We start from the raw sequence: 57671 nt of genomic DNA on the forward strand, positions 1-57671 counted from the left end.
AAACAGCTGCTGCGGGCGGGCGGCGTCGACGTCGGTCAGCGGAAATCGGTCGCGGTGGTCTACGGCGCGACCGCGATGTCGGTGACCCTGCCCGCCGGGCAGGTGTTCTCCACCGCGTTCACCTACCGCCAGACCCGCCGCTGGGGCGCGAGTCCGATCGTCGCCTCCTGGCAGTTGGTGATCTCCGGGGTGATCGCCACCGTCGGGCTCGCGCTGCTCGGGGTCGGCGGCGCGCTGCTCGTCGGCAATCGAGTGGGCCCGCTCAAACTCATCCTGTCGCTGGCCGGTGTCATCGCGCTGGTGTGGGTCGGCAATTACGTCTCGACCAATCCCGGTTCGCTGGAATCGGTGCTGCGGCGCGTTCTCGCCGGGGTCAATCGCCTGCGTAAGCGCGAGGCCGACCACGGCATGGACAAGGTCGAGGAAATCCTCGGTCAGCTCGAATCGGTCGACCTGGGCACCCGCGACGGCGTGCTCGTCGGATTCTGGGCCATCGTGCACCGCTTCGCCGATGTCGCCTGTCTGGGCGCCGCGTGTTACGCGGTCGGCGCCGACCCGAAACTCTCCGGACTGCTGCTCGCCTTCGCCGCGGGTAAAGCCGTCGGATCCATCCCCTTCGCGCCGGGCGGCATCGTCTACGTCGACGCGACCCTGATCTACGGACTCACCGTGGCCGCGGGCCTGCCCGCCGCGCAGGCCGTCGCGGGCGCTTTCGTCTACCGGCTGATCAGTTTCATCCTCGTCGCGATCATCGGCTGGATCGTCTTCGCCTTCGTGTTCCGCACTCCGCAGGCCGACGACGCCGAATTCGAGAAGGAATTCGAACAGCGCAGGACCGTGTAGATCCACGCCGGCCCGATTCATGACTCGACAGTGCGAAGTGTCCGGTCCGGTGGCCGTTCACCCTGGAACTACGCTGGCGGCCGTGAAAAAAGTTGCGCCGTGGCTGGTCGATGTGTTGCTGGTGATCCTGTTCTGCGTCATCGGGCGGCGCAGCCACGACGAGGCGATTCTCACCGGTCTGCTGAAGACCTTGTGGCCGTTCGCGATCGGCCTCGCCCTCGGCTGGATCGCGGTGCGCGTGCTCGCGAGCCGCGGGGCGGGCGACCGTCCGATCGACGGGATCGCGCTCTGGCCGACCGGCGTGCTCGTCTGGCTCGGCACGCTGTGCGGCGGCATGGTGCTGCGCGCGATCAGCGGCCAGGGCACCGCCGCGAGTTTCATCGCGGTGGCGGCGACGGTGCTCGCGCTGTTCCTGCTCGGCTGGCGCGCGGCGGTGACCGCCCTGCGGTGAGCTCCGGGATCGGGCCCGTCGGTCAGTCGTTGACGCCGATGCGGCGGGCGAACGCGCGCAGCGGGACTCGACGGTCGTGGTCGAGCAGTTCGGACACGATATGGCGGGGCAGGGTCTGGTATTTCATCCAGTCGACACCGCCGACGCGTTCGGCGTTGAGCAGTGCGTCCAGGGCGCGCTGGTATTGGCCGGTCCGGGTCCACGCCACGGCGGTGTCGGCGATGTGGCGAGCCCGTGAGGCCTGGGGGAGACCGCCGTTGCTGGGCATCGCCTTGGCGGCGGCCAATGCCTCGGCGTAACGCTCGCAGGAGACGTTCACGTCGACGGTCTGCATGACCACCTGGGAGGGGCCGAAATAGGTTTCGTAGTCCTGCCGGTCGCCGCCGATACGCAGCGCGACTTCGCCCGCGGCCTCCACCAGCGACAATGCCTCGTGGATGTCCTGGCCCCGGCCCGCGGCCGTCGCGCCTTGCAGGACGAGCGATCCGTACGCGGACAGGTGCGCCGGGCATTCGTCGCCGTTGGGTTCGAGTTCGGACGCGGCGCGTAAGGCGACCTTGCGCGATTCCTCGTAGCGGCCCTGCACGAGCAGCTGCCACGCGATCGAACCGCGAATCGTGGCGAGCAACAGGGGATCACCCCCGTGTTCGGCCGCGCCGAGCGCCTGCCGGACGGCGAGAAAGGCCGGATCGGTCTGGCCGAGGTGGACCAGGGTGCAGCCGGTGACCCAGTACATCCGCGCCAGCAGTTCGTTCGCGGGCGCGACCGTGCCGTTGCGCGCGGCGTGCACGGTGGCGCGCAGCTGGGTGAGCCCGGAGGGCAGCAACGTGGTGAGCAGTTCGTAGCGACCGGCCCAGTAGGCGCCCCACGCGTAATCGACCGAACGGCTGCCCTCTTCGAGGCTGACGGCCTGTTCGTCGGGAAATTCTCCGAGAAGATCGTCAACGGGGGTTAACGCTCGGCGGATCGCCACGATGCCCGCGTCGGGGTTGCTGGAAGGTATCCCGTGCCGCTTGCCGACGAGATCGGAGATGTCGACATCCAGTGCGCGCGCGAGCTTTTGCAGGCTCGCGATGGACGCGGTCTGCCGTCCGCCCTGCTCGAGCTTGCGCACGAGATCGACACTCACCCCGGCTTGATCGGCAAGTTGACGTTGCGTCAGCGCTTTGCCGCGAAAGCGCCTGATCCGCACGCCGATCGACGAATCGTCCATGTACCCATGTCCTTTGTTACATCCGGGTTTCAGAGTACGACGCTAAGCGATCGCGGTCGAGCACAGTGGGACATTACGTACGACTCGTCGCCGCCCGGTTGGAATACCGTTGCCTTTCTGCAACTTTGAGAACGCAAAGGGCGGCGGCAATGATCACGATGCCGAACACCACAGTGCGGGCTCCTCGCGCCGATCGCGCGACCGAGCCGGGTGCACATTCAGATCGAACGGCGCGCGACACCCAGCGCACCATCAGACTGCGCGATTTGCTCCTACCGACGCAGAACTCGTTACTCGTACTGTCCGGCGATCGCGGTGAGGGGTAAACGTCATGTTCGAACGCTGTCAGACACCACACGATATCGCGCGCCTGCTGCGACATCGCTATGGACTTCCGGTGCAACTGCTCGCCGGTCGTCCGATGATCGTCACCGGATCCGTACTCGGCGCGGTGGTCATGCCGCCGGAACTGGGCCGCTCGGTGCTCGCCACGCTGGACCGGAATTTCACCGCGCCGGTGGTGGCCGATCCCGGCGAACGCACCTGGACCTTCCTGGTCGCGCCGCCGAGCCCGGCGCCGCCGCTGGACGTCGCGATCCGGCGGTTCCTGTCCGGACATCAGGTCGTGGTGGTTCCCGGCGGACGTCAAGTCCTGCTGCCGACCACCGATTCGGCACTGGGCTGGCACTGGGCGGGCGAACCGGCTCCCGGTGTGCTGCGCATGCCACCGCGCTCGGCCGTGCTGAACGCCGTGCACCAGGTGACGGGCACGCGGGCGCCGACCCCGTAGGCCAACCGGCGTCCCCGGCCTCCATCCGATCTCGGTCGGGTGGAGGCCGGTCGGGTACTTATCGGCCCCCGTTCGGGTGTTTCTACTCATCCCGGTAACCCGTACGGGACCGACCATGAGTACATGACGACCTCTATCGACCCGGCGCTGATCACACGGCTCTCGGGTGAGTTCACCGCGCTCGGCACGCAGATGGGCGTACTCGGCCGCGATCTCGACCTCCTGCACGCCCAACTCATGGGCGAAACCCACCGCGCCGCCCCCGGCATCTCGCCGGTGCCCGCGCCGCTCGCCGGTCCCGGTGCTCGGCCGGGGCCCGCGGGTGGTCCCGGCGCACCTGTTGCCCCCGGAACGCAGGATGTCCGTGGCGGATCCGCCGGACAGGTTGCGCCCGGCGGACCTTCTGCCCCCGGGGTGCGCCATGTCGATGGTCCTGCCAACGCCGACGTGCCCAATTCGGCAGACGGGTCGGCTGATTCCGGCACGTCGGCGGGCGGTACATCCGGCGCACCTGCCGAAAGTGGTGCTTCCACGGGAATCGGCGTGACCGGGGCAGCGGCATCGGGCACGCTGACCGGCCACGGCGCAACCAGCGCGGCCGGAGCGTCAAGTGACACCGGGGCGACGGGGCTCGGGCACGATTCGACCACCACACCGGCCTCTCCCGTTGTGCCCGGAACCCCCGATATTCCTGGAGCTGTTAGTTCGGCCACTGTGCCACCGGAGAATTCACCCCTGAGCGGAAACGTCGCAGGCGGTGCATCCGTGGCGGCGTCCTCGCAGATTCCACCGGCGCCGGGACCGTGGCCGGGTCAGGGTGCCCGGGTGCAGGGTTACGGCACGGTGCCTCCCGGTGCCGCGATCCCCGGCGCGCACGGTGGAATGGTGATGCCCCCCTACGGTCCCGGTCAGGCACCGCGTTGGGGTGCGCCGGTCGGGCCGCCGCCGGGGTGGCGTCCGCCGGTGCCTCCGGTGCGGAAGGCGCCCGTCGCGCGGACTCCGTGGTGGCAGCGGGAAGGGGTGATCAGTCGGGTGCTCGCGGTCGCGGGTGTCGGCGTGACCCTGATCGGTGTGGTGATGCTGCTGGTGCTCGCCGCGCAGGCGGGATACTTCGGACCGGTGCTCAGAGTCGGTGCCGGAGCGGTGTTCTCGGCTGTGCTGGTCGGGGCGGGTATGCGGGTTTTCGGGCGCGCGGGCGGCCGCGTCGGCGGAATCGCGTTGGCGGCCACCGGTATCGCGGGCGCCTATCTCGACGTCGTCGCGGTGACGGCGATCTACGACTGGCTGCATCCGGTACTCGGACTCGCGGTGGCGCTGGCCGTCGCGGCGGGCGGCGTGGCACTGGCGATGGAATGGAAATCGCAGCCGCTGGCGGTGCTCGTCGTCGCGGGCGCGGCGGCGCTGTCACCGGTGGTGACCTCGGAACTGATGTTGCTCGGATTCTTGATCGTGCTCCAATTGGCCTGCGCACCTGTGCAACTGGTTCGCAACTGGCCGGTCCTGCACGTGGTGCGCACACTGCCCGCCGTCCTCGCGACGCTGGGTTGTATCACGATCGCGACCTTCGACGAGCCCGCACCCGATCGCGTGAACTGGTTGCTCGCCGCCGCGATCGCGATCGCGGCGATCGGGCTGGTCACCACGGTTCTCGGCGTGCGCGGACGGCCCTCCGACGTGATCGCGTCACTGGCCTTCGCGATGGCGACGACACCGCTGCTCGCGATGCCGGTCCTGTTCGAACGTCGCGCGGCGGTCGTCGTCGCCGCGATCTACGCGGCGGTGCTGCTCGCCGTCGCGGCCGCGTATCTGTCCCCGAAACTGCGTGCGGTGCTGCGCGTTCCGGGCCACACCGCGACGGTGGCGGCGATCGCGGGTGCCTTCGCGCTACTCGAGGTGTGCTTCCGGGTGACCGACGGGCGGACAGCGCCGATCGCGCTGTTGCTGGTGGCCATCGGCTTCCTCGGTGTCGCGGGACAGGTGCGCTCGCGGGTGGCCGCGGCCATCGGTGGCGCGTTCGCGGCGCTCGGAGCGTTCGGACTCCTGGTCGTGGCCTCGCCGAATATCCTCGCGACGCAACGACTCGCGCAGGAGAACCTGGATATCTCGACGGTGCTCGCCGCCGTTCTTGCGGTGGCCGTGGTCGCGGTCGCGGTGTGGGGGATCAGGAAACTGCCGACGATGTCCTCGGGCGACACCGAGGAATCGATGCTGTGGATCGTGGCCGCCGCCGTCGCCCTCTACGCGGTGACGGTCGCGACGGTGTCGATCGGGGTGGCGTCGGGGGTCGCCGACGGATTCGTCATCGGACACTGTGCCGCCACCATCCTGTGGATGGTCGGCGCGACGGCGGCGCTGCTGTACGGCCTGCGCAATCTGTCACGCTCGGCGGCGGTGGCCAAGGTGGCTCTCGGCTCGGGACTGCTCGTCACCGCCGCCGCCCTCGTCAAACTGTTCCTGTTCGATCTGGCGACGCTCGACGGACTGGTCCGCGTCGCCGCGTTCCTGGTGGTCGGTGTGCTCCTGCTGGTCGTCGGCACCCGGTATGCCCGTGCCTTCGCGGAGGCGGGGGCTACTCGGGATCGCGACGGCGAAGAAGTTCGTTGACACTGACCGTGCGGCCGTCACTCCCGTGGTGGCGGCCCTCGTCGGCGTTGCTCGCGACGCGACGACGGGACGACCGGAGTTCGGCCATCCAGTTCTCGATACTGCTGCGGTTCTCCTCGGGAGTCTCAGCGGTATCGGCATTCTCGGCAGACTCCGAATCGGGTCCGTGCGATTCGTGATGCGGACGGCCCGTCGCCTCCGCCTCGCCGACCGGTCGCGGCGCCGACACTTCGGGTACCCGCGGTGTCGACACCTCGGGCAGATCGCCGCCCGATCGGACGCCCCGGACCATATCCGAGGAGATGGCGCTGCGCGCCGAATCACCGGTTCGGAAAACGGCGGGCGCGGGTTCGGTGGGCGGCAGATCCGGCTCCGAGGACGGAGTCCTCGCGGAGTCGACAGAGGACGGAGTCCTCGCGGAGTCGACAGAGGACGGAGTCCTCGCGGAGTCGACAGAGGACGGAGTCCTCGCGGGCTCCACGGGAGTTCTCGCGGATTCGGCCGCGGACTGCGTTCTCGTGGACTCGATCGGTGACGGCGGCCGTACCCCCTCGGCCGAGGGGGCGGTCCAGGTGGGCTCACCCACCGGTCGCGCGGGTTCCCCGCCGTGTCGACCCGGCTCCGGCGCGGTGACCGCGGGCGGGACCGCACGCGGACGTGTGGGATCGGCCTGCGCGGGTGCGGAGCGGGGCCTGCTCGGATCGGGACCTGTCGAACGGGTCGGTGTGGGGTCGCCCGGCTTGCGGACCTGCGCGCGCGGACCGGCGGCCCTCGGCACCGCCCCGATACGCGCGGTCGGCGCTTCGGCTTCGATCTCGGCGACGGTGCGCGGCCTGCGCGGCGAGCGGCGCAGTTTGCCACCCTCCACCGCGGGGATCTGCATGGTGACCGGATCGGTGATCGGGGTGGTCTTGACCAGGTCGACCACCTCGCCGCCCCCGGGACGCTCGTCGTCGAGGATGGGTTCGCCGAGCCCGATCTTCTCCTGGATGCGTTTCATCCAGGCGGGGGCCCACCAGCAGTCGTCGCCGAGCAGTTTCATGGTGGCGGGCACGAGCAGCATGCGCAGAATGGTGGCGTCGATGAACAGCGCCGCGATCAGGCCGTAGGCGATGTACTGCATCATCACCAGGTCGGAGAACGCGAACGCGCCGACGACCACGAGCAGGATCAGTGCCGCCGCGGTGATGATCCGGCCGGTCTGCGCGGTGCCGATCCGCACCGCCTCGGTGGTCGACGCGCCCTGGGAGCGCGCTTCGACCATGCGTGAGAGCAGGAAGACCTCGTAGTCGGTCGACAATCCGTAGATCACCGCGATGATCAGCACGAGCACCGGCGACATGATCGGCTGCGGGGTGAAATTCAGCAGACCGGCCCCGTGCCCGTCGACGAAGATCCAGGTCAGGATGCCCAGGGTGGAACCGAGTCCCAACGCGCTCATGAGCGCGGCCTTGATGGGCAGCACCAGCGAACCGAAGGTCAGGAACATCAGCAGCGTGGTCACGAACAGCACCAGCGCGATCATCAGCGGCATGCGATCGAGCAGCGCGTCGATACTGTCCTTCTGGATCGTCGGCTGGCCGCCGACGTACATGGTGACGTCGTCGGGCAGTTCCAGCGAGCGCAGATAGTCGATCGTCGGGTCGGCGTTCTCCGAATCCTGGAGTGTGGCGCTGGTCCGGTAGACGTCGGTCTGGGTGGTCGACCGCTGCGGCACCTCGAAATTGCCGGTGAGGCCGGGCGCCTGGTTGGCTTCCTTCCAGACCTTGCCGACATCGGTGCTGTTGTCGGACACGAAGACCAACTGGATCGGGTCGGTCTTCTTCAGCGGGAAGATCTGATAGAACTCCTGCAGCGCCACACGGGTCGGGTTGTCCGGCGGCAGATACCGTTCGTTGATACCGCCGAAGGCCAGATTCTTGACCGGAATGATCAACAGCAGCAGCAGGACGCAGATCGGCACCGCGATCTTGAGCGGATGCTTCATCACCCACTGGGTGGTCCTGCCCCAGAAGCCGTTCTCGATATCGTCGGCGGTCTTGGTCTTGCGGAAACGTTTGAGGCCGAGCGAGTCGACGCGCGGGCCCAGGATGCCGAGCATGGCGGGCAGGATGGTGATCGCCGAGAGCGCGGCCAGCGACACCGTGGCGATCGTGCCGTAGGCCACCGATTTCAGGAAGCCCTGCGGGAACAGCAGCATGCCGCCGAGACTCGCGATGATCATGGTCGCGGAGAACACGACGGTGCGACCGGCGGTCATCACGGTGCGGCGCACGGCCGCCCGTGTGTCGTACCCCTCGGCGAGTTCTTCGCGGAATCGACTGACCATGAACAGGCCGTAGTCGATCGCCAGGCCGAGACCGATCATCGAGACGACGCCGGAGACGAACGAGTTGACCTCGGTGAACCGCGTCAGGAACATGATGATGCCGTTGGCGCCGATGACGGTGAGGCCGCCGACGATCAAGGGCAGACCGGCGGCTATCAGGCCGCCGAAGATGAAGAACAGCAGGATCGCCACGGCCGGGATAGCCAGCATCTCCATGCGCAGCTGGTCGGCGGCCATGGTGTCGTTCAACGTGCCCGCGACCGCTTGCAGGCCGGTGACCTGCACGTCGACGCCCGGAATGTAGAAGACGTCCTTCACTTTCCGGTAATTGCGCACCATATCGGTGTCGTTGTCACCGACGATGGCGACCGAGGCGAAGGTGTACTTCTTGTCCTTGGACCCGAAGGTCAGCGGAACGCCGGGCCCGGTTTCGGTCTGCCAGTACGCGCCGTTGATCTTGGCGATCTCGTTCGGGTAGGTCTTGGGCAGCGAATTCAGGTTGTCGACGACCTGCTGACGGAACTGCGGGTCGTCGATCGTCTTGCCCTCGGGCGCGGTGTACAGCACGATCACGTCGCTGGTGTGATCACGCCCGAACGCCCCGTCCGCGACCCGTGCCGCCTGCGCGGATTCCGAGGTGGGATCGTCCCAGCCGCTGGAACTGAGATGGTCTTCGAGGCCGAAGCCGTAGCCGCCCAGACCGAGTAGGGCGGCCACCACCACGCCGATGACGGCGTAGCGCAGCCGGTAGACCAGATCGCCCCAGCGTGTGAACACTAAGCGACTCCTTGAGCAGGGCGAGAGGTGAGCAGTGCCGTCAGCGGCCGGAACGGCTGCAGCCAGGCACCCTCGTCGGGCAGCGAGTCGAGGCTCACCCGGGGCAGTGGTTCACGGAACACACCCGGGATGTCCTCGAGGTCGATGAACTCGAGGGTATCGGATGTGACGGCCCAACTCGCATGCTCGCGGAAGCCCAATACCTGAACGGGGATTCCGTGCGCGGCGAGTTCTTCGAGAGGTTCGCGAAACGCCTGGCCGTCGGCCGAGGCCACCATGATTCCGGCCAGACCCGCGCCGCGCCTGCGTAGCTCGATATGTCCGAGCATGTCGGCGTCGACGTCGGAATCCTCGTCGATCTTCGGTTTGGCGAAGACGGCGTAGCCGACATTGCGCAGCGCCTCGACCCACGGCCGGACCACGTCCGCGGTGCCGGGGGCGATATTGGTGAAAACGGTGGCTTCCGGTTCGACGCGGCCCGCGCTGCCGACCGACAGTTCCGCGGTCTTGGCGAGCAGCCAGCGGCCCAGTGCGTCGAAACGCGGGCGATAGGCGGCGGTCGGTCGGCCCCCGAGGATGGCGCCCAGACCCATGTCGAGGTTCGGCGCGTCCCAGACCAGGAGCACCCTTCGCACGTCGGGACCCGCCGCCGGACCCGCGACCTCCCCCTCGACGTCATCGGCCCCGGTGGCCGTCTCGTGGGCAATCTGACCGACGCTCATAACTCCGCCTCGGCGGCGCTCGACACCCTCATGACGGTCATGACGGCTGAGCTAATTGATCGCTCGCTGCGCTCGCACATCATTCGATCTTGCCCCATATGAACTCGGTGACCGTGCTTCCGGCGCGTTGCGCCTTGCCCTCGAATTTCGTGACGGGGCGATCGAAGCCGATCGGGGCGGTGTCGCGCGGGTTGGCTCCGGCCCCACCGGTGGTCTCGTTCAGGCCGGTGAACAGGGGTTCGGCGGCGCCCACTTCGGCGATGTGTTCGGCGTAACCCGCGTGGTCGGTCGCGACATGCAACACACCGCCGGTGCGCAGCCGCGAGGCGATCAGCGACAGCGTGGCGGGTTGCAGCAGCCTGCGCTTGTGGTGGCGGGCTTTGGGCCACGGATCGGGGAAGAAGACACGGACACCGGTCAGCGACTTCTCGGCAATCATGTGTTCCAGTACGTCGACGGCGTCGCCGCGCAGCAGGCGGACGTTCTCGATCCGCTCCCGCTCGACGCGCTGCACCAGCTGGGCGAGGCCGGGCTGGTACACCTCGATGCCGATCAGGTTCACCTCGGGTTCGGCCTGGGCCATCACCGCCGTCGCGGTACCGGTGCCACAGCCGATCTCGATGACGAGCGGAGCGTCGCGCCCGAACCAGGCCGCCGCGTCGAGCTGTTCGTCGCCCACGTCGCGGCCGATAGCGGGCCACATGCGGTCCCAGGAGGCCTGCTGATTCGGGGTCAGCGCGGCCCGCCGGGACCGGAAACTGGTGACCCGGGGGTACAGGCGGGAGCCGGTGGTCGAGCGTCGTCCGGCTTCGAGGGGCGCCGAGGCTGTGGACGGCGGGCCCTGAACCGACTCGGCAGTGTGGTTGGCGGCGTCGTTCACGACGTCCATTGTCCAGTATCGATTTCTCGGCCCGGCAATCGAACCCCGCGAGGGCGATCCGCGCATGGTCAGCGGAACCAAATATCTGTGTCTGACGGTGACATCAAGCCGCGCGTTCCTCGGCCATCCGCGGCGTCGACGCGCTCTCCTGGCGCAACGGTCGCCCGAGCACCACCTTGGCCGTGGTCGTCGCCATCTCCAGCAGGCCGCGCAGGCCGGTCGCCGACGCGAGCACCGACCACACGGTGGTGTCGCGATCGGGGGTCACCGGCGCGCCCGCGAGGCGGTCGCCGAGCCAGTCCAGGCTGATCGGGGTCGCCATCACCAGCATCGAGAAATGCTCGGAGAGCCGGTCGCGGACATAGGTGACGTGCGCACCGCCCTCGCGGTAGCGCCGCACCTGACCGTCGACGCCGTCCATGTGGATGACCTGGTCGTGGATCGGCTGCACCACCAGCAGCGGGCAGGCCGGGGTGGAATTGCCCAGACGCAGGTCGTCGAACATCGCGGTGAATTCCGGAGCGGCCAGAATCTCTTCCAGCCTGCGTCCGGTCGTGTAATCGCCCATCTTCTGGTTGGCGAGCGACAGGATCGCCCACAGCGGGGTCGCGCGTTCGGCCCTGGCGACGAACCGGTGCCCGTCCATGGTGAGTTCGTCGCGGACCACCGCGCCCAGTACCGGGTACAACTTGCGCAGCGCGGCGATGACGATGGCGGGCAGACCGGCGAACGGCGTGCCGTTCAGGCGGGTGAACACCTCGCCGGGATCGCCGACCGGCGAACCGAGTACCGCGCCGACGATGCGGAGTTCGGGCGCGTAGGTCGGCGCCATCTCGACCACCCAAGAACTGGCCATACCGCCGCCCGAGTAGCCCCAGACGCCCACCGGGGTCTCCGCGTGCAGGTCGAGCGGGGTGAAGGCGAGGGCGGCGCGAATACCGTCGAGCACCCGGTATCCCGGTTCGCGCGGCGCCCCGAAGTTGCCGTGCGGTCCTTCGTGATCGGCGATGGAGACCGCCCAGCCGCGCCGCAGCGCGTTCGCCACCAGCAGCCATTCGAACTGGGTGACCGCGCCGATGGCCTTGGCGCCGCGTTGCAGCGCGTAGGAGGGCGAACACTTCTCGGCGACGGCGTCCATCGCGCTCTGGAACGCGAGCAACGGCCGGTCGACATCGGGATCGGCGCCCGCGGGCAGCAGCACGGTGGTGACCGCCGCCTCCGGCGTGCCGTGCATGTCGGAACTGCGGTAGAGCAGTTGCCACGCCGATACCCGCTGCGGCACCAGGCCGAACAGGGCGAGTTCGATCGCACGGCTGCGCAGGATGGTGCCGGGGGATTTGGCCGCGAACCCGCGCGGGGGCCGGTAGAACGGGTCGGCGCTCGGCAGTGGCGGAATTCCCCGGTGTCCCGATGCGGGCACGTCGCGGACAACACCGATGGCGTCGATGCTCATCGCAACCTCCTCATCGAGGACCGGGCCGTGAACTCGCACGGCCTGGCTCGTCTCCGCCCGGCCGGCTCACACGCGAAAAGCGAAGCTGCGTACCGACGCTCGCCGCGATGACGCCGGAGCGAGCGAAGGCGGATCTGTCTGTTAACCCCGGTTATAGGGCTAGACCTCCACATTAGACTCCCGAGCATGAATTCACCGACGGTGTTCATCACCGGCGCGGCAGCAGGAATCGGCCGCGCTACGGCAATGCTCTTCGCCGAGCGGGGGTATCACGTCGGTGCCTATGACGTCGATGAGCTGGGGCTGAGCAGACTGGCCGCCGATATCACGGCCGCGGGCGGCACATTGCGAACAGGTATCCTCGATGTGACCAACAACACCCAGTGGGCGGAAAGTCTGGCAGATTTCCATACCGCGACCGGGCGATTGGACATCCTCGTCAACAACGCCGGAATCCTGCGGGCCGGTCCGTTCGAGGAACTCGAACTGGACGCTCAGCGCGCGATCATCGACGTCAATCTGACCGGGGTCGTCACCGGGACGCACGCGGCGTTCCGGTACCTGCGCGACACACCGGGAGCCCAGGTGGTGAACCTGTGCTCGGCCTCCGCGATCTACGGCCAGCCCGAACTCGCGACCTACGGCGCCACCAAATCGGCGGTGAAGAGTCTGACCGAGGCGCTGGACCTGGAATGGGAACGCCACGACATCCGCGTCATCGCGATCTGGCCGCTTTTCGTCGCCACCGCGATGGTGGCCGGCGTCGAGACGGCGTCGACCAGATCGCTCGGTGTGCGTCTCACCGCCGAGGACGTCGCCGCCGGGATCTGGGACGCGACCCGCAAACGCGCGCGACTGCCGAAGGTGCACTACGAGATCGGTGTCCAGGCCAAGGCGCTCGCGGTGGCGGCCAAGTACGCGCCGGGCTGGGCGGTGCGCACCGCCAACAAATTCTTCAGCGGCCCGGCGAACTGAGCCGCCGTCGTCGATGCGCCCGACCGGTCGTCGCGGACGGCGCGTACGCCGGGGATGTCTGACAGAATCGCACAGCGACAAGGGGGGTGAGCCATGCCGACGGCTACCGAGAACACCGGTCGGATGCGGGAACGCGGGGTGCCGACACGGGAACAGGACCAGCTCGACCGGCTGCTGGCCGATCTGCGCGGGGCGGCGGCCGCCGACACACAGATCGGCTATCACGCCAGCGTGGCGGTCAACGCGTGGCGCAGGCCGCCGCGCATTCTGGTCACCGGGCGCGCGCACGTCGGCCGGACGACGGTGCTGCACGCGTTGGCGCTGATGTCGGCCGCGGAAACGGGGCCGGTGGACGAACCGGACGCGCTCGATCCCGAACTCGACGCCGATATCGTCGTCTACGTGCTGTCCGGCGCGCCGCTGCCCGCCGACCGCAGGGTGCTCGCGAACCTTCCGCCCGAACGCACGGTTGTCGTACTCAACAAGGCCGACGCGATCGGCTCGCGCTGGGCCGACGCCGTGGCCGCCGCCGATCAGTACACCAGGGAACTCGGTGTGCTCACGCTGCCCGTCGTCGCCTCGCTCGCCCAGCGCACCCGCGCGGGCGCGCTGACCGACGACGATATGGGGACCCTGCGCCGACTGGCCGCCATCGCCGACCCGGCGCTGACCCTCTCACCCGATCTGTTCGTCTCCCCGGCGGCGGGCCCGGACGTCGCCGAACGCGAGGCTGTGCTGCACCGCTGGGACCTCTACGGGGTGTCCTGCGCGTTGAGCGCCTTGCGCGCCGATCCCGATCTCGCGCCGCACGCCGTGCTCCAGCTGCTGCACGCCGCGAGCGGTATCGATCCGCTGCACGGACTGCTGCACCGCCGCTACGAGCAGGTCTCGGCGCTGCGCGGCGGCGCCCTGCTCGATGATCTGGCCCGGCTCGCGGCACGGTCGCTGCCCGGCGTCGCGGGTCACGCGCGCGACGTCATCGAGGACTACCTCTACGGCGACGACGCCATGTGGCTCGGACTGTGCGCCGGACTCGCCGACCCCTCGGTCGCGCACCTGGCCGCGGGCTACCGGTCCCCCGCGCCCGCCGACGCCGACGACGCGCTCCAGCGCGCCGCGCGGTGGCGGGCCGTCGTATCCGGCGATATGCCACCCACCGCCCGTCGTGCCGCCCTGCGCGTGCACAACGGCTATATCCGACTGTGGGAGCGAATGAGCAGTGCCGGACTCTGATCCACCCGCACGTGATCCCGCCGCGCCCGGTACGGCAGCCGGGCCGCCGAGCCCCCCTGCTCCCGCCGATTCGGCGACTCCGGCATCCTCGCCGGACCCGGAAACCCCGGCCGGGGCGGCAATGCCTGTGCCCCCGCCGGTTCCGGCCACCCCGGGAACCCCGGCCGCGCAGGTCGGCGCGGTGACTCGGGCGGACCCGGCGACCGGCGCGGTGGCCTCGGCAGACCCGGAAACTTCCGTCGCGCCGACCGGGGCGGATTCGGAACTGCCCCGCGACGTGCTTGCGGTCGTCGCCCGGTGGAATCCGCAGGGTGCGGCTCTGCTGAGGGCGGCGCGCGGTGCGGGTGCGGGGTCGGCGGTGGCGCTGATCGGCCCGGACGACGCGAACACCACCCTGTTGCGCACCGAACTCGCGCGTTTCGAGCCGAGGATCGATCTCACCGAGCCGATGGGCGAGGTGGGGTCCTCGGTCGAGTCGACACTGCCCGGCGCGACACCGGCGGCGGTCGCGTTGGTCCTGCTCGACGCGGGCAGTGTCGTCGGCGCCGACAGTCTCGGCCTGATCCGGCGGTTGCGCGCCGAGGACACCAGAATCCTGCTCGCGATGAACGGCATCCACGCCTACGGGGACTGGCGGTCGGTCCGCGACCGCGATCTCGAACTGCTGGCGGCACAGGACCTCGCGGATCTCGACATCATCCCGGTGTCGGCGCGACTCGCCGCGGCGGCGCGGGCGGGCGGTGACGCGGCATTGATGGACCGGTCGGGACTCGGCGCCCTGCACACGGAACTGACCGAAGCGTCAGCGAGCGCGTCCGCGCCCGGCGACGGCAGACTGGCCGCGCTCGACGCGCGGGTGCTCGCGGAGACCAGGACGCGAGTGCAGGCCCAGCTGGAAACCCTGCGTTCCGGGGCCGAACCCACCCGGTGGCGGGCCGAACGGGCGACGCTGATCGCGAGCCGCGACAGCGGGCGCGCCACCGCGATGTCGACATTGCGCGGGCAGTTGCACCTGGCCCGCGTCGATCTGATGACGGAGGTCGGCGGCCAGGTCAGGGCACTGCACGTGGCCGCGCGTGCCGAACTCGACCGCCAGCGCCAGGCCGATCTCGCGCACTACCCCGACCGGTTGCAGCAGGTGGTCACCGAGTTGACCGGTGTTATCGACATCGGCATCGATCGCAGGCTCGCCGAACTCGCCGCCAAGGTGGACGCTGACGGCGTGTCGACCGGGGACACGCCGTCGGGGAATGTGGCGCCGCCACACCGCAGACGCGACGCCGCGCCCCGGGTGGGACCCGACCCCGAGCCGAGACATCGGGGTGTCGAAGATCACCTCATGATCGCTCTCGGCGCGTCCGCCGGTGTCGGTCTCGGCAGGCTGCTCGTCTCGCCGCTGGCTCTGGTTTCCGCGCTGGACGTCGCCAGCATCCCGGTGACGTTGGCGCTGGGAGCGCTCGTTGCCTGGTGGGTGGTGCGGACTCGCAGGCAGGTCGCCGATCGGGCGCATGTGCGTCAGTGGGTCGCCGACGCGCTCGTGAACGTCAAGGCTGCGCTGGAACAGCGGGTGGCGACGGCTCTTGTCGAGGCCGAGACCGAGCTGGCCGACCGGGTGGTGCGCGCGAGCGCGGCCCGCATCATCGACACCGATCGGCGTGTCGCGGAATTGGAGACGCGGATCCGGCGAGCAGCGGCCGAGCAACCCGCCCAGCTAGCGGCCTGCGAACGTGATATCGCGACCCTGGATCGGCGGAACCGACTGTTGGATTGGTAACTAATCGGGTATTTCACCTGTACCCGATTCCGTACCGGTCGTCATATCGCGTTAACCTTTAAGGCAGGAACCTGGGCGTCCGCTTCGTCCTTGTACGCCGTCCAGCCGGGGCGAGCTTTCGACTGGTCGTAGCGGGTGCCTTCCCGCCAACGGTGGCGCTTGGTGTGTTCGCGCTGGTCATGGGCCTTGGGCCAGGCGGCGAAGCATCGTAGAGCCCGCCCATCTCAGGAGAGTTTTCATGACCTCAGCGACCATTCCTGGTCTTCGTGGATCCGACGGCACAGCGCCGACCGAGCACAGCGAACTACTCGCCTGGGTACAGGAAGTCGCAGAACTCACTCAGCCTGAGCGAGTCGTGTGGGCGGACGGTTCCGACGCGGAATGGGAGCGGCTTACAGACCAGTTGGTCGAGGCGGGCACCTTCAAGCGCCTCGATCCGAAGAAGAAGCCGAACTCCTTCCTAGCCTTATCCGATCCGTCGGACGTGGCGCGCGTCGAGTCGCGCACCTACATCTGTTCCAAGTCCGAGGCGGACGCGGGCCCGACCAACAACTGGGTCGACCCGGCCGAGATGCGCGCCACCATGACCGAGCTGTACCGCGGCTCGATGAAGGGCCGCACCCTCTACGTGGTGCCCTTCTGCATGGGCCCGCTCGGCGCCGAGGACCCGAAACTGGGCGTCGAGATCACCGACTCGGAATACGTCGTGGTGTCGATGCGCGTGATGACCCGCATGGGCACCGCCGCGCTGGAGAAGCTGGGCACCGACCGCCCCTTCGTGAAGGCGCTGCATTCGGTCGGCGCGCCGCTGGCCGAGGGCGAGGCCGACGTGCCGTGGCCCTGCAACGACTCCAAGTACATCACCCACTTCCCCGAGGACCGCGAGATCTGGTCCTACGGTTCGGGCTACGGCGGTAACGCGCTGCTCGGCAAGAAGTGCTACTCGCTGCGTATCGCCTCGGCGATGGCCCACGACGAGGGCTGGCTGGCCGAGCACATGCTGATCCTCAAACTGATCTCCCCCGAGAACAAGGCCTACTACATCGCCGCCGCGTTCCCGAGCGCCTGCGGTAAGACCAACCTCGCGATGATCCAGCCGACCGTTCCCGGCTGGCGCGCCGAAACCCTCGGCGACGACATCGCCTGGATGCGTTTCGGCAAGGACGGCCAGCTGTACGCGGTGAACCCGGAATACGGTTTCTTCGGCGTCGCGCCCGGCACCAACAACAGCTCCAACCCGAACGCAATGGCGACCATGAACGCGGGCAACACCGTCTACACCAACGTCGCGCTGACCGACAACAACGACGTGTGGTGGGAGGGCCTGGAAGGCGAGCCCGATCACCTGACCGACTGGAAGGGCAACGACTGGTACCTGCGGGAGACCGAGACGCTGGCCGCCCACCCGAACTCGCGCTACTGCACCCCGATGTCGCAGTGCCCGATCCTGGCCCCCGAGTGGGACGACCCGCAGGGTGTGCCGATCTCGGCGATCCTGTTCGGCGGTCGCCGCAAGACCACCGTCCCGCTGGTGACCGAATCCTTCGATTGGCAGCACGGCGTGTTCATGGGCGCGACGCTGTCCTCGGAGCAGACCGCCGCCGCCGAGGGCAAGGTCGGCACCGTGCGTCGCGACCCGATGGCGATGATCCCGTTCATGGGCTACCACGTCGGTGACTACCTGAACCACTGGATCAATATCGGCAAGAACGCCGACGCGAACAAGTTGCCGAAGATCTTCTACGTCAACTGGTTCCGTCGCGGCGACGACGGCCGTTTCCTGTGGCCCGGATTCGGCGAGAACTCCCGCGTGCTGGAGTGGATCGTCGGCCGGATCGAGGGCAAGGCCGAGGCTGTGTCGACAGCGATCGGTCACGTGCCCACCGCGTCGCAGATGGATCTCGACGGCCTCGACGTCGACGCGAACGATGTCGACGAGGCGCTCGAGGTCGATGTCGAAGAGTGGCGCAAGGAGATTCCGCTCATCGAGGAGTGGTTCGAATTCGTCGGCGACAAACTGCCTTCGGGCGTTCGCGACGAATTCGAGGCGCTCAAGCAGCGGCTCGCCTGATCCACGGCTCACCCGACCGCCCCGCACCGTATTTCGGTGCGGGGCGGTCGGCGTCTCATTCGCCGAAGGGCGCGACCCGGACCATCTGGTTGAACCCGGCCGTGACGAGCAGTTTCGTCCGGCCTTGCGGCACGGCTTTCGCCTCGGCGTCGAACGCGGCGACCAGGTGGCGTTTGAGTTCGCGGCGCGGGTGACGGGTCAGCAGGTCCGCGATCCACTCGCGGTCGAATTCACCGACGCGGGCGCCGATCACGTCCACCGACGCGCCCGCGGAGACGAAACCGCCGGGGTCGCCCAGGTCGGCGGCGACGCCGGGGGTGATGTGGGAGGCGATGGCCGCACCGATCGCCTCGGCCCGGTCCGGTGCGGTTCCTTCGCGCAGCGCGAATTCGACCGCGGCCTCCGCGCCGGTCACCGCGAAACAGCGCCCAGGCGTCGGCTGTTCCAAGCGCAGATCGTGCAGCAGGCACGCGACGTAGACCAGTTCGTCGTCGAAACGCGCGCCGTCGAGATCGGCGAGTACCCGGCCGAAGAAATAGGTCCGGTACGAATGTTCGAGCATGTGCGTCGAGAGCGATTCGCGCGCTCGCCGTTCGGCGGCCACGGCCAGCCCGGAATCCGGCACCCGCAAACCTTCGAATTCCAGCCGTCCTTTGCCGCGCCCGCCCAGCGCGCTCGCCGCCTTGGCCGCGAGTAGTCCCGGCACGGCGCGGGCCAGCGCGGCGGCCAGTCGCCTGCGTTGCGCGCCCGACAGCGCGCCCCCGGTCCGAGTCGCCCATTCCCAATCGAGGTCCGCTGGGGCTCCCACGCTGTTCTCCTCTGTTCGGCGTACCGATTCGAGTGAAACCCGCGCGCTCGCCCGGGACGAGTGGCGTGAACGCCAGTAATGCTCGGATTCTCGCCAGGGTGGTGCGCGATGCCCCGCGAACCTACCCCGGACGCGAACGAGCCCGATCCGAGAACCGGATCGGGGCTCGTTCGGCATCGCCGAATATCAGTCGATGGTGCAGCCGGCGATGGGCTTGTCGGCCAGGCGATCGAGCAGGTAGGTGACCGCGTTGTCCGGGCCGAAGCCGTCGATCAACTCGGGTCCGAAATGGCCGGGCAGGGTGGTGCCGGGCAGGATGGGCGGCAGGTCGTTGGTGCGGAAGGTGACCGTCGCGCCCTGCGCGCACCAGTCCTGGGCCAGCTGCCGGGCCTGGCCGTAGGGGACGGTGTCGTCGTTGAGGCCGCTGGTGATCAGCACCGGTGTGGTCGGGGCCGAATTACCGAGGCGCATCTCGGCGAGGGCGGGAATCGCCTCGGGGATCTCGGCCAGATGCTCGGTGAGCGGACGGCCGTCGATGGTCAGCGAACTGGTCCGCAGGAAGGGCTGATTGAAGATGACGTCACCTACGCATTCGTTGCTCAGCGTTTCCAGCATCGCGCGGCCCGCGGGTGTGGTCACCCGGTCGACGGCCTTGTTCAGTTCCGGGTAGCGCGCCAGCAGACCGTTGATCGCGAATCCGATGGCGCCGCCGATCAGCGCCCCGTCGATGCGCTGCAGGATCGCGGCCAGATCGGCGGTCGGCCCGCCCGCCCAGGTGCCCTTCAGGTTCAGTTCCGGCGCGTAGTCCGGCTGCATCTCCGCTGCCGCGCCGGTCGCGCCGCCGCCCTGGGAGTAACCCCAGAAGACCACGGGGGTCTCGGGGCCGACGCCGGCGAAGTTGTTGGCCGCGCGGGCGCCGTCGAGGATGGCGTGCGCGCCTTCGATCCGGTTGACGAAGGTGTGGATGCCCGGCGTGCCGAGACCGACGTAATCGGTGACGAGAACGCGGGCGCCGAGGGCGCTCCACACCGCCGAGGACGGCAGCTCCTGATTCGCCGAGACCGAGAACGCGGGCGAGAGATTGAACGACAGTGCGGTCGAGAACGCCACAGACATGGCGCACTGGTCGCCCTGTCCGGCGGTGCCGGGGCCGATCACCACGGTCGGACGTTCGCCCGCACCCTGCCACGGACCGGTCGCCTCGATGTAGGTGCCGGTCACCGCGACGGGGGAGCCGTCCTGCAACTGCGTGGTGTACATGATGTGCTGCGCGGCGCCCGGCCACCCTTTGACGGTGGGCGGTGTCACGAACAGCGACATGGGCTGGGTTCTGATGACCGAGCCGGGCTCGGTCGGAATCTGCGCGGGTGGAATGTAGAAGGAGCTCACCGGCGGCGCGGCCTGTGCCGCGCCGGTATCGATCCCCGCTCCCGCGACCGCCGTGGCACAGGCCACGGCCGCCGCTGCGAGTATCCGTCCGGTCCGGGGTGAACCCGACCGTGTGCGCCGCCCAAATCTCTTCTGCATCGATATCTCTCCATATGCACCACCCGGGCACCGTCGCCCGAATGTCTCCCGAACCACATATAGCCGTATGACATGACGCTCGTCACACCTGCGATCTACCAGAGAGTAACATAGTTCGCCGAATCTGCGGTCAGGTGCCGTCACAATGGATCGGAAGACGAAAATTGTTGTGCGCGAAGAAAATTCGGCGCAAGAAATGCTGAGGATGCGATCGCCCGGGCCCGCTCGCGGCATTCGCGATCGCGGGCTGGATTCGTACGCTGGGGCGGGGGGAACCCTCGCCTAGTAACGATGTTACTCGATTCGGCGGCAAAAGGGCGAAAAAGACGGTAACCGCATTATCGGGCCGCCGATCCGGCGCGAATCCGGGCAACCGATGGATTCGTGCCACACTCGTTCCGTGAAACGGGTAGTGGCAATGGCGCTGGACGGCGTCATGACCTACGACCTGGCCTGTGTGGTCCAGGCGTTTCGGCACGGACCGGGGAGAACCGGCGAGCCGATGGGTTTCGACATGGTCACCTGCGGGATTCGGCCCGGGCCCGTGTGGACGCCGAACGGTTTCGATCTGCGAGTCGAGCACGGGCTGGAGGCGCTGGAATCGGCCGATATCATCGTCGTGCCCGGGATCGGGCTGCCGACGCTGCCGACCCCGCCGGAGGTACTCGACGCGCTACGGGCGGCCTCCGGGCGCGAGGCGACGGTGATGAGCGTCTGCGTCGGCGCTTTCGTGCTGGCCGGGGCCGGATTGCTCGACGGTCGACCGGCGACCACGCACTGGGCCTACTGCGACGAATTCGCCGCACTCTTCCCCGCGGTGAAACTGGATCCGGGCGCGCTGTACATCGATGACGGGGATGTGCTCACCTCGGCGGGACTGTCGGCGGCGTTCGATCTGTGCCTGCACGTGGTGCGGCGCGAACTGGGCGTCGGCGCCGCGGCGGATCTCGCCCGATGGAATGTCACCTCGCCGCATCGCGAGGGTGGTCAGGCGCAGTACATTCCGGATGCGCTGGGCGACAACAATTTTCCCGGAGCGCTCGCCGCCGCGCTGGCTCGGGCGGCGGCGGATCCCGCCGCGGTGAGCGATGTTTCGGCGCTGGCCGGTATGGCATTGATGAGCGAACGCACGCTGATCCGTCGTTTCAAGGCCGAGATGGGCACCACGCCGCGGCGCTGGCTGGAGGCGCAGCGGACCGCGCGGGCGCGAGAGTTGTTGGAAACCACCGAACTTCCGGTCGAGGTGGTCGCGGCGCGGGCGGGTTTCGGCAGCGTCACGGCTTTACGATCGCATCTGCGCGCCGCGACCGGAACGACGCCCGCCGGATATCGGCGTTCGCTGCGCCGTTAGTTCCGCCTCTCCCGATCGGTGTCCGGCGCTATCCGCGGTACCGCCTCGCGCGGGTTTCGGCCGAAGCCGCGCGGAGACGGACAGAGCGGTCCACTAGGCTGGTGCCGCGTTCAACGCTTCACGATCGTCCAGGCATGTTGCACCGGCTGAACTGCTCTGCTCTCCCTATTCGCACAGCGGCGGATCGACACGTGAGAGGTGGTTGAGGCATGACCGATCTGGGATTCGGCACCGTGGGGGCACCGCTACTGACCGGGCCGGAGTCGACGGCGAGTACGCCGCTCGCCCGGGCCGCGGGTCGGTTGCAGGCGGTGTTGCCCCCGGGCTGGCGAGTCGAGATCGCGGTCGCGCCCGACGAGCCCGGTGGACGTCCACGTCCGCTGCTGCGGGTGCTCATGCCGCAGGATTGACCGAGGTCGGGGCGAGGACCGGCGGTGGTACCCGACGACCCTCACCCCCATCCGGTGCTATCCGGTCCAGCCGAGCGGCATCAACAGCGATTTCTGCTCGCAGTACGCGTCGAGACCTTCCGGGCCGTTCTCGCGTCCGAGCCCGGAGTTCTTGTAGCCGCCGAAGGGCGCCGTCGGGTCGAAGGCGTACCAGTTGATCGCGTAGGTGCCGGTACGCACCCGGGACGCGATCTCGGCCCCGTGTTCGATATCGGTCGTCCAGACCGAGCCCGCGAGTCCGTAGACCGAATCGTTGGCGATGGCGACGGCCTCGTCCTCGGTCTCGTACGGGATCACCGACAGCACCGGGCCGAAGATCTCCTCCTGCGCGATGGTCGACTTGTTGTCGACGTCGGCGAAGATCGTCGGTTCGACGAACCAGCCGCGGTCGAGCCCCTCGGGCCGCCCGCCGCCGAGAACCAGCCGCGCGCCCTCGGCCTTGCCGGTGGCGATATAGCCCTCGACGCGTTCGCGCTGACGTTCGGAGATCAGCGGGCCGAGTTGGACGGACGGATCGTCCGGAAGTCCGACCTTCATCGTCTTCACATGTTCGACCAGCGCGTCGAGGATCTCGTCGTAGCGACCGCGAGGGGCGAGGATGCGGGTCTGCGCGACGCAGCCCTGCCCGCTGTTCATCAGACCGGAGAACGCGAGAACGGGAATGCTCGCCGCCAGATCCATATCCGGCAGCAGGATCGCCGCCGATTTGCCGCCCAGTTCCAGCGAGACGCTCTTGAGCTGTTCGGTGGCGATCGCGCCGATCCGCCGTCCGACCGCCGTGCTCCCGGTGAAGGTCACCTTGTCGACGCCCGGATGCGAGATCAGGTATTCGGAGGCCTCGGCCTCGGCGGGCAGGACCGACAGCACGCCCTCCGGCAGGCCCGCCTCGGTGAAGATGTCGGCGACGATATTCGCGGTGATCGGGGTCAGCGGAGCGGGTTTGAGCACCACGGTGCAGCCCGCGAGCAGGGCGGGGGCGAGTTTGTTGCAGGCCAGGAACAGCGGCACATTCCACGCCGTCACCGCCGCCACGACGCCGCGCGGTTCACGGGTGACCCGCGAGGTGCCGAAGGAGCCGGTGCGGGTCTCCTGCCACGGGAAGGTTTTCGCGAGTTCGGCGAACGCGTCGATGGTGGCCGTGGCCGGGATCTGATTCAGCGTCATGGCGAACATCTGCGGCGCGCCCACTTCCGCGGTGAGCGCGGCGAGCAGTTCGGCCGAACGCTGCTCGAGCAACCGGGCGGCGCGGCTGAGCACGGCCGCGCGCTCCAGCGGCGGGGTCGACGGCCACGGCCCGTTGTCGAAGGCGTGACGCGCGGCGGCGACCGCGGCGTCGACATCGGCGCGCACGACCACCGGAACGCTGCCGACCGGCTCGACCGTGGCGGGGGAGATGACCTGGAGGCGCTCGGACGAGGCAGGTTCGGTCCATCGGCCGCCGATGAACAAGCTGTCGTAATGCATGAGAACACGTTACAGTTTTGCGGTCTGGTTGTCTGTAACCTGTTCCAGTTCCATTCGTCGCCGGTGTCCTGACCTGGCCGAATTCCAACCTGTCGGTTCGCTTTTCCGCAAACGCACTATTGCGTTCCGGAGGTTGACAGTGGATGCTGTAGCTACCGATCAGCTGCTTGACCGAAGTACGACAGTTCCGGAGCTCGACCAGTTCGAATCCGGCCGTCGTCACGTTCGTTTGCCGCGAAGTTCGGTTGTTCGATCCGTTCTGCATTGATCTGATACCGCAGGGGTGAACGAGTCATGGCGGTGCAAGTGATCGGTCGGTCGTTGATGACCAGTGATCAGACCGAGCATCAGGCGAAGAGTGTCGGCAGCGGCGGGTGGGTCGTGTCGTTCCTACCGGGGCGAACGCTGACGATCGAGCAGGCGACAGCCGCGATGCAGGCCGCGGAAGCCGTCGCGGTGGTGGGTGTCCTCGCCGATCAGGTCGGGTTGACCACGTTGGAGACCGTCGGGCTGGCCATGCAGGAATCTCCCTGGTACGAACCGGTTTCCGGTGCGTGCGGGCCGCGCGGCTGGCGTCGGGGCTGGCTGGAGAAATAGCGGGCCGGAGAACTCCGAGCCGCTATTTGGTCGCGACCACGACCAGATTGCTGACCAGCAGTTCCCTGATCGCGGGCACGCGCACCAGCCACCAGGCCCATTTCGGGTGGTAGCGCGGGAAGATCGTCCGCACATTCGCGGGAGTCGTTGCCGCCCAACGCAGTCCGTCGGCGGCGCGCACCGCGAACAGTGACTGCCCGAAGCGGTTCTTGGGTTCCCTGCCGTTCTTGCGCCGGTAGCGCCGCGCCGCGTATTCGCCGCCGAGGTAATGCCACGGACCGGTCTCGTGCCCGCCGAACGGGCCGTGCCACACCGTGTACGAGAGCACCACCAGACCGCCGGGCCTGGTCACCCGCACCATCTCGTCGGCCATGAGCCACGGGTCCGAGACATGTTCGGCGACATTGGAAGAGAAACAGATGTCGACGGCGTCGTCGCGGAACGGCAGCGCCATCCCGGATCCTCGGACCGCGCCCGCGGCGGGCAGACCCGCCGCGTGCAATTCCGAGGGGTCTGGCTCGACGGGGATGTATCGCGCGCCGACGCGGGCGAACTCGTCGGCGAAGTAGCCGGGGCCGCCGCCGACGTCGAGCACGGTCGCGCCGTCGAGGTCGCGGCCGGTGAGATCGAGGTAGAAATCGCCGAGCATGGCCGCGCTGTCGGCGGCGATACCGCCGTAGAAGGTAGCGGGATCGGTCTGCTCGAATCGGAAGCTGCCGAGTAGTCGCAAGGACCGGCGCAGGGTCGCCCGGTGTGCGAACCGGGATTCCGCGCGATGCACCCTGGGCGCGAGCGGGCGGTCGGCCGTCTCGGTGGTGGGCGGCAATGTCTTGGCACTTGGCACGGCGGAGAGTTTTCCACAGGCGGCCCGTGGTGGTACCGCCCGCGTCGGGCTAACCGACCGGACTCCGGACCGGCCCGGCTCCGTACCCGCCGGGCCGGTGGGAGTCCGGCGCGCTAGCCGATGCCGCTGCTCGCGCCGCTGCCGGTGGACAGCGACGAGGTGATCAGCGCCAGAAGTACGGCGAGCGCGCCGCCCAGGTCGCCGGTCGCGCCGCCGCCGGTGCCGCCGCCGGTCCGAGTCCTCGGTGTGGCCTTCATGTATTTCTCCTCATCGTTCTGGTTGATCGAGTGGCGGCAGGCTATCCAAAGTGGACTGTGAAATGTGGGCGTTTCAACATTTTCGTCAGATCGTTGCCGGTGAAGCGCTTGCCACGGGGACGCGCGCGCTATGGTGTACCCCGGTATCCACGTCCCCGGCCGGGGCCCGACGAGGCGAGAGAGCTCCACTGTGCGCGAAGTCCTGCTGCTCTGCTGGCGTGACACCGGGCACCCGCAGGGCGGCGGCAGCGAACGCTACCTGGAGCGGGTCGGCGCGCAGCTGGCCGCACGCGGGGTCAAGGTCACGTTGCGAACCGCCCGCTACCGCGGCGCGGCGCGGCGGGAACACGTCGACGGCATCTACATCAGCCGCGGCGGCGGACGCTACACCGTGTACCCGCGCGCCCTGGCCGCCATCGCGCTCGGCAGGCTCGGGTTCGGATCGCTGCGCGGCGTGCGTCCCGACGCCGTCATCGACACCCAGAACGGCATCCCCTTCTTCGCGGGCGTCGCCTGTGACGCGCCGTCGGTGGTGCTGGTGCACCACGGGCACCGCGAACAGTGGCCGGTCGCGGGCAAGCTGGTCGGCCGCATCGGCTGGTGGATCGAATCGGTGCTCTCACCGCGGGTGCACCGCGACAATCAGTACCTGACCGTCTCGCTGCCCTCGGCCGAAGAACTCGCGACCCTCGGCGTCGACCGTTCCCGCATCGCCGTGGTGCGCAACGGCGCGGAACCGGTCCCCGCCGACATTCCGGCCGGGGCCGCGCAGACCCGCACCGACGAACCGCGGATCGTCGTGCTCTCCCGGCTGGTGCCGCACAAGCAGATCGAGGACGCGCTCGCCGCGGTCGCCCGGCTGCGCGCGCGGATTCCCGGTCTGCGACTCGACGTCATCGGCGGCGGCTGGTGGGCCGACAACCTGCGCGAATACGCCGGGAACCTCGACATCGCCGACGCGGTCACCTTCCACGGCCACGTCGACGAACACCGCAAACACGAATTGCTCTCGCGCGCCTGGGTGCACGTGCTGCCCTCCCGCAAAGAGGGGTGGGGCCTCGCGGTCATCGAGGCGGCCCAGCACGGTGTGCCGACCATCGGATACCGCAGCTCTCGCGGCCTCACCGATTCCATCGTCGACGGCGTCACCGGCATGCTGGTCGACGACGTCGACCACCTCACCGAATCCGTCGGCGAACTGCTCGACGACCACGCCGCCCGCTCGGTCATGGGGGAGAAGGCCCGCGCCCGCGCTCGCGAATTCTCCTGGGAGCAGACCGGAAACGGCGTGTACGAGGTACTCGCCGCCATCGCGCGCGGTGCGCACACGAGCGGGCTGGTAGCCGCGCCCGACGTCAACGCCTGATCGGCGCTCCGCGGCCTCCGGGAAGCGGATGTGCGTTCGTCTGTCGGAAGGTCGGCGTTGGATAGGCATTTCGTGCCGGACCCGTCCGCCGCGTTCGCGGGCTAGCGCCGGATCGGGCGGTAGATCGCCGCGACGAGTAGTCCACCGATCAGTAGTGTCGCCCACAGTAGGTGTGCCGTGATCGCGATGATCCGGTGCGCGCGGAGTGTTTCGGTGGCTCGGGTCGGTTCGCCGGGAACCCGGTAGAGCGCGAAATTCTCGTCTTCGTAGCGCTTTTCGAGCTGGGGCATGGTTTTCACGGAATCGCCGAGTGGGCCGGGTGTCGACCGCTCCACGAGGACCCAGCCGACTCCGAGATCGGCCAGTCGTCGTGCCGAATCACCGTGCAGTAGTGCGTTTTCCGCATCGACCGCGCGGGTCCCCTCGCCCGAGACGGTCAGGCCGCGCACCGGAAGTCTGCCGGTCTGGAGGACATCGTTGGGCAGCATGCGCGGTGCGGGATCGAGAACGGCGACCTTTCCGCTGTAGGGGAACCGTCGAAACATTCCGCCGGGCAGTACGGCGACATCGCCCGGGGCATCGATCTTCTCGGCGACGCGCTGCCACCCGAGCGGGTAGTGCACCGGACGTACCGAACCACCGACGCCGAAGGCGAGGTCGAGCAGCGGGGCGACGAGCAGGACGGCGAACAAGACCGCGACCGGTATCGCCGCCGAACCTCCCCCCGAAAACTCTTGGTTCTCAGTGGGTTTCGTAGTGCGCGCGGCTATTCGCGCGGCGAGTGCCCGGCATCCGGCAGCCGCGCACAGGGCGAAGGCGGGTACGGCGAGCGCGACGTATTTCTGAGTGTCGCGAAGCAGACCGGCGCCGGGGATCTCGACGACGAGCCACCGCATGACCTCCATCCCCCACCCGGTGCTCGCCAGCGCGGGAACGACGACGACGGCGACGGCGAGGGCGAACAGTGTGCGGCGCACGTGAAGGCCCGCGCGATCTTCGGGAACGGCTGTGAGCACGGATCGAATTCCGCTCGCCACCACCGCCAGTAGCAGAATCGTCGCGACCAGGGCGATCGGCGTGGTGCGCGAGTCCGGAACCGCGTCGGCGTTCCAGATGCCGCCGAGGCCCGCGAGGCTGCCCAGCGTGCCGAGCCCGGGTTCGGCACGTGCGGCGAACGCGGCGACACCCGTGGAGTCGGAGGGTTCGGCCCCCGCCCCCGACAACGCCGTCGCCGCCAGCCATGGGGCGGACGCGGCCACCAGCAGGACCAGCGTGCCCGGCAGATTGCGCCGCCCGACCGTCAACAGCGCGACGCACCCCGCGAGCAGCGAGCCGGTCGGGGTGAGTCCCGCCGCCGCGAGACATCCGGCGAGCGCGCCCCACGCGGCGACCGCGGAGTACCGCCGACCCGGCGAGATCGCGGACCGGAGGCGATAGGCCGCGAGTGCGGTCCACGGAAGTGCGGCGTATCCGGCGAGCAGGCTCCAATGTCCTTGCAGCAGTCGTTCGGCGACGAAGGGGTTCCAGAGGGTGAGCGTCGTCGCCACCAACTGCGGGCCGAGCGACACCGCGAGCAGTTCGCGGGCCAGCACGGCGGCGCCGTATCCGGCGGCCCACAGCGCGACGATCAGAATCGCCTTCACCAGCAACCCGCCGTCCACGATCGGTGACAGCGCGGCCAGCAGCGCGTCCTGCGGGACGGCTCGGGGAGCGGCATCGCCGAGTCCGAGCGCGGAATCGGTGAGATAGGACCGGGGTGTGCTCACCGCGTCGCGTAGCAGCAGGTAGCCGGAACCGAGCAGCGGTCCCGTGATCAGCGTCGTCAGCACGGCGCTGTAGCCGGCCGGAATCAGTCCGGCCCACCGTGTACTCCGCCCGCTCTCGCCCACGCCCCAGAACCCTACGGACCGTCGCCTCCGTTGCGCACCGCCCACCCGGTGGCGCCGAGCACGCGCGCCCGCAGTTCCGCCGTCCACTCGACGTATTCGATCTCGTTCCCGTCGTGGTGGCGGGCGTAGAGGAATCGGCCGGTCGCGGACGTCAGCGGCCCGCCGATCACCGTGCAGCCGGTCGCGGCGAGGAAATCCCGCACCGCGTCGAGATCGTCGACGACCACGGGGCCGAGGGTCGTGCGGTAGCGGTCGGTGGCCTCGGGCGGACCGGCGATGAGCAGGAAGTCGCCGACCGCGGCGAGTTCGGCCTCCTCGAAGGCGAATCGTAGGTCGGCGGGCGCGCCGACGAGTTTCTCGTAGGTCGGCAGGGTCGTATCGAGGTCGCGGACGAACAATCTCGCGTAGGTCTTGAGAATCTGCACCGCCCGGACGCTACGGCGCGGGCCTAACCTCGGTAAGTACGCACTTTCAGGTGAGAGGTGGGTCCATGACCGACGGCGCGGCCGAACGGGAACTGGCGAGCGCCGTGGCCCGCCGGGTCTTCGCGACCCTGTCGACCAAATGGGCGCTGCCGGTCATCGAGGCCATAGGGTCCGGACAGCCGCGTTTCGCCGCGATCCACCGCGCGATCGACGGGATCAGCTACAAGATGCTGACCGCCACTCTGCGCGCACTCGAAGCCGACGGCATCGTCGCCCGACACGACTACCGCACCCCGGGTCCGCGCGTCGAATACGCCCTGACCGCCGCCGGAGCGGATCTCCTGCGCACCGTCCACGGATTGTGCGCGTGGTCGCGCGCGCATCTGGACGAACTGGTCGAGCAGGCGGAGACGGCACCGCCGTCCCGACGCTGAGCGGCGGTCGCCGCCGAAATCCGCGGAACCGACCATCGCTGCGGTAGGTGAATCCCCATGAAGCCGGGCACCGCGCACACCACGGGGTTGTACGGGTCCGACCGGCACCCGGGCAGCGATGTCGCGTCGAACCCCGGCGGCACGCCGATGTGGGTCTGTGCGGGGCCGGATCGGGGAGGTGGGACGATGGGGTGTGCTCGCGGTCCGTCGTCTCCCTGTGGTCGCGGATTTGACGTTGGTGACCGCCGGCGCGATGACCGCGAATGTGGCCGGTTACCTGCTGCAACTGCTGGCCGGGCGCTGGCTCGGGGTGACCGGATACAGCGAATTCGCCAGCCTGCTCGCGGTGCAGTTGCTGTGCGCGGTGCCCGCGCTCGCGTTGCAGAACGTCGTCGCGCGGGAGTCCGTGCGCGGGGCGGGGATCGCGCGGTTGCGCGCACTCCAGTGGCGGTGCGCGGTGATCGTCGCCGTCGTCGCCGCGGCGTTGATTCCCGCGGTGACGTTCGCACTCGACGTCGGGATCGCGGCCTGTGCGGCGGCGCTCGGCGCGGCGCCCGCGCTGGTGTTGCTGTCGGGTGAACAGGGGATTCTGCAAGGGGCCAACCGTTTCCGCGGGCTGGCCGTCGTGCTCGGCGTCGCCGGGATCGCCAGGGTGACGCCCGCGCTGGTGGTCCTCGCGCTCGGCGGCGGTGCGGCGGCGGCCCTGTGCGCGGCGGCGGGAGGACTGGTCGCCGCGGCGATCTTCGCCCGCTACGTCGCCGGTTCGGCGCGGACCACCGAGGCCGGAACCGGCGAGCACATCGTCGGCGTGCTTCCGGTATTGCGGGCCGCGCAGGTGCAGGCCGCGTTGATGGCGCTGTCCTCGGCGGATCTGATCGTGGTGCGCATCGTGCTGGACGAGGTCGACGCGAGCCGCTACGCCCTCGGCACCATCGCGACGAAGATCGCGTTCTGGCTGCCGCAGGCGGTCGGGGTGGTGCTGTACCCGCGGATGGCCGCGCCGACGCATTCGGCCCGCGCGATCCGGGACGCGCTGGGCGTGCTGTCCGCGATCGGCGTGGTCGCGGTCGCCTGCGCCGCGCTCGCGGCTCCGGTGGCGCCCCTGTTCGCGGGCGAGGACTACGCGCCGATCCAGGGCCTGCTGTGGTTGTTCGCGCTGCACGGCGCGATCCTCGCGGTGTTGCAGGGCGCGGTCCTGTCGGCGATCGCGGTCGACCGAACGGCCCTTGCCGCGGTGACCTGGATCGGTCTGGCCGTCGAGGTCACCCTGATGGTGTCGTTCGCCCGCACGGTGCCCGCGCTGATCGCCACGGCGGTTTCGGTCGCGGCGGTCACCACGGCGGTCGTCGCGGTGATCGTGTTGCGTACCGCGGAGCGCCCGGTAGCCGCCGCGGCGCAACGGATCTGAGGCGTTCGAGTCCGTCGGTGCGTGCCGAATTCGGCGGCGCGGAATTTCAAGATCATCGAGCAGGCGACAATGGGGCATACCGCCGAAGCGAACGCCGCGCTCGACACCGTATACCGGTGCGCGAGCCTCGGCCGTACCCCGAGTCCCGGTGCGCTGTCGATGAATTGAATGTTTTGGATATCCGGGGTTTGCCCCTCGCGTGAATTTCGGGACCGGGGCGGGTCCTTCGGTGGCACTCCGTCTCGGCCGGACAATTCCCGCGCCGCTATTCCGCCCGGTGCGCGAACGAATTCGGCCCCCCGGCGAGGAGGCCGGGGGGCCGAATTCGAAGGTTGCTCGGAGTGAGCGGGTGGATCAGAGATTCTTGCGGATATCGATCTGCTCGGTCGGAGCGTCATCGCCGCCGCGCGGACGACCCGTGGTCGGCGCGGGGCCGGTCGCCGCGGGTCCGCTCGGCCGTCCGTACGGGGCGTTGGAGCGCCCGGCCGGAGCCGAGGTGGAACCGCCGGTGAGGCCGAGGACGACGCCGCCGATGATCGCGAGCACGCCGAGGATGCCGAAGATGATCGGCATGGTGCGGCCGAACAGCGACAGCTTGTCGATGTTCTCCTCGGCCACCGAGATCTGCGATTCGATGGTGTTCTCGTCGAAGATCAGGTTCGACTTCAGCGCGGTGACATCCGGCTTGTTGGCGTTCTGGGCGTAGTACAGGTGGATCTGCTCGCCGCCCTTGATCACGGTGCCGGTGTCCGGCTCCACCCACACGTCGCGGACGTTGGTGTAGTACCGGGTCATGGTGACGGGGGCGTCGCCCTCGAGGCCCCACTTCGCGGCGGGCAGCGTCAGCTTGTTGGTCGGGGTCTGCACGACATCCCACATGCTGGTGGCGGGGATGGTCTGCTGGAAGTGGTAGACCTTCATGCTGTTGATCTCGGTCTCCTCGACGAAGTTGATGTCGAAGGTCGCGCGGGCGTTGAGATCGAAGTACGGGTAGGTCTTCTTCTCGGTGCCGATCGGGAAGCGGTACTGCAGACCGGTGTGCTGGACCGGGTCGGCGATGCTCTCGCCTTCCTTGTTGGTCGTGACCGCGATGGAGCCGTTGGGCTCCTTGTCGACCGGCATGCCGTCGACGCGGTCGATGGTGACCCGGTCGACGGTCGCGGTGAGCAGGCCGGTGTCGCCCTGCTTGTCGATGCGGCGCAGGGTCTGGCCGGCCTGGATGGTCATCTCGTCGGCGTCGGACGGATCCTCGACCGTGAGGAAGCGCTGCGAGACGATCGGCACGTTGGTGTCGACCTTCGCCGCGCCTTCGGGAGCGGTGAGCGACTTCGAGTCGAGCACCAGACTGTCTTGACCCGGCTGGTTGACCGCGACCGTGGTGATCTCGAGGTCGAGAGGAGTCTTCGACAGTTTGCCGACGGTATAGGTCGGGATCAGCAACGCCATCACGACGAGCAACGCGCCCAGGCCCACGAGTAGGCAGGCCACCGTCCTTCTGGTACCGGCACTCAGTGCCATGCAAACTCTCCTCGTCTAGAACACAGGCGGATCCGGCAAAGTGCCGCGTGGCCCGCAGGTGTTATACCTCTGCTGGCGCACCACAGCACTCGTGAGCCCCGACACTAACAGTCCGATGTCGTACTATGCGGTGCCGAGGCCGAATCCGCCAAGAAATCGTCCGAGTTTAGCGTGAAATGTGAAACGTATTGTTCTCAACCCGGAAAACCGGTGAGGGAAGACCGGAGGACGATGACCGCGACCATCCCCGTGCCGTCGGCGACCACCGACGCGGCGCCGCCGCGCTCGCGCGGTTTCGTGCCCGCGCTGGAAGGTATGCGGGCGATGGCCGCGCTGGGCGTGATGGTCACCCACGTCGCCTTCCAGACCGGTGCGTCCTCGGTGTCGTTCGGCCGGATCCTGGAACGTTTCGACATGGCGGTCGCGGTGTTCTTCGCGCTGTCCGGATTCCTGCTGTGGCGACCGCACGCGAGTGCCGCGCGTGGGTTCGGTCCGAAACCGTCCACCCTCCGCTATCTGCTGCACCGTGGCGCGCGCATCCTGCCCGCGTACTGGGCGGTGGTCGTCGCGGTCCTGATCCTGCTGCCCAACGCGGCCGACACGGCGGGGATACGCGTGTGGCTGTCCAATCTCGCGCTGCTCCAGGTCTTCGTGCCGCTTACCCTGACCGACGGGCTCACCCAGATGTGGAGTCTCTCGGTGGAGGTGGCGTTCTACCTCGTTCTGCCGCTGCTCGCCTTCGCCCTTGTCCGCTTGCGCGGTGACGCGGCGCGCTACCGGGTGCCGGTCATCGCGGGTTTCGGGTTGATCTGCCTCGGCTGGAATTTCCTGCCCATCCCCACCCAGGACGCGATCCACGCCGACAACTGGCTGCCCGCCTACCTGCCGTGGTTCGCGGTGGGCATGCTGCTCGCCGAACTCGTCGACGATCCGGGGGCGCTGTCGAAGTGGCGTCGTTACCTGGGAAACCAGCGGCTCATGTGGTCCATCGCGTTGGTCGCGCTGATCTTCTCCGCGACCGATCTCGGCGGGCCCGCCGGACTCACCCACGCCGCACCCTGGCAGTACGTGGCGAAGATGGCACTGGGCACCGTCATCGGATTCGGGCTGATCGCCCCGCTGGTTCTCGGCGACGGCAGACATCGCTGGCTGCGATCGAGTACGGCGGCGACCCTGGGCCGATGGTCCTACGGAATCTTCCTCTGGCACTTGGCCGTGCTGTCGATCATCTTCCCGGTCTTCGGCATCCTGCCGTTCCAGCGCAACTTCGTCTTCGTCCTGCTGCTGACCGTCGCCCTCACCCTCCCGCTGGCCGCCGCCAGCTTCGCCCTCGTCGAGGATCCGGCCCGCCGCCTGGCGCACCGGTTCGACGAGGCGAAACTGGCCCGGGAGAAGAACCCGACGTAGCGGCGCGACCTACAGTTGACGTCTGATGTCTCCGAGGTGGTGCCGTAACTCGTGCAGGGTGTGCACGGCGACCCAGCGCAATGTCCGCTCGGCGCGTTCGGGATAGCCGTAGACGAGTCGTCGTTCCCAATCCTCGTCGGACAACCGGTCGAGCGCGTGGGCGAACAGCGACGCCGCGTCCCACAGTTGACGGCTGACATCTTCGGGCTGTTCGTCGGCGTATCCGGCGTGCTCGACCCGTTCGTCGCGGCCCATGGGCTCGGCGATCGGAATCTCGACTCGTCGCGCGGTGAGCACGCGCTCCCGCTGGACGAGCAGGACGTCGCGGACGTGGCAGGAGTATTCGAGCGGTGACCACACCGTGGGCGCGGTCCGGCGCCGCAGTCGCGCCGGGTCGGATATCAGGATTCGGGCGTAGTCGTCCGCGTAGCCACGCGCCAGCGCCGACACCTCGGTCGCGACGGTGAGGTCGTAGGCGAAATCGCATTCCACGCAGGTCCGCACGCGGACAACGCTAGCCGTCTCGTGAGTCGCTGTCGTCGGGTCCGGCCCGCTCCGGTCGGGTGCGGGCGCGCGGGAGTGCGGCGATACCGACCGCGATCACCGCGATGAGCGCGGGCACCTGGACCCAGACCGAGCCGCCCACGTATCCGCCCGGTGAGCGCCACGGCCCGGTGGACAGCGCCGCCAGCGACAGCGCGGTTCCCACCCCGGCGACGATCGCGAGGTGGTTCGCGGTGACGCGGGCGTAGAAGCGGGCCGCCGCCACCCCGGCGACGGTGAGCGCGGCGCCGACCGGACCGGCGATGATCGTCGCCGCGGCCGTCACCCCGACGATGCCGACGGTGCGTGTTCCCCAGGTTCGCGGCACCGCGATGGTCTCGACGACCGGGGAACGCCGACGCGGTATCGCCAGCGCGATCAGGGGGATCAAGAGCAGGAGGCCGCCGAAGATGCCGAGCCGATACCAGCGGTCGGCGGGAAAGGAGACGGTGATCGGTTCGTCGCGCGCCGACCAGTTGTCCGGCAGCCGCCAGCCCTGCTGCCAGCCGTCGATCACCACCGGCGCGAGTTCGGTGCCGTCGGCGGCGCGGGCCTGCCAGCCGACATTGGTGCTGAGCGGCAGGACGAGCACTCGCTGCCCGTTCGAGGCGGGGGCCGGTCGGTTGTCGGTGCGCGTCAGCCGCAGCCGATCGATGAAGAACAGTTCGGTCGGCCCGACACTGACGTCGACGGGTCCCGATCCGACCACGAGCGTCGGCGGGGTATCCGCGGTCGCGGATTCGTCGCCGTCGCAGGCCCGAGCGGAAACCGGTGCGCTGGAACGCAACTCGTCGGCGGTCGCGGTGACGCTGGTCCGCACGGCGATTCCGTCGACGCTCACCGTCGGGCCGAGTGAGCACGGGATGGTCAGCGGTCGATCGGCGGGGGCGGGCGGCGGGTAGTCCGGGCCGAGGACCGAGATCTCGGCCAGGCCGGGCGGCTGTTCGGCGGCGAAGCCGAGCGCGGTCCGGTCCAACACCGGCGTCCAGCTCTGGATACTGAGTTCGATCCGGTCGGTGACGGTCGGGAACAGCGATATCCGCGCGGGTTCCCCGGCTTCCCGGTCCTTGTCGAGTTCACGGACTTGCGGACCGTTGCCGAGATTCACCGAGACCGAGGTGGGTGCGGCGGGCAGCCCGCCCAGCGAGGTGGTGAGATCGAGGCCCGTGACCAGCGCCGGTTCCGGTAGTTCGATCGTCAGCGTCGGTTTGGCGCCGGTCTTGGATCGCACCGAATCCTCGGGTGCGGTCCAGCTGGTGCGCGGGTCGCCGTCGGTCGCGGCGAAGGCGGCGCCGCGCAGGTCGCCGACATCGGCTTTGCCGCGTGCCACCGGACGGTCGGGGTCGGTGAGCATGGCCTCCAGCGCGGGCCCCTGCCTGGTGCGCAGGGTCAGTCGCGGGGTGACCGGCATCGGTTCCGGCGAGGTGAGGGTGCGCTGGAAGGTGCCGGGTTCTTCCGGCGCCAGGGCGAGCCCTTTACTGCATCTGATGCGTTCGGGGGTGTCGAAACACGCACTGCGCCCGGGGAATTCCTGTCCAAGATCCCAGGATTCGATCCGCGCGCCCGCCGGTGTCGGCGGCAGTACGGTGCGATGCCTGATATCGACGCGCACCGGTGCGTCGCGCACGGAATAATCGTCGAGGGTCAGTTCGCTGATGCCGAATTGTCCACCGCGACGGCCGCCTTCGGTGCGGATCGCGGTGATGCTCACCCAGTCTGTCGAGCCGACCGGCAGTGGGATCGACACCGGCGTACCGGGTTCGGTGATCCGCGCGGACACACTGCCGTTGACGGTGCGCACCTCGACCCATTTCACCGGATCGCCGATCGCGGCCGGGCTGGTGGTCAGGCGCAGCAACCCGGAGCGCAGTGGACGGTCGAGATCGAGCCGCAGCCACTGTCCGACCGAACTTTCCAGTCCGCTGCTGATCCAGGAGGTGGCCGGGTCGCCGTCGATCACGGCGGTCGTCGAGCTGCCGGGGGCCGAACCGCCGATCTGGGTGGCGTCGGAGGCCGAACTCGACGCGGTGATCGTCGCGCCCGACCATTGCCCACGCACCGGCTCCGTGCCCGCCACCGGATAGTCGGGCACCAGATTGTGGGTCCGCCGCGGATCGTCCGGGGCGCGCAGGGCCGAATTGTGGTTGTCGACGCGGCCGAAATCCGATTCCCGGTCCATCGGCGTATCGGTGACGGTCAGCGGTCCGATCGGAAGTCCGGCGGCGGCCGCGTCGCCCGCGAGCAGGACCGGCGCGTCGGGGTGCTCCGGATCGCGGCGCAGTCGCTCGAGTACTTCGGGACCGCCCTGCACGACCGGCACCGAAGCCAGCGGCACGGTGTACGCGCCGGGGAACGAATCCGGCGCGCCGACTCCCGGGGTGACCGCGACCGGAGTTCCGGGGGCACGCGCGTCGACGCGATAGATCTCGACCGCCGGGTAGGCCGGACGCAGATCGCCGTCGGCCACCAGGTTGTCGGCGATGACGACCGGTTCGATCGGATTGCCGAATTCGGCGACCCTGGTCAGCCCCGGCGATCCCTCGATCGCCCGGTGCGCGAGCAGCGGTCGAGTAGAGCGCGAGGTCTCCGGATCGAGGTCGTTGCGCAGCACCAGATAGCCGATGCCCTGGTCGGCCAGGGTCGCCGCGAGTCCTTCGGAGGGGCGGCCGTCGGCGATCAGGCGCTGCACCGAATCCATCGCGCGGATGGTGCCGGGCGGGTTGAGCGGGACGGCGTCGCGGATCGCCCACGGGGTGTCGGCCAGCGCCTGGAGTGGCTCGTCCCTGGTCAGGCCCCATACCTGACTGCCGAAGGGCGCGCCGGGTACCACGAGCGCGCGGGTGTCGGAGGCATTGTCGGACAGCCACCGCGCGGTCTGTTCCCAGTAGGCGGGGACCTCGTCGTAGGCCCCGCGCGGGGCCAGCTTCCCGGTCCAGGCCAGCGACGTGGACAGTGTCAGCGCGGCGAGCACGAGGGCCGCGATCGCGACCATGCGGTCACGTTCGGGGTGCGCGAAGGCGCTGCGCCACACCGGCAGCGGTGAGGAGACCGGTAACGGCACCCGCGAGAGCAGATGCGCGAGGCCGATGACGAGCGGCAGCCGGATCAGCGGTTCGAGTTTGTGGACATTGCGCAGCGGCGCACCGCCGGAATCGAGGAAGACGCGCACCGATTCGGCGAAGGGACCGCTGAGTTCGCCGACGTAACCGGCGCAGATCCCGACCAGACCGACCAGCAGGATGAGCGCGAACCGCCCGCGGAACGGCATGGTCCGCATGGCCAGTCCCGCGAGTCCCGCCGCCGCGAGCAGGCCGGTCGCCAGTACCGCCGCGGGCTGGGTGACGAGCACCGCGCCCGCGATACGTTCCGGGGAGACGAACGGCGTCCAGCTGTCGGTGCCGCGCAGCACCTCGGCCAGTGAGGCCCACTGGGTGGTGACGCCGGAGGATTCGATGTAGTCCAGGAACGGCGGGCTGACCTTGCCGAGCAGCAGCAGCGGCACCGCCCACCACAGCGTGGCGAGTACCAGCAGCGGAATCCACGACCTGGTGAAACGCCACCAGTCCCGATTGGGACGGTACGAGGCCCACCACAGCAGGGCGGGCAGGAAGGCCGCGACGGTGGCGACCGCGTTGACCGAACCCATCAGCGCGAGGGCGAGCGCGCTGCCCGCGGGCGATACCGCGCCGCCGCGCGCCCGTCGGCGATAGGCGGTGCCGAGCGCGGCGGGAGCGAGCAGCACCCATGGCGCGAGCATCATCGGCAGCGTCTCCGAGGAGATCGAGCCGAGTGTGGTCAGCACCCGGGGGGAGAGGGCGAACGCGATGGCCGCGATGATCCTGGACCCGCGACTGCCGATGCCGAGTACTTCGCAGAGCCGGACGATGCCCCAGAACCCGGCGAGCAGGAGCAGCGCCCACCAGATCCGCTGGGTCACCCAGGCGGGCAGGCCGAGGATGTGCCCGGCCGAGAAGAACGCCCCGTGCGGGAAGAAATAGCCGTAGGCCTGGTTCTGCACCTGGCCCATCGGGGCCTGGCTGCTCCACAGGTGGGCGGCGCGATCGAGGAATCCGAGCGGATTCTGCGCCAGATCGTATTTCGTATCGGCGACCGTGAGACCGGGCGCCTGGAGGAAGGTGAGCAGGAATGCCGCGACCACGGTCCCGGCAAACCAGCGTCTACCCAGCGGTGCGACTTCCGGTCGAGCCTGAGCGTGTGCCCCTTCTCGAACCTCTGCCGCGCCGGAGCCGAGCGAGTCGGCGGATGAAGCGGAGGTCAGAGGCTCAGCGTGCGCCGTATTCAACGTTGTTGAGCAACGAGGAATCCGGGTCTCCCCGGTCGAGGTCGGGGCGCGAGTTCTGCTGCACGGCGGCTGTGATCACGAATACCGCGACCGCGCCGAGGACGGCACCGGCGACCGCACTCGCAATGCCAGGGACAGCAAACTTCATCGCGGGACTCCAATACATCGACGCAGGCACATTCCGGGTCAACCTAGCAGGCCGATCGGTCTGCCGGTGCCAACAGTCCGTGTTTTCGCGCGCCGAATCCGGAAACTGCTGGTCGGTTGTCCGATTCTGCGTGGACTCAGTGTGCGGGCACGACGCAATCCAGTCCGCGCAACAGTGTGCGAAGTTTGGCCGTGGTCTCGTCGAGTTCGACCTCGGGATTCGAGGCGGCGACGATGCCGCCGCCCGCGCTCGCCCGCACCGCGCGGCCGTCGGCCGACAGTTCGGCGCACCGGATCGCGACGACCCATTCGCCGTCACCGGCCGCGTCGCACCAGCCGACCGCGCCGCCGTAGAAACCGCGGTCCGGCTCGCCCGCCGTGATGATCTCCAGGGCGAGCGGGGTCGGGGTGCCGCAGACCGCGGGGGTCGGGTGCAACATGATCGCCAGATCGAGCGCGGTCGTCGCCCGGTCACGCAGAACGCCGGTGATCGGGGTGGCCAGATGCCAGACTTCCGGCGTGCTGACCAGTTCCGGACCGTCGGGAATGGACAGTTCGGAGCAGACGGGCGCGAGGATCTCGCGGATCCAGTCGATGACGAACGCGTGCTCGTCGCGATTCTTCGTACTGGACAACAGTTCCGCGGCCTGCGCGGCATCGGCGGCCGGATCCGACGGCCGCGGCATCGTGCCCGCGAGCGGTCGCAGGGTCACGGTGTCGCCGTGGCGGGCGACGAGGACTTCGGGTGTCGCGCCGATCAGGGTCGCGCCGTCGCGGCCGGAGGGTGTGAGGTCGACGGCGAAGACATTCGCGTGTGGATGCCTGGTCAGCAGGTGCGCGGCGACGAGTTCGGCGTCGAGCGCGCTGTCCGCCTCGGCCAGTACGGATCTGGCCGCGACGATCTTGCGCAGTGGCTGGCCGGGATCGTTGAGCAGTTCGACCAGCGCCCGCACCCGCTGCACATGTGCCGCGGGAGAGGGGATCTCGTCGACCACTCGGACCGGGGGCAGCGGGGGGAGCGCGGCGGGTCGCCACGGCCCCGCCGTGTGCAGTACCTCGCGTGGCGCGTTCAACGCGGCGGGCCCGCTCGGATCGAAGGGCAGCGCGCCGACGATCAGGTCCGCCGTCCCGTCCCGCAGCGCGCGCCCCGCCGCCGCCGGTTCGGCGAAGACGCGATGACTACCGTGCGCGCGCAGCACGCTGCCGGGTTGGGCGAGCAGGAATTCGTTCATGATCCTTCGACACTAACGCCGCTCGCCGCCGAGTCCGGATGCTGCGAGGGATGTCTCAGGCAGGGGTGTCTCAGCGAGGGAGGTCTCAGCGTGGCGGTTCGCGGCCGGGCGGAACCATGAGCACCGGGCGATGGCAGTGTTTCAACACCGCGTCCGCGACACTGCTGTGCAGCAGCGCGCGGATCCCGGTGGCGCCGCGGGTGCCCGCGACGATGATGTCGACGTCGAGTTCGTCGGCGCAGTCGACGATGGCGTTCCATATGGTCGACGAGCATTCGGCGGTCCGCGCCTCGGCGTTGAGCCCGGCCAGTTTCGCCAGGCGCACACCCTCGATATTGACGTTCTTGGCGTCGACGTAGGCGATGTCCTCGATCTCCTCGTCGGGCACCCATTCCGGCTGCATCACCCCGGAGAGCCCCGACAGTCTGGCCGCTTGGCGCACCATGGGCTCCCAGGCGGTGAGCACGACGGCCCGGTTCGCGGACAGGAACCGTCCGGCGTATTCGACAGCGCGCTTGGCATTCTCGGAACCGTCGTAGGCGATGAGCATCAAGTCGCAGGGCACGATGACCTCCCGGTGAGGGCGCACGGCCATTTTACCGGATCGGGCCGTGCCGTTCCGGGGGCGACGGCGGCCGACCGCGCGTCGCCGCCGACGCGCCGAAGCGCCCCGGGGACGGACCCGGGCCTGTCGCGCAGTAGCGTGGATGTCCATGCGGAAGACGCCTCTCGTTCTGCTCGCGATCATCACCGCGGTCGCCACCGCCTGCTCCGGCGGTGACAGCGACACCGAAACCGCCGCGACTTCGACCACGCCACCGGCGACCGGGCCCGCCACCACCACTGGCGAATCATCGATCACCCCGGCCCAGCGCGACTGCGGAGCGGCCTACCTGGCGCAGTTCACGCCGCGTCAGAAATTGGCCCAGCTGCTGACCGTCGGCATCACCGGCGGCGCGGACGCGATGGAGACGGTGACATCCGAGCAGGTCGGCGGTGTTTTCGTGGGTGGGTGGACGGATAAGGCGCTGCTGACCAACGGCCAGTTGCCGCAGATCCAGCAGACCGCGATCGTGCCGCTCATGGTCACCATCGACGAGGAGGGCGGCCGGGTCTCGCGCGTCGCGGATCTGATCGGCGCGGCGCCCTCGGCCCGGGTGACCGCCCAGACCATGACCCCCGAGGAGTTCTACCAGGCGAGCCTGGTCCGCGGCCGGGCGCTGAAGAATCTGGGTGTGACGGTCGATTTCGCCCCCGATGTCGACGTCAGCAGTCAGCCCGACGATTCCGTCATCGGCGACCGCTCGTTCTCCGATGATCCCGATGTGGTCACCCGCTACGCCGACGCCTATATCCGCGCCATGAACGAGGTCGGCGTCGGGTCGGTGATGAAGCATTTCCCCGGTCACGGTTCCGGTTCGGGCGATTCGCATACCGGCGCGGTGCGGACACCGCCGCTGGATCAGTTGCAGACCAGTGATCTGGTGCCCTTCCGCAACCTCATCGGTTCCGGAGCCGCCGTCATGGTCGGCCATCTCGATGTGCCGGGACTGACCGCGCCGAATGTTCCCGCCAGTATCAGTCCGGCGGCGATGTCGTTGTTGCGCAACGGTTCCGGTTACGGCGCCGCGCCGTTCGACGGCCCCATCTTCACCGATGATCTGAGCGGTATGGCCGCCATCACCAGCAGGCTGGGGATCGAGGCGGCGGTGGAGGCCGCGCTGGTGGCCGGTGCGGACAATGCCCTGTGGATCAGTACCGACGCGGTGTCGAGTGTGCTCGACCAGTTGGAGAACGCGGTGGCGAGCGGCAGGCTGCCCGCCGCGCAGGTCGACGCCTCGGTGCTGCGCAACGGCAAATACAAGGGCGCGGCTCGCTGCTGATCCCGTCTCCGATCACACCCCTCGGCCCGCGCCCGCTGTGCGCGGGCCGTCGCGTCACCCCGTCCTGCCGGTCGCGCAAGGTCTGGTCGTAACGTAGGCGGGCCGACCCGCCGCCGGATCGCACGTCTAGCCTCATCGAGTCCGGTCGGTGGTGACCGCGCACAGTCCGGGATGACGGCGACTGGTGAGCAAATCCAACCCGCCGAACTTACCTTGGAGTAATATAGGGACTTCACCCTGTGGTAGGAGAGTGGATGGCGGGCGGAACGAAGCGACTTCCTCGGGCGGTTCGTGAGCAGCAGATGCTCGATGCCGCCGTCGAGGTTTTCTCGCGCAACGGGTTCCACGACACATCGATGGACGCGATCGCCGCCGAGGCGAAGATCTCCAAACCGATGCTGTACCTGTACTACGGTTCGAAGGACGAACTGTTTCGCGCGTGCATCCAGCGTGAGGGCCTGCGTTTCATCGAATCCGTGACACCGGCGGGCAACCCGCTGCTGACCCCGCACGAACAGGTGCGTACCGCGCTGGAGGGTTTTCTCGGCTTCGTCGACCGCAACCGCAGGTCATGGCAGGTGCTCTACCGGCAGGCCATCGGTCAGCAGGCCTTCGCGTCGGAAATCGAGAACGCCCGGGAGCGCGTCATCGAATTGACCGCCAAACTACTCGAGTCCAGCGCCAAACATCCCGAACCCGGCACCAACTTCGACGTGGTGGCGGTGGCCGTCATCGGTGCGGGCGAGGCCATCGCCGATCGGGTCGCCAGCGGTCGCATCGAAGTCTCCGAGGCGGTCGACCTGCTCGACGACCTGGCCTGGCGCGGTCTGGCCGGGCGCAAGAAGGCCGAGTAGCCCCAACCTCCTCTCGCCTTGCCGTACGCGGTGCGGGGTGTCAGAGTTTCCTATCCCGCGGCGAATCGATCCGCGGTGAACGAATCCGGATCGAAAGAATCGGGGCCGCATGTTCGGGCTGCTCACCCCCTGTGCGCACGGCGCGCACAAATACGGCATCGACCCGTCGCAGTGGCGCGCGCACATGTGCGGGCTGTGCGTCGGTCTGCGTGACGGACACGGTCAGCTAGCGCGCACCGCGACCAATACCGACGCGATGGTGCTCAGCATGCTCACCGAGACCCAGCTCGGCGGTCCGGTCGCTCGCACCGAGGCCGGGCCGTGCGCGTTGCGCGGGATGCGTCGCGCGAGTGTCGCCGCCGCCGACTCGCCCGGTGTCCGCTTGGCCTCGACCGCGTCATTGCTGTTGGGTGCGGCCAAGATTCGTGATCACGTCGACGATCGTGACGGTTCCCCACTGCTGCGCCGTCCGATGGCGAAGGTGTCGGGGCGGTGGGCCGACGGAGCGCGGGCCCAGGCCGCGCTGATCTACCTCGACGTGGAACCGCTTGTCGCCGCGATCAATTCCCAGGGCGCGCTGGAAGCACGCGCGGGAGCGACGGATTCGCGGCCGATATCCCTCGACGAGTTGACCGCCCCGACCCAACTGTGCGCGGCCGAATTCTTCGCCCACACCGCCGTACTCGCCGACCGCGCCGCGAATGTCGAGCCGTTGCGCGAGGCAGGCCGCAATTTCGGGCGCATCGCCCACCTCGCGGATGCCGTCGAGGATCTGGAAGACGATCTCGCCCACGAGCGCTTCAACCCGCTCGCCGCGACGGCGACCGGCGTCGACGACGCCTACGACCTGCTGCGCCGATCCGATACGGCCCTGCGGGAAGCCGTTACCGAAGTCGGACTCGATCGCGAGCCGACGGTGCGGTGGATGCTGCTCGATCCGCTGTCGAGCCTGCTCACCGGAATGGGCCGCGACCTCGGAATCCTCGCTCCCTCCGCGCACTATCCGCAGTACCCGGACCAGTACCCGCCGCAGAATCCCAACGATCCGAATCGGCGCAGGCGCAGGCCGAATCTGCTCGAGGGCATCGGCAAATTCCTCGTGCAGTATCCGACCGGCTACGCCTGCGTCGCCGACCACGACCGGCCGTGCAGCGGGCGCAGGAAGAAAGCCTGGATCAAGCGCATGGACTGCTGCGACTGCGGCGACTGTTGCTGCGACTGCTGAGTCGCCGCGGCCCACGCGCGGGAACCATCCGGTTCGCCTCGCGGGCGAACGGCTGCCAGGATGCTGTGGATCGACAGGAAGGATCGGCCGTCGCGTGTCGGCCGGGGGAGGAATGGGGCGGAGTGTTCGGAATGCTGCGACCGTGTTCGCACGGTGCGGAGAAATACGGTATCGACGCGTCGCAGTGGCGCGCGCACATGTGCGGGCTGTGCCTGGGGCTGCGTGACGGGCACGGTCAACTGGCGCGTACCGCGACCAATACCGACGCGATAGTGCTGAGCGTGCTGACCGAGGCACAGCTCGCGGGTCCGATGGCGCGCACCACCGCGGGCCCCTGCGCGCTGCGCGGCATGCGACGCGCGGAGGTGGCGCCCGCCGACGCGCCGGGCGTGCTGCTGGCCGCCACCGCCTCGCTGCTGTTGGGTTCGGCCAAGATCCGCGATCACGTCGATGATCGTGACGGTTCGGTGCTCACCCGTCGTCCGATGGCGAAGGTGTCGCACCGCTGGGCCGATCGCGCGCGCGGTCAGGCCGAGCGGATCGGGCTCGATATCGAACCGCTCGTCGGCGCGATCGCGGGGCAGGCCGATCTCGAACATCGGGCGGCCGGTACGCACCGCACTGTCGAGACGAGCCTGTCCGAGGCCGGGCGCGGACCGTCGATCTCGCTCGACGAACTCACCGGCCCGACTCAACTGTGCGCGGCCGAATTCTTCGCTCACACCGCCGTTCTCGCGGGTCGCACGGAGAATGTCGACCCATTGCGCGAGGCGGGCAGGCATTTCGGGCGCATCGCCCACCTCGCCGACGCCGTCGAGGATTTCGACGACGACCGGGCGCGCGGCCGGTTCAACCCGCTTGCCGTTACCGGTACGACGATGCCGCAGGCCTACGACCTGCTGCGGGAATCGGAATCGGCGCTGCGCGCGGCCGTCGCCGAGGCACAATTGGCGGATACGCCGACGGTGCGCTGGATCCTGCTCGATCCATTGCATTCGCTGCTGCGCCGACTGCGCCGCGGTATCGGGGAGCCGATCGCGCACGCGTGCACTACTTCCGCACAGCATGTGGCACGCCGTGCGGACGCGCCGCACGCGCATCGTGGCGGGACCGGTCATCGTCCCCCGACGCGGCGTCCCGATCTCGGCACCGGCATCGCCATCGTCCTCGGTGTCTACTGCACCGGCTGGGCCTGCTGCGCCGAGCACACCAGCCCTTGCACCGGCGAGCGCAAAGATGCCTGGGCCAGCAATTGCGATTGCGGTGAATGCTGTGATTGCAGCAGCTGTTGTGACTGCGGCGATTGCTGTGATTGCGACGGTTGTGGTTGCTGCTGCGACTGCTGACCTGGTCGGCGCGGTGCTCGAAGCATCCGGCTCGCCCGGTCGTCGTCGGAGCGCCGAATCGGTGCGCGTATCGATTGCCCGTGAAGACGAGAAGCCCTCGAACCGTTCAGGATTCGAGGGCTTCTCGGATGCGGGAGATCAGCGCAGGGTCGCCGTCAGATGCGGGTACCCCTTCTTCGGATGTTTCAGTGCGAGATCCCAGCCGCCCGCGACCTGGTCCGCGTACATGTTCACCGTCGACGGCAGCAGGATCGGCTTCCCGAATTTCACCGTGTAGGTGGACTTCTCGGGGATCCGGCCCTCGATCGAGCCGAGTATCGCGGCGGCCGACCACATTCCGTGCGCGATCGGCTTCGGGAACCCGAAAGCCTTGGCGCCCAACGCCGAGGTGTGGATCGGATTGTGATCACCGGAGGCCGCGGCGTACCGGTTGATCATCTTCTGATCCACCCGCAGCGCGCGCAGCGGTGGCGGTGGCACCTCGTCCGGCTTCGGTTCGGGTTTGGGTCCGCCCGACAGCGAGGTCTTCTGCTGGTGCAGGAACGTGGTCACTTGACGCCACACCTGTTCCCGGCCGACCTTCACCTCGGTGATCGCGTCGACCAGCAGGCCCTTGGGGTGTTCGCGCAGATTCTCGATATGGGTTTCGAAATCCAGCGGTTCGGCCACCGAGATCTCGCGTGCGCGCTCGATCGTGTTCTCCGCGTGCACCGCGCCCACCGCGACGAACGGGAAATCGCGAGCGACAACCAGTTGCATCGCCAGCGGGAAGCTCAGCACGAACGGGTAGGTCAGCGGAAGCGAATCGCCGAAACGCAGCCCGGTGGCCCGGCAGTACGCGGCCAGATGGTCCGGGTCGACCCGGAAACCCTCCAGTCGCACCACGCGATCCGGTAGCGACGCGCGGCGCTGGGACAGCAGCGGCACCGCGCCGAGTGCGGCCTTGACGAAGAGTTTGCTGTTCTTCGGCGGCTCGGTGAGCGAGATCCTCTGCGTCATCATGCCCCGATCAGGCTCTGCCCGCAGACCCGAACGACATTGCCGCTCACCGCGTTCGACGCCGGTCCGGCGAAGTAGGCGATGGTCTCGGCGACGTCGACGGTCTGGCCGCCCTGCAACAGCGAGCTCATCAGCCGACCCGCCTCGCGGGTGGCGAGCGGGATGGCGGCGGTCATCGCGGTCTCGATGAAACCGGGAGCGACGGCGTTGATGGTGATGCCCTTCTCCGCCAGCTTCGGCGCTTCGGCGTCGACCATGCCGATGACGCCCGCCTTGGACGCGCCGTAGTTGGTCTGGCCGCGATTGCCCGCGATACCCGCGATGGAGGACACGTCGATCACGCGCCCGCCTTCCTTGAGCACGCCGCGGGCGACCAGGCCTTCGGTGATGCGGTGCGGCGCGGCCAGATTCACGTTGATGACCGAATTCCAGCGGGCCTCGTCCATATTGGCCAACAGTTTGTCGCGGGTGATGCCCGCGTTGTGCACGATGATGTCGATGCCGCCGAACCGCTCGGTGGCGAAATCGGCCAGTTTCTCGGCGGCGTCGGGGGCGGTGACGTCGAGCGCGAGCGCGGTGCCGCCGACCTTGTTCGCCGTCTGCGACAGCGCCTCGCCCGCGGCCGGGATATCGGCGACGATGACGGTGGCGCCGTCACGGGCGAAAACCTCCGCGATGGTCGCGCCGATACCGCGCGCCGCGCCGGTGACGACGGCGACCTTGCCCGCCAGCGGCTTGTCCCAGTCGGCGGGGGCGGTGGAATCGGCCGAGCCGACCCGGATCACCTGTCCGTCGACGAACGCCGATTTGGCCGAGAGCAGGAAGCGCAGTGTGGATTCCAGGCCGCTGGCGTTCGGCGCGGCCTCCGGCGAGAGGTAGACCAGTTGCGCGGTGGAGCCGCGCAGCAGCTCCTTGCCGAGTGAACGGGTGAAACCCTCGAGCGCGCGCTGGGCGATCTGCTCGTCGACGCTGCCGGTCAGTTCCGGCGTGGTGCCGATGACGAGGACGCGGCCCGACGCGGTCAGGCTGCGCAGAGCGGGCTGGAAGAATTCGAAGAGCTGCGAGAGTTCTTCGATCGAGCCGATTCCGGTGGCGTCGAAGACGAGCGCGCCGTGCTTGGCGCCCTGCTCGAGCGAATCGGCGAAGGTGTAGTCGGACAGGAGCGCGCGCACCGGTTCGGCCACGCGGCCCTTGCCGCCGATCAGTACCGGGCCGGGCAGCGGCGCTTCACCTTTGGCGTAGCGGCGCAGGTTCTCCGGCTTCGGCAAGCCCAGCTTGCTCGCCAGGAACTGGCCGGGGGCGGAGTGTACGAACGATCCGTAGAGGTTGGGAGCACCCTTACTCTTGCTGGCTGCCACTGTTCCTACCTTTTCTGTGTCGTGGTGGTCTCGTGCACTGCATGCCCCAGGCGAACGTGCTGACACGTGCGGGGTACGGTGTCGACAATTAACTTACTCCAGAGTAAGTTTAAAGTAAACCGATACCGCCGCCTGTCGGGTACGCGCGAGGAATTTCCGCGTCCCGCCCCCGGTGACGGTGTGCAGGCAGCTGTTCCCAGTGCATATGCCCACCCCACGAGACCTGGAGACTCGAGTGACAAGCAAAGCCCGTTCGGCCAAGACCCCGCGGCAGCCGCGCCCGATCGCGATCGTGGGCGGTAACCGGATTCCGTTCGCCCGTTCCGACAAGGCCTACGCGCACGCCTCCAACCAGGACATGTTCACCGCCGCGCTGGACGGCCTCGTCAGCCGGTTCAACCTGCAGGGTGAGCGCCTCGGAATGGTCGTCGGCGGCGCGGTGCTCAAGCGGGTGGGCGAGCACAGCCTGATCCGCGAGAGCGTTCTCGGCTCCACGCTGAGCCCCTACACCCCGGCCCACGATCTACAGCTGGCCTGCGGCACCGGCCTGCAGTCCATCGTCACCGTGGGCGACGCCATAGGGGCTGGTCGGATTGATGCCGGAATCGGCGGCGGTACCGACACCACCTCCGACGCGCCGATCGGCGTCAGCGAGGGCATGCGCGAGTGGATGCTCGACGCCAACCGCGCCAAGTCCAACAAGGACCGGCTCAAGCTCGTCGGCCAGTTGCGGCCCGGCATGCTCGGTATCGAGATCCCACGCAACGCCGAACCGCGCACCGGCCTGTCGATGGGCGAGCACGCGGCCATCACCGCCAAGGAATTCGGCATCGCCCGCGAGGCCCAGGACGAACTGGCCTACCTGTCGCACAAGAATATGGCCGCCGCCTACGACCGCGGTTTCTTCGACGACCAGATCACCCCGTTCCTCGGCCTGACCCGCGACGACAACCTGCGTCCCGGATCGACCGTCGAGAAGTTGTCCACGCTCAAGCCGGTCTTCGGCGTCAAGGCGGGCGGCGCGACCATGACCGCGGGCAACTCCACCCCGCTGACCGACGGCGCTTCCGCGGTACTGCTGTCCAGCGACGAATGGGCCGCCGAGCGCAAACTGCCGACCCTGGCCTACCTGGTCGATTCCGAGGTCGCCGCGGTCGACTACATCCACGGCCCCGACGGCCTGCTGATGGCTCCGACCTACGCGGTGCCGCGCATGCTCGCCCGCAACGGCCTGACCCTGCAGGATTTCGACTACTACGAGATCCACGAGGCCTTCGCCTCCGTCGTCCTGGCCACCCTGCAGGCCTGGGAATCCGACCAGTACTGCAAGGAACGCCTCGGCCTCGACGGTGCCCTCGGCGCGATCGACCGCAGTAAACTCAACGTCAACGGCTCCTCCCTGGCCGCGGGCCACCCCTTCGCCGCGACCGGCGGCCGCATCGTCGCCTCCACCGCGAAACTGCTCGCCGAAAAGGGTTCGGGCCGCGCCCTCATCTCCATCTGCGCCGCGGGCGGCCAGGGCGTCGTCGCCATCCTGGAGCGCTGAGACAGGACATGGGCGGCATCCGGTCCTTCCCCGGGATCGGATGCCGCCCATCGCTGGATCCGGTCCGGCCGGATCGGTCGACCGCGGCGGAAGCCTTGGTCGGCGCCGAAGCGGACCGGAGCGGGGCCAGCCGGTGAAAAACGTACTTCAGTCGGGCTTCCGTGGTGACCGGAACGCGCGGTTTGTTCCGATGAACGCGGCGGACAGGTACGGGCGTTCCGACCGGGGTGGGCTGTCGCCCAGCGCGCAGGGGATTCGGTCCGGGGGGCGTTTCGGGTGTGGTCCTTACTATTTCGGCAGTTCGTGGTGTCCGCCGAACGCTGCGCGCATGGCGGAGAGCATCTTGTCCGCGTAGAGCGAATCGCCGCGCGAGGAGAAACGCTGGAACAGCGCGGCCGCGAGGATCGGCGCGGGGACGCCGACGTCGATCGCGGCGTCCAGGGTCCAGCGTCCCTCGCCGGAATCGGAGACCCGTCCGTCGAACGAGTCCAGGTTCGGGTCGGCGTAGAGCGCGCCCGCGGTGAGGTCGAGCAACCACGAGGCCACCACCGAGCCGCGTCGCCACACTTCGGTCACCTCGGGGATGTCGAGGTCGTAGCGGTAGAACTCCGGATGCTCCAGCGGGGTCTCCTCGGCGGAGAACTCCCCGGCGTGCTCCGCCCCGTAATTCGCCTTGTGCAGGATGTTGAGACCTTCGGCATAGGCCGCCATGGCCCCGTACTCGATGCCGTTGTGCACCATCTTGACGAAATGTCCGGCCCCGGCGGGACCGCAGTGCAGATAGCCCTGTTCGGCGGTCGACGGCTCCCCGTCGCGGCCCGGCGTCCGCTCGGCGGTCCCCACGCCCGGCGCGATGGATTTCAACAGCGGATCGAGGTGTTCGACGGGTCCGCTCTCGCCGCCGATCATCAGGCAGAAGCCGCGTTCCAGCCCGAAAACGCCACCCGAGGTCCCGATATCCACGTAGTGGATGCCCTTCGGGGAAAGTCGCTCCGCCCGGTGTATGTCCTCGTGATAGCGGCTGTTGCCGCCGTCGATGACGATATCGCCCGATTCGAGTAGTTCGCCCAGTTGGTCGATCACCGCGCCGGTGGCTCCCGCCGGGATCATCACCCACACCACCCGGGGAGTTTCCAGCCTCCCGACGAAATCGGCCAGATCCGCGGTGCCGTCGAAACTGTCGCCGAGTTCGGAGGTCAACTCGTCGATATTCTCGGTTCTGCGGTCGCAGCCGACGGCCGTATGCCCGTCCCGGACGATCCTGCGCACGATATTGGCGCCCATTCGGCCGAGGCCGACCATTCCCAGCTGCATATCCGACCATCTTCCTGGTGTGTGCCGAGCGGATGTGGCGAGAGTCATGCTCATTGTCTCGCTCCGATCGCCTCGCCGTCGGCCACGGTGTGTAACGCACTGTGCGCTGCGCCGATAAACAGATCGGCTCCGCGTAGTTGCCAGACCCCCGACCCGGCAACTGCGCGGGGCTTCTCCACGTTCCCAGGCTGTTGTTTGCTAGAGATTAGCTGAGGGTTCGTGCCGTGCGGACGACCACGATAGGGCTCTATCGTTGGGGAGACCCGCACGGTGCGGGTTCCTGTTTACCTTCAGCGGGGAGGACGGTTCGTGACGAGCGAGTCGAGCACCGGAAGCCACGACCGAGGCCGACGCGACGGCGGCGAAGTCGGGCTACGCCAGCTCCTCGAATCGCATCGGACGGCGGGTGAGCAGGCCCCGGAGTGGACCTCCGCGCCGACCCAGCCTCTACGTACCCAGCGGCCCGCGCCGCGAAACCATCCCCGCGACGCTCCGCGAGACCCCGTGAGATCCGGCCCTCCCGGCCCGCCGCCGCGGCGGCCGGGTTCCGGCGACAGACCCGCGGCGAGCCCGTGGTGGCAATCGCCGACGACCAAACGGGTCGGTATCGCGATCGGCGCCGTCCTCGGGCTCGCCGTCCTCGGCTATATCGCGGACCTGGTGACGACCTCGGGTGAGGTTCCCCGTGGCGTCGTTGTCGCCGGTGTCGACATCGCGGGCATGGATCCCGCCGCGGCCGACGCCAAACTCCGTGCCGCACTGGGCAACCGGTCCAACGAGGAACTGCCGCTGCGCATCGGTGACGCGGAGTCGAGGATCGTCCCCGCCGCGGCGGGCCTGCAAGTCGACTGGGATACGACCTGGGATCGCATCGGCGGCCAGCCGTACAACCCGTTCACCCGCCTCGGCTCGATGTTCGGCACCCGCAACGTGCCCGTCGCCAGCGCCGTGGACGACGCCGCGTTGACCGCGCAGCTCACGTCGTTGCACGAACACGATCGCGCCACGGTCGAGGGCACCATCCGATTCGAGAACGCCAAACCCGTCGCGATCCCGCCCGTGCCCGGACAGGTGCTCGACACCACCGCGGCACGCACCCTGATCATCGACAAGTGGATCCTCGGCGCCGCGATCGACCTGCCGGAGGTGCCCGCGCCGCTGACGGTGCGCCCCGAGGCCGTCGACCAGGCGCTGCGCGATATCGCCGAACCCGCCGTGCGCGCCGAGGTGAGCTTCGCGGGTAAGGCCGGCGCGGCGAAACTCGATCCGGCGCAGATCGCGAGCGTGATCTCCTTCGCGCCGGACGGACAGGGCGGTCTCGCGCTCAACGTCGACCAGAACGCCGCGACAGGTTTGCTCGCACCGCAGCTGGCGGCCACCGAAGTGGAACCCAAGGACGCGAGTTTCGCGGTGGCAGGCGGTTCGGCCAGGGTGGTGCCCGCCGTGACCGGTGACAAGATCAACTGGGCCAAGACCCTCGAGCAGTTGCCCGCCCTCCTGGTGTCGCGGGAGCGCACCGCGCAGGCCGTCTACGAGAAGGTCGACCCCGCGCTGACCACCGCCGCCGCGGAAGCGCTCGGCATCGTCGAACCCATGGGCGTCTTCACAACCGGCGGCTTCAGCGGCCCGTCCGGCGTCAATATCCGCACCGTCGCGCAGAAGGTCAACGGGGCGGTCATCAAACCGGGAGACACGTTCTCCCTCAACGACTTCACCGGTCCGCGCGGTGTCGCCGAGGGGTATGTCGAATCCGGCATCATCGATCACGGCCGCCCCAGCACCGCCGTCGGCGGCGGTATCAGTCAGTTCGCCACCACCCTCTACAACGCCGCCTATTTCGCGGGTATGGAGGACGCTGGGCACACCGAACACAGCTATTACATCTCGCGCTACCCCGCCGCCCGCGAAGCGACTGTCTTCGACGGCGCCATCGACCTCAAATTCCGCAACAACTCCCAGTCGGGCGTTTTTATCGAGACGACCACGACGGCCTCGGAGATCACCGTCCGCCTGTGGGGGACCAAGACGGTCAACGTCGAATCCGTCACCGGCGACAAATCCAAACCCACGGAGCCGAATACCGTCACCCTGCCGAAGGGTAAGGACTGCATCGCCTCCGAAGGCGCTCCCGGATTCACCATCTCCGACACCCGCATCATCACCGACCGCAAAACCGGTCGCGAGGTTTCCCGCCATACCCGGACGGTGAAGTACGACCCGATTCCGGTGGTGAAGTGCGAGGAGAAGTGAGCTCGAGGCTGTTCTGAGGGAGCGGCGCGCCTTCGGGTCGAAGCGTGACCGCTGGCGCGTCATTCGGCGCGTAGTGCGTCCCTACCCCTTGATCGACGTCTGTTCCAGCCTCTCCCGCAGCCTCGTACCGGGCTGGAGAGCCGCGGCGTGAGATTCGGGTATCCGAGTGCCGTGATCGGCTGCTGGCGAGCCGGTGGCCGCACGGATGCCCGAGGCCGCCGGGGGCGTTGCAACGACGCCACCAGAACGTAGCGACACCACCCCCCGAATCATGCGAAGGACTGGGCAAGAAGTCATACCGGGCCTGGCGACCGTGGTCCCTGGTTCAAGGACCACGAAAAGGTAACGGGCGGTGGCGATCGGTGCCTCCCTCGCAGTCCTGCACACCGACCCGGCTCGGCCGGGGATCCGGCCGCCGCGGAGTTCGCGCGTCGGTCGCGCGAATACTCCGTTCCGAACCCGACATATCTTGTGCGCCGATGAAATGGGCGTGAGCTGCTGTCCGATACTCGCGGTATCGTGAATATATTCCCTCGATTCGGCGCGAATCGGAATGCTTGCGGCCGTGTTACAGATAGTTTCCGGTGAGGTTTGTCTCATATTTGCTACTGAATTGCCAACCTTTGTTTCGGTGACCATAGAATTATGGGCACGGCCACGCCATCTCTTGTCTCTGCGGTAAGAAAAATGAGCCCCGCAACCCGATAGTTCTGGGGTGATGCCCAGAGAATTATGGGCATGTTCGAACGGTGTCGAGTCGTTCGATTTACATGAAATCCCTGGTAGTGCGGGTGAATACCGTGCTTGCGCGGGAACGACGACGCGCGGTCGCATTCCTGAATCCTCGACCTCGCCGACCGCATTCCGAAATATTCGTTAATCATCGGCAATATGGATACGGGGGCGGCGGGTGCGGAAACTCTCTGAGGTCGCCGACATCGTGATAGGACTGGATCCGGCCATCAGCCGATCCGCTGATGGCGTCAGAATTACTCGACAGGAATGAATCAAGCAATGAAGAAGCTTTCGATGTTCGTGCTCACCGGTGCCGCGGCTGCGGGAATCGTGCTGTCCGGCGCGGGTATGGCCGCCGCCGACGAGGGAACGACCCCGCCGCCCGCCGCGGGCACCGGCTCCTCGGAGCAGCTGGCCAAGATTCTGCAGGGCCTCTCGTCGGGTTCGTCGAAGCCGGGTCAGACCCCCGCCCCGACCGAGTAACAACGATGCGCCCCACCGCGGCAGGCGCCGTCGCGGTGGGGTCATCGGTTTCGCATTCGAATCATCGAAGAAGTTCCGCTCGCCGGCACAGTTGTCGTCGGCACCGCGCTGACATCGTGACGAAATGGAAACGGCCCGGAGCGATCCGGGCCGTTTCGTCGTATCCGGTACTACCCCAACGGCGTTCGCATGAGGATGACGTTGTACTGGGTGTGCACGGTGAGTAGGAAGTACAGGTCGCGCCCGGTCTGATACGGGAAGATCATCGGGGCGTAGGCGGTAGGCAGTGACGGCGCGTCGATGAGAACGCGCGGCGGGCCCCACGGGCCTTCGGGCGCGGACGCGGTGCGCATGACCACCGAATTCGCGGGATCGGTTGTCAGCATGACGTATTGGCCGAGGTATTCGTTCCACATCACCGACAGTTCGGCGACATCACCGACGATGGGCGCGGCGACCTTGACGTCCGGTTTCCATTCCTTGCCGTCCCAATACTCGTAGGTGTCGAGATTGGCGATATCGGCTTCCTTCGTGCGGGAGACGAATCCGGGATTCGCGCGCCCGGCGGGTGTGCCGTACCGGTAGATGTAGCCGCCGGACTTCAGGAACGCGCTCTGCTGGAAACTCTGCCAGCCGTCGACGTTCGCGCGACGGGTGTTGGGCAATTGCGCCCACGTCTGGCCGCCGTCACCGGAGACGGCCAGGGTGGAGAAGTTGGTGATCCATTTGCCGTGATCACCCCAGCCCTGCACCGACATCATGCTCATGTACTGCACGCCGCCGACCGAGATACCCGCGGTGGGAATGAAACTGATCTCGATGCCGGGAATCTTGGGGCTCGGCAGCGGATTCGTCACGGCGCTGTCGAAGTAGATGCCGTTCGACGGATCCTTGGTGCTACTGCGGAACAGCACATTCGACGACCAGGCCCACACACTGCCCGCGAGCAGATTCGGGACGCCGAGTCCGGCGCTGTCGCCGAAGGCGGTGAGCATATTGCCGCGGCCGTCGTCCCACATGATGCCGAGGTCGGTGCCGAGCATATTGACGTTCTGGGTCCGGTTCGGACTGTCCATCCCGGTGACCTGGAAGACCGCCTGGGTCGGCCCGGGCAGCTGCGGTAGTCCGCGCCAGCCGTTCAGACCGGGAATCGGGTTCACGTTGTTCGGGTCGGCGGCGGCGGGGCCCGCGACCCCGACAACGAGTACCACGCCGATGGCACAGGCCCTGGCGAGTGCCGACAGCGATCGTTTCATTCGGACGAATCCCTCCTGTGGCGCGGTTGCCCGCAATATTGTGCCCGTTGATCGTCGATCGGTGTGGTGTACGGCACTGTGGGGCGGGACACGTTCACCGGATCGAGTCCTTCGAGGAATCAGCAAGATCGTTCCTGGGTACTGCCTATAGTGGGCTGGAGCACAGAAGCGCGCGTCGGGCACGGGTCCGCCGGTCCTGGACTGCTCCGATGACCAGGTGAGATCCGGCACCCGTGATCTCATGCTCGGCGACGATCGGCGCGCACGGTGACGATCACGGGTGAGCGGATGGATGACGACAAGACACTACGTGCCTGGTGGCACGATCCGGTCGACTACTACTGGCTGATCCGCACCCTCTCGGCGCGTTCGGCGCTGCTCCCGCTGAAGTGGGCGATCGGTTTACCGGGGATCAGCCTGGTCGTCTTGTCCGTGGTGATCGCCGGTACCCCGTTCGGCCCCACCGGCGATCCGAGTCCGGCGACCGTCGTCGGCGTGGTCAGCGGGGCTTTGTGGACCCTGCGATGGGTGTTGTTCCCCTGGCCGGGCAAAACCGAGTCGCTACTGCTGATGGCCTTCGTCGATGTGCTGTTCACGGTCGAGTTCTTGCAGGTGACGGACCGTTTGTTCGGGGCGATGGGCGCGATTCTGTTCGTGGTGTCCGGTAGCTATCTGGCCTTCTTCCACAGCGCCAAGGTGTTGGCGGTGCACGCGGTGTGGGCGTTGTTCTCGGTGATCCTGCTGTCGACGCTGGTCGCGACCGACGGCGGCGACGTCCGATTGGCCGTGGCGACGGCCCTGCTCATGGTGGGCGCGGTCGCGGGCGCGCTGCCCGCGCTCCAGTTCATGTACTGGATTCTGCGCACCGAATCGCTGTCGGATCCGCTGACCGAACTGCTCAACAGGCGCGGCCTGGAGAATCGGCTGCCGCGTTTGATCGACGGGCACAGTTCGGTCTGCGTCATGACCTTCGATCTCGACCGGTTCAAGAGCGTCAACGACAACTTCGGGCACCGGGTCGGCGATACCGTCCTGATCCGGACGGCCAAGCGGTTGTACGCCGCCGCGGAAGCGGGTTCGGTGGTGGCGCGCACCGGCGGCGAGGAATTCGTCGTCGCCGCGCCGATCGCGACGGCCGATGTCAGGGCCGAGGCGGAGCGACTACGTCGCGCCGTCGCCGCGACCGCCGAATCGGAGGTCGAGGTGACGGCGAGCGTCGGCGTCGCGGTATTCGACGCGGGCGCCCACGCGGACAGTCCACGGCCCGCGCCGGAGATGCTGCTGCACCGCGCGGACGCCGCGATGTACCGGGCCAAGGAATCCGGGGGGAATCTGGTCGTGATCGACGAATTGACGCCGCCGCTCGGTGACGAGTACCTGCCGCCGCTGTTCCCCGACGCGCGCTAGAAGTCGGTCGACCCCGCGCAGGCACCCACACAGCCCGCACCCACATGTGAAAAGACCCGGAGGCAGCTGCCTCCGGGCCGTTTCGTTCGTACTCAGCGATTCATCAGAACGCGGCTTCGTCGAGCTCCATGATGTCGTTGTCCAGGTTCGACAGGATGGCGCGGGTCGCGGTCAGCTCCGGCAGGATGTTGCGGGCGAAGAACTGCGCCACGCCGACCTTGCCGGTGTAGAACGCCACGTCCGAACCGGTCGCGCCGTTGTCGAGCGCCTTGATCGCGACGTCGGCCTGACGCAGCAGCTGCCAGCCGATGAACAGGTCACCGACGGCCATCAGGAAGCGCACCGAACCGAGTCCGACCTTGTACAGCTCGGACTGATCCTGCTGGGCGCCCATCAGGTGCCCGGTCAGGGTCGCGGTCATGGCCTGGACATCCTCGAGCGCGGTCGCGAGCAGTTTGCGCTCGGCCTTGAGGCGGCCGTTGCCCGCCTCGGACTCGATGAACTTCTGGATCTGCCCGGCCACGTGGGCCAGGGCCACACCGCGGTCGCGACCGATCTTGCGGAAGAAGAAGTCCTGGGCCTGGATGGCGGTGGTGCCCTCGTAGAGGGAGTCGATCTTGGCGTCGCGGATGTACTGCTCGATCGGGTAGTCCTGCAGGAAGCCCGAGCCGCCGAAGGTCTGCAACGATTCGGTCAGGTACTGGTAGGCCCGCTCGGAACCGACACCCTTGACGATCGGCAGCAGCAGATCGTTGACGCGGAAGGCGACATCCTCGTCGGCGCCGGATACCAGCTGCGCCACGTCGGCGTCCTGGTGGGCGGCGGTGTAGAGGTAGATGGCGCGCAGGCCCTCGGCGTAGGCCTTCTGGGTGGCCAGCGAACGACGCACGTCCGGGTGGTGGGTGATGGTGACGCGCGGCGCGGTCTTGTC

45 protein-coding genes and 1 pseudogene (2 of these 46 cut by a window edge) are annotated in these 57671 nt (G+C 68.4%); 23 read left to right on the forward strand and 23 right to left on the reverse strand.

Features of this window, described 5'->3' with window-relative positions; translation table 11 throughout:
- Together DAT37_RS03285 and DAT37_RS03290 are read left to right on the forward strand one after the other, a co-directional pair.
- Window positions 1–843, forward strand: partial view of a lysylphosphatidylglycerol synthase transmembrane domain-containing protein gene (locus DAT37_RS03285; RefSeq protein WP_109523101.1) — the 3' portion only. The gene continues 258 nt to the left of window position 1, outside the view; 843 of the gene's 1101 nt are visible here — the last part of the coding sequence; the start codon falls outside the window, past its left edge; it ends in the stop codon at window positions 841–843.
- A gap of 82 nt (window positions 844–925) precedes the next feature.
- Window positions 926–1294, forward strand: a complete 369-nt coding sequence (locus DAT37_RS03290) for a DUF3054 domain-containing protein (RefSeq protein ID WP_109523102.1) — start codon at window positions 926–928, stop codon at window positions 1292–1294.
- Window positions 1295–1316: 22 nt separating this feature from the next.
- On the opposite strand, the gene DAT37_RS03295 is transcribed toward DAT37_RS03290, so the two are convergent.
- Window positions 1317–2507, reverse strand: coding sequence for a helix-turn-helix domain-containing protein (locus DAT37_RS03295; protein WP_109523103.1), 1191 nt, complete (start codon window positions 2505–2507; stop codon window positions 1317–1319).
- A 331-nt stretch (window positions 2508–2838) separates the two neighbouring features.
- On the opposite strand from DAT37_RS03295, the gene DAT37_RS03300 reads away from it, so the two are divergent.
- Both DAT37_RS03300 and DAT37_RS03305 read left to right on the forward strand, forming a co-directional pair.
- Window positions 2839–3297: a hypothetical protein gene (locus tag DAT37_RS03300; RefSeq protein WP_109523104.1), complete on the forward strand. Its 459-nt coding sequence runs from the start codon at window positions 2839–2841 to the stop codon at window positions 3295–3297.
- 123 nt (window positions 3298–3420) lie between these two features.
- Entirely contained in the window at window positions 3421–5901 is a 2481-nt protein-coding gene (locus DAT37_RS03305; protein WP_232839467.1) for a DUF2339 domain-containing protein, read from the forward strand.
- Here DAT37_RS03305 and DAT37_RS03310 read toward each other — a convergent pair.
- The 4 genes from DAT37_RS03310 to DAT37_RS03325 all read right to left on the reverse strand — a co-directional run bounded on the left by DAT37_RS03310 (window position 5867) and on the right by DAT37_RS03325 (window position 12062).
- Window positions 5867–9007 (reverse strand): MMPL family transporter, encoded by a 3141-nt coding sequence (locus DAT37_RS03310; RefSeq protein ID WP_109523105.1) that lies wholly within the window; start codon window positions 9005–9007, stop codon window positions 5867–5869. The genes DAT37_RS03305 and DAT37_RS03310 overlap by 35 nt on opposite strands.
- Entirely contained in the window at window positions 9007–9729 is a 723-nt protein-coding gene (locus DAT37_RS03315; RefSeq protein ID WP_109523106.1) for an NYN domain-containing protein, read from the reverse strand. The genes DAT37_RS03310 and DAT37_RS03315 overlap by 1 nt, the downstream gene beginning before the upstream one ends.
- 79 nt (window positions 9730–9808) lie before the next feature.
- The gene (gene trmB / locus DAT37_RS03320; RefSeq protein ID WP_109523107.1) at window positions 9809–10618 is read right to left on the reverse strand and encodes a tRNA (guanosine(46)-N7)-methyltransferase TrmB; all 810 of its coding nucleotides are present in this window, start codon (window positions 10616–10618) and stop codon (window positions 9809–9811) included.
- Window positions 10619–10712: 94 nt separating this feature from the next.
- Window positions 10713–12062 carry a lipase family protein gene (locus DAT37_RS03325; protein ID WP_109523108.1) on the reverse strand — a complete coding sequence of 450 codons (1350 nt, stop codon included), beginning with the start codon at window positions 12060–12062 and terminating at the stop codon, window positions 10713–10715.
- Between the two features lie 186 nt (window positions 12063–12248).
- Here DAT37_RS03325 and DAT37_RS03330 point away from each other — a divergent pair, with 186 nt between their 5' ends.
- The 4 genes from DAT37_RS03330 to DAT37_RS03345 all read left to right on the forward strand — a co-directional run bounded on the left by DAT37_RS03330 (window position 12249) and on the right by DAT37_RS03345 (window position 18115).
- On the forward strand, window positions 12249–13037 hold the full coding sequence (locus tag DAT37_RS03330) for an SDR family oxidoreductase (RefSeq protein WP_109523109.1): 789 nt from the start codon (window positions 12249–12251) through the stop codon (window positions 13035–13037).
- Between the two features lie 93 nt (window positions 13038–13130).
- On the forward strand, window positions 13131–14270 hold the full coding sequence (locus DAT37_RS03335) for a hypothetical protein (protein WP_109523110.1): 1140 nt from the start codon (window positions 13131–13133) through the stop codon (window positions 14268–14270).
- A gap of 121 nt (window positions 14271–14391) precedes the next feature.
- Window positions 14392–16044, forward strand: coding sequence for a hypothetical protein (locus DAT37_RS03340; protein WP_232839468.1), 1653 nt, complete (start codon window positions 14392–14394; stop codon window positions 16042–16044).
- Between the two features lie 238 nt (window positions 16045–16282).
- A complete protein-coding gene (locus DAT37_RS03345) occupies window positions 16283–18115 on the forward strand; it encodes a phosphoenolpyruvate carboxykinase (GTP) (protein WP_109523111.1) in 1833 nt (610 codons plus the stop codon).
- Window positions 18116–18170: 55 nt separating this feature from the next.
- On the opposite strand, the pseudogene DAT37_RS03350 reads toward DAT37_RS03345, so the two are convergent.
- A pseudogene (locus DAT37_RS03350) lies at window positions 18171–18999 on the reverse strand (HD domain-containing protein).
- A 110-nt stretch (window positions 19000–19109) separates the two neighbouring features.
- Window positions 19110–20450 (reverse strand): lipase family protein, encoded by a 1341-nt coding sequence (locus tag DAT37_RS03355; protein ID WP_109523113.1) that lies wholly within the window; start codon window positions 20448–20450, stop codon window positions 19110–19112.
- Between the two features lie 376 nt (window positions 20451–20826).
- Between DAT37_RS03355 and DAT37_RS03360 the strand changes: the two genes are divergently transcribed.
- Complete coding sequence (locus DAT37_RS03360) at window positions 20827–21801, forward strand: GlxA family transcriptional regulator (protein WP_109523114.1); 975 nt, start codon at window positions 20827–20829, stop codon at window positions 21799–21801.
- Between the two features lie 209 nt (window positions 21802–22010).
- Entirely contained in the window at window positions 22011–22211 is a 201-nt protein-coding gene (locus DAT37_RS03365; protein WP_109523115.1) for a hypothetical protein, read from the forward strand.
- Window positions 22212–22268: 57 nt separating this feature from the next.
- Here the strand turns inward: DAT37_RS03365 and DAT37_RS03370 are convergent, their stop codons facing one another.
- Window positions 22269–23714 (reverse strand): aldehyde dehydrogenase, encoded by a 1446-nt coding sequence (locus DAT37_RS03370; RefSeq protein WP_109523116.1) that lies wholly within the window; start codon window positions 23712–23714, stop codon window positions 22269–22271.
- Between the two features lie 294 nt (window positions 23715–24008).
- Here DAT37_RS03370 and DAT37_RS03375 point away from each other — a divergent pair, with 294 nt between their 5' ends.
- Window positions 24009–24311 (forward strand): hypothetical protein, encoded by a 303-nt coding sequence (locus DAT37_RS03375; protein ID WP_109523117.1) that lies wholly within the window; start codon window positions 24009–24011, stop codon window positions 24309–24311.
- 22 nt (window positions 24312–24333) lie between these two features.
- Here DAT37_RS03375 and DAT37_RS03380 read toward each other — a convergent pair whose 3' ends face one another.
- Both DAT37_RS03380 and DAT37_RS43800 read right to left on the reverse strand, forming a co-directional pair.
- Entirely contained in the window at window positions 24334–25092 is a 759-nt protein-coding gene (locus tag DAT37_RS03380; RefSeq protein ID WP_109523277.1) for a class I SAM-dependent methyltransferase, read from the reverse strand.
- A gap of 176 nt (window positions 25093–25268) precedes the next feature.
- The gene (locus DAT37_RS43800) at window positions 25269–25412 is read right to left on the reverse strand and encodes a hypothetical protein (protein WP_157978252.1); all 144 of its coding nucleotides are present in this window, start codon (window positions 25410–25412) and stop codon (window positions 25269–25271) included.
- Between the two features lie 190 nt (window positions 25413–25602).
- Here DAT37_RS43800 and DAT37_RS03385 point away from each other — a divergent pair, with 190 nt between their 5' ends.
- The gene (locus DAT37_RS03385; protein ID WP_109523118.1) at window positions 25603–26778 is read left to right on the forward strand and encodes a glycosyltransferase family 4 protein; all 1176 of its coding nucleotides are present in this window, start codon (window positions 25603–25605) and stop codon (window positions 26776–26778) included.
- A gap of 101 nt (window positions 26779–26879) precedes the next feature.
- Here the strand turns inward: DAT37_RS03385 and DAT37_RS03390 are convergent, their stop codons facing one another.
- Both DAT37_RS03390 and DAT37_RS03395 read right to left on the reverse strand, forming a co-directional pair.
- A complete protein-coding gene (locus DAT37_RS03390; RefSeq protein WP_232839471.1) occupies window positions 26880–28667 on the reverse strand; it encodes a hypothetical protein in 1788 nt (595 codons plus the stop codon).
- Between the two features lie 11 nt (window positions 28668–28678).
- Window positions 28679–29092, reverse strand: a complete 414-nt coding sequence (locus DAT37_RS03395; protein ID WP_109523119.1) for a VOC family protein — start codon at window positions 29090–29092, stop codon at window positions 28679–28681.
- 65 nt (window positions 29093–29157) lie between these two features.
- On the opposite strand from DAT37_RS03395, the gene DAT37_RS03400 reads away from it, so the two are divergent.
- Together DAT37_RS03400 and DAT37_RS03405 are read left to right on the forward strand one after the other, a co-directional pair.
- The gene (locus DAT37_RS03400; RefSeq protein WP_109523120.1) at window positions 29158–29526 is read left to right on the forward strand and encodes a winged helix-turn-helix transcriptional regulator; all 369 of its coding nucleotides are present in this window, start codon (window positions 29158–29160) and stop codon (window positions 29524–29526) included.
- Between the two features lie 253 nt (window positions 29527–29779).
- Complete coding sequence (locus DAT37_RS03405; RefSeq protein WP_232839500.1) at window positions 29780–30934, forward strand: polysaccharide biosynthesis protein; 1155 nt, start codon at window positions 29780–29782, stop codon at window positions 30932–30934.
- Between the two features lie 354 nt (window positions 30935–31288).
- Here DAT37_RS03405 and DAT37_RS03410 read toward each other — a convergent pair whose 3' ends face one another.
- On the reverse strand, window positions 31289–32452 hold the full coding sequence (locus DAT37_RS03410; RefSeq protein WP_109523121.1) for a DUF3068 domain-containing protein: 1164 nt from the start codon (window positions 32450–32452) through the stop codon (window positions 31289–31291).
- A gap of 231 nt (window positions 32453–32683) precedes the next feature.
- On the opposite strand from DAT37_RS03410, the gene DAT37_RS03415 reads away from it, so the two are divergent.
- Window positions 32684–33859, forward strand: a complete 1176-nt coding sequence (locus DAT37_RS03415; protein WP_109523122.1) for an acyltransferase family protein — start codon at window positions 32684–32686, stop codon at window positions 33857–33859.
- A gap of 9 nt (window positions 33860–33868) precedes the next feature.
- On the opposite strand, the gene DAT37_RS03420 is transcribed toward DAT37_RS03415, so the two are convergent.
- The 5 genes from DAT37_RS03420 to DAT37_RS03440 all read right to left on the reverse strand — a co-directional run bounded on the left by DAT37_RS03420 (window position 33869) and on the right by DAT37_RS03440 (window position 40649).
- A complete protein-coding gene (locus DAT37_RS03420) occupies window positions 33869–34363 on the reverse strand; it encodes a DinB family protein (protein WP_198654055.1) in 495 nt (164 codons plus the stop codon).
- Between the two features lie 10 nt (window positions 34364–34373).
- A complete protein-coding gene (locus DAT37_RS03425) occupies window positions 34374–38561 on the reverse strand; it encodes an alpha-(1->3)-arabinofuranosyltransferase domain-containing protein (protein ID WP_109523123.1) in 4188 nt (1395 codons plus the stop codon).
- Between the two features lie 124 nt (window positions 38562–38685).
- On the reverse strand, window positions 38686–38853 hold the full coding sequence (locus tag DAT37_RS03430; RefSeq protein WP_109523124.1) for a DUF2613 domain-containing protein: 168 nt from the start codon (window positions 38851–38853) through the stop codon (window positions 38686–38688).
- Window positions 38854–38989: 136 nt separating this feature from the next.
- The gene (locus DAT37_RS03435) at window positions 38990–40084 is read right to left on the reverse strand and encodes an isochorismate synthase (protein WP_109523125.1); all 1095 of its coding nucleotides are present in this window, start codon (window positions 40082–40084) and stop codon (window positions 38990–38992) included.
- 85 nt (window positions 40085–40169) lie between these two features.
- Window positions 40170–40649: a universal stress protein gene (locus DAT37_RS03440; RefSeq protein ID WP_109523281.1), complete on the reverse strand. Its 480-nt coding sequence runs from the start codon at window positions 40647–40649 to the stop codon at window positions 40170–40172.
- A gap of 148 nt (window positions 40650–40797) precedes the next feature.
- Here DAT37_RS03440 and DAT37_RS03445 point away from each other — a divergent pair, with 148 nt between their 5' ends.
- From DAT37_RS03445 to DAT37_RS03460, 4 genes are all read left to right on the forward strand, one after another.
- A complete protein-coding gene (locus DAT37_RS03445) occupies window positions 40798–41967 on the forward strand; it encodes a glycoside hydrolase family 3 N-terminal domain-containing protein (RefSeq protein ID WP_109523282.1) in 1170 nt (389 codons plus the stop codon).
- 254 nt (window positions 41968–42221) lie between these two features.
- Entirely contained in the window at window positions 42222–42821 is a 600-nt protein-coding gene (locus DAT37_RS03450; protein WP_109523283.1) for a TetR/AcrR family transcriptional regulator, read from the forward strand.
- Window positions 42822–42930: 109 nt separating this feature from the next.
- Window positions 42931–44046, forward strand: coding sequence for a DUF5685 family protein (locus DAT37_RS03455; protein ID WP_109523126.1), 1116 nt, complete (start codon window positions 42931–42933; stop codon window positions 44044–44046).
- Between the two features lie 131 nt (window positions 44047–44177).
- A complete protein-coding gene (locus DAT37_RS03460) occupies window positions 44178–45392 on the forward strand; it encodes a DUF5685 family protein (protein WP_232839472.1) in 1215 nt (404 codons plus the stop codon).
- Between the two features lie 138 nt (window positions 45393–45530).
- Here DAT37_RS03460 and DAT37_RS03465 read toward each other — a convergent pair whose 3' ends face one another.
- Together DAT37_RS03465 and DAT37_RS03470 are read right to left on the reverse strand one after the other, a co-directional pair.
- The gene (locus tag DAT37_RS03465; RefSeq protein ID WP_269814729.1) at window positions 45531–46394 is read right to left on the reverse strand and encodes a MaoC family dehydratase; all 864 of its coding nucleotides are present in this window, start codon (window positions 46392–46394) and stop codon (window positions 45531–45533) included.
- Window positions 46391–47749, reverse strand: a complete 1359-nt coding sequence (locus DAT37_RS03470) for a 3-oxoacyl-ACP reductase (protein ID WP_109523129.1) — start codon at window positions 47747–47749, stop codon at window positions 46391–46393. The genes DAT37_RS03465 and DAT37_RS03470 overlap by 4 nt, the downstream gene beginning before the upstream one ends.
- A gap of 235 nt (window positions 47750–47984) precedes the next feature.
- Between DAT37_RS03470 and DAT37_RS03475 the strand changes: the two genes are divergently transcribed.
- Window positions 47985–49295 (forward strand): acetyl-CoA C-acetyltransferase, encoded by a 1311-nt coding sequence (locus DAT37_RS03475; RefSeq protein ID WP_109523130.1) that lies wholly within the window; start codon window positions 47985–47987, stop codon window positions 49293–49295.
- A 288-nt stretch (window positions 49296–49583) separates the two neighbouring features.
- Here DAT37_RS03475 and gnd read toward each other — a convergent pair whose 3' ends face one another.
- A complete protein-coding gene (gene gnd / locus DAT37_RS03480) occupies window positions 49584–50609 on the reverse strand; it encodes a phosphogluconate dehydrogenase (NAD(+)-dependent, decarboxylating) (protein ID WP_109523131.1) in 1026 nt (341 codons plus the stop codon).
- A 504-nt stretch (window positions 50610–51113) separates the two neighbouring features.
- On the opposite strand from gnd, the gene DAT37_RS03485 reads away from it, so the two are divergent.
- Together DAT37_RS03485 and DAT37_RS03490 are read left to right on the forward strand one after the other, a co-directional pair.
- Window positions 51114–52859 (forward strand): VanW family protein, encoded by a 1746-nt coding sequence (locus DAT37_RS03485; protein ID WP_232839473.1) that lies wholly within the window; start codon window positions 51114–51116, stop codon window positions 52857–52859.
- Between the two features lie 1014 nt (window positions 52860–53873).
- A complete protein-coding gene (locus DAT37_RS03490; RefSeq protein ID WP_109523133.1) occupies window positions 53874–54077 on the forward strand; it encodes a hypothetical protein in 204 nt (67 codons plus the stop codon).
- A 170-nt stretch (window positions 54078–54247) separates the two neighbouring features.
- On the opposite strand, the gene DAT37_RS03495 is transcribed toward DAT37_RS03490, so the two are convergent.
- Window positions 54248–55333, reverse strand: a complete 1086-nt coding sequence (locus DAT37_RS03495) for a DUF4185 domain-containing protein (RefSeq protein WP_109523134.1) — start codon at window positions 55331–55333, stop codon at window positions 54248–54250.
- A 288-nt stretch (window positions 55334–55621) separates the two neighbouring features.
- On the opposite strand from DAT37_RS03495, the gene DAT37_RS03500 reads away from it, so the two are divergent.
- Window positions 55622–56740 (forward strand): GGDEF domain-containing protein, encoded by a 1119-nt coding sequence (locus DAT37_RS03500; RefSeq protein WP_109523135.1) that lies wholly within the window; start codon window positions 55622–55624, stop codon window positions 56738–56740.
- Between the two features lie 103 nt (window positions 56741–56843).
- On the opposite strand, the gene DAT37_RS03505 is transcribed toward DAT37_RS03500, so the two are convergent.
- Window positions 56844–57671, reverse strand: the final stretch of a protein-coding gene (locus DAT37_RS03505; RefSeq protein ID WP_109523136.1) for an acyl-CoA dehydrogenase. It continues 1008 nt past the right edge of the window; only the last 828 of its 1836 coding nucleotides appear in the window; the start codon falls outside the window, past its right edge; it ends in the stop codon at window positions 56844–56846.

The sequence above is a fragment of the Nocardia aurea genome, from assembly GCF_003123685.1.
Classification (GTDB): domain Bacteria; phylum Actinomycetota; class Actinomycetes; order Mycobacteriales; family Mycobacteriaceae; genus Nocardia; species Nocardia aurea.

Excerpts from the sequence above, each read along its gene's own strand:
- DAT37_RS03315 (WP_109523106.1), bottom strand. The coding sequence starts at position 9,729 with ATGAGCGTCGGTCAGATTGCCCACGAGACGGCCACCGGGGCCGATGAC.
- DAT37_RS03460 (WP_232839472.1), top strand. The coding sequence starts at position 44,178 with ATGCTGCGACCGTGTTCGCACGGTGCGGAGAAATACGGTATCGACGCG.
- DAT37_RS03435 (WP_109523125.1), bottom strand. The coding sequence starts at position 40,084 with ATGAACGAATTCCTGCTCGCCCAACCCGGCAGCGTGCTGCGCGCGCAC.
- DAT37_RS03400 (WP_109523120.1), top strand. The coding sequence starts at position 29,158 with ATGACCGACGGCGCGGCCGAACGGGAACTGGCGAGCGCCGTGGCCCGC.
- DAT37_RS03455 (WP_109523126.1), top strand. The coding sequence starts at position 42,931 with ATGTTCGGGCTGCTCACCCCCTGTGCGCACGGCGCGCACAAATACGGC.
- DAT37_RS03325 (WP_109523108.1), bottom strand. The coding sequence starts at position 12,062 with ATGAGCATCGACGCCATCGGTGTTGTCCGCGACGTGCCCGCATCGGGA.
- DAT37_RS03430 (WP_109523124.1), bottom strand. The coding sequence starts at position 38,853 with ATGAAGTTTGCTGTCCCTGGCATTGCGAGTGCGGTCGCCGGTGCCGTC.
- DAT37_RS03300 (WP_109523104.1), top strand. The coding sequence starts at position 2,839 with ATGTTCGAACGCTGTCAGACACCACACGATATCGCGCGCCTGCTGCGA.
- DAT37_RS03410 (WP_109523121.1), bottom strand. The coding sequence starts at position 32,452 with ATGGCACTGAGTGCCGGTACCAGAAGGACGGTGGCCTGCCTACTCGTG.
- DAT37_RS03335 (WP_109523110.1), top strand. The coding sequence starts at position 13,131 with ATGCCGACGGCTACCGAGAACACCGGTCGGATGCGGGAACGCGGGGTG.
- DAT37_RS03345 (WP_109523111.1), top strand. The coding sequence starts at position 16,283 with ATGACCTCAGCGACCATTCCTGGTCTTCGTGGATCCGACGGCACAGCG.
- DAT37_RS03405 (WP_232839500.1), top strand. The coding sequence starts at position 29,780 with ATGACCGCGAATGTGGCCGGTTACCTGCTGCAACTGCTGGCCGGGCGC.
- DAT37_RS03305 (WP_232839467.1), top strand. The coding sequence starts at position 3,421 with ATGACGACCTCTATCGACCCGGCGCTGATCACACGGCTCTCGGGTGAG.
- DAT37_RS03340 (WP_232839468.1), top strand. The coding sequence starts at position 14,392 with ATGCCTGTGCCCCCGCCGGTTCCGGCCACCCCGGGAACCCCGGCCGCG.
- DAT37_RS03330 (WP_109523109.1), top strand. The coding sequence starts at position 12,249 with ATGAATTCACCGACGGTGTTCATCACCGGCGCGGCAGCAGGAATCGGC.
- DAT37_RS03375 (WP_109523117.1), top strand. The coding sequence starts at position 24,009 with ATGGCGGTGCAAGTGATCGGTCGGTCGTTGATGACCAGTGATCAGACC.
- gnd (WP_109523131.1), bottom strand. The coding sequence starts at position 50,609 with ATGCAGCTGGGAATGGTCGGCCTCGGCCGAATGGGCGCCAATATCGTG.
- DAT37_RS03295 (WP_109523103.1), bottom strand. The coding sequence starts at position 2,507 with ATGGACGATTCGTCGATCGGCGTGCGGATCAGGCGCTTTCGCGGCAAA.
- DAT37_RS03355 (WP_109523113.1), bottom strand. The coding sequence starts at position 20,450 with ATGCAGAAGAGATTTGGGCGGCGCACACGGTCGGGTTCACCCCGGACC.
- DAT37_RS03495 (WP_109523134.1), bottom strand. The coding sequence starts at position 55,333 with ATGAAACGATCGCTGTCGGCACTCGCCAGGGCCTGTGCCATCGGCGTG.
- DAT37_RS43800 (WP_157978252.1), bottom strand. The coding sequence starts at position 25,412 with ATGAAGGCCACACCGAGGACTCGGACCGGCGGCGGCACCGGCGGCGGC.
- DAT37_RS03500 (WP_109523135.1), top strand. The coding sequence starts at position 55,622 with ATGGATGACGACAAGACACTACGTGCCTGGTGGCACGATCCGGTCGAC.
- DAT37_RS03415 (WP_109523122.1), top strand. The coding sequence starts at position 32,684 with ATGACCGCGACCATCCCCGTGCCGTCGGCGACCACCGACGCGGCGCCG.
- DAT37_RS03365 (WP_109523115.1), top strand. The coding sequence starts at position 22,011 with ATGACCGATCTGGGATTCGGCACCGTGGGGGCACCGCTACTGACCGGG.
- DAT37_RS03445 (WP_109523282.1), top strand. The coding sequence starts at position 40,798 with ATGCGGAAGACGCCTCTCGTTCTGCTCGCGATCATCACCGCGGTCGCC.
- DAT37_RS03450 (WP_109523283.1), top strand. The coding sequence starts at position 42,222 with ATGGCGGGCGGAACGAAGCGACTTCCTCGGGCGGTTCGTGAGCAGCAG.
- trmB (WP_109523107.1), bottom strand. The coding sequence starts at position 10,618 with ATGGACGTCGTGAACGACGCCGCCAACCACACTGCCGAGTCGGTTCAG.
- DAT37_RS03360 (WP_109523114.1), top strand. The coding sequence starts at position 20,827 with ATGGATTCGTGCCACACTCGTTCCGTGAAACGGGTAGTGGCAATGGCG.
- DAT37_RS03465 (WP_269814729.1), bottom strand. The coding sequence starts at position 46,394 with ATGATGACGCAGAGGATCTCGCTCACCGAGCCGCCGAAGAACAGCAAA.
- DAT37_RS03490 (WP_109523133.1), top strand. The coding sequence starts at position 53,874 with ATGAAGAAGCTTTCGATGTTCGTGCTCACCGGTGCCGCGGCTGCGGGA.
- DAT37_RS03370 (WP_109523116.1), bottom strand. The coding sequence starts at position 23,714 with ATGCATTACGACAGCTTGTTCATCGGCGGCCGATGGACCGAACCTGCC.